At 73.1% G+C, this 54,086-nt stretch carries 60 protein-coding genes and 4 pseudogenes (1 of these 64 only partly in view); 39 read left to right on the top strand and 25 right to left on the bottom strand.

Going from position 1 to position 54,086, the window contains the following annotated elements; all coding sequences use genetic code 11:
- Positions 1-141 precede the first annotated feature (141 nt).
- The gene (locus tag J4557_RS25865; RefSeq protein ID WP_208269310.1) at positions 142-1,176 is read left to right on the top strand and encodes an MDR family NADP-dependent oxidoreductase; all 1,035 of its coding nucleotides are present in this window, start codon (positions 142-144) and stop codon (positions 1,174-1,176) included.
- Positions 1,177-1,197: 21 nt separating this feature from the next.
- Positions 1,198-1,590 (top strand): MerR family transcriptional regulator, encoded by a 393-nt coding sequence (locus tag J4557_RS25860; RefSeq protein WP_208269309.1) that lies wholly within the window; start codon positions 1,198-1,200, stop codon positions 1,588-1,590.
- Positions 1,591-1,707: 117 nt separating this feature from the next.
- On the opposite strand, the gene J4557_RS25855 is transcribed toward J4557_RS25860, so the two are convergent.
- On the bottom strand, positions 1,708-3,003 hold the full coding sequence (locus J4557_RS25855; RefSeq protein ID WP_208269308.1) for a tyrosine-type recombinase/integrase: 1,296 nt from the start codon (positions 3,001-3,003) through the stop codon (positions 1,708-1,710).
- A 112-nt stretch (positions 3,004-3,115) separates the two neighbouring features.
- Between J4557_RS25855 and J4557_RS25850 the strand changes: the two genes are divergently transcribed.
- Complete coding sequence (locus J4557_RS25850; RefSeq protein WP_208269307.1) at positions 3,116-4,261, top strand: hypothetical protein; 1,146 nt, start codon at positions 3,116-3,118, stop codon at positions 4,259-4,261.
- 57 nt (positions 4,262-4,318) lie between these two features.
- Positions 4,319-4,423: pseudogene (locus J4557_RS52225) on the top strand (S1 RNA-binding domain-containing protein); the annotation flags it as partial.
- 389 nt (positions 4,424-4,812) lie between these two features.
- Here the strand turns inward: J4557_RS52225 and J4557_RS25840 are convergent.
- Complete coding sequence (locus tag J4557_RS25840) at positions 4,813-5,499, bottom strand: response regulator (protein WP_208269306.1); 687 nt, start codon at positions 5,497-5,499, stop codon at positions 4,813-4,815.
- Positions 5,496-6,644 (bottom strand): sensor histidine kinase, encoded by a 1,149-nt coding sequence (locus tag J4557_RS25835; RefSeq protein ID WP_208269305.1) that lies wholly within the window; start codon positions 6,642-6,644, stop codon positions 5,496-5,498. Before J4557_RS25835 ends, J4557_RS25840 begins: the two co-directional genes overlap by 4 nt.
- A gap of 192 nt (positions 6,645-6,836) precedes the next feature.
- Here J4557_RS25835 and J4557_RS25830 point away from each other — a divergent pair, with 192 nt between their 5' ends.
- The 3 genes and pseudogenes from J4557_RS25830 to J4557_RS52525 all read left to right on the top strand — a co-directional run.
- Positions 6,837-7,583: an ABC transporter ATP-binding protein gene (locus J4557_RS25830; RefSeq protein WP_208269304.1), complete on the top strand. Its 747-nt coding sequence runs from the start codon at positions 6,837-6,839 to the stop codon at positions 7,581-7,583.
- Between the two features lie 145 nt (positions 7,584-7,728).
- Positions 7,729-10,071 carry an ABC transporter permease gene (locus tag J4557_RS25825; RefSeq protein WP_208269303.1) on the top strand — a complete coding sequence of 781 codons (2,343 nt, stop codon included), beginning with the start codon at positions 7,729-7,731 and terminating at the stop codon, positions 10,069-10,071.
- A 163-nt stretch (positions 10,072-10,234) separates the two neighbouring features.
- Positions 10,235-10,324: pseudogene (locus J4557_RS52525) on the top strand (serine dehydratase beta chain); the annotation flags it as partial.
- A gap of 795 nt (positions 10,325-11,119) precedes the next feature.
- Here J4557_RS52525 and J4557_RS25815 read toward each other — a convergent pair.
- A complete protein-coding gene (locus J4557_RS25815; protein WP_208269302.1) occupies positions 11,120-11,431 on the bottom strand; it encodes an EthD family reductase in 312 nt (103 codons plus the stop codon).
- 208 nt (positions 11,432-11,639) lie between these two features.
- Between J4557_RS25815 and J4557_RS25810 the strand changes: the two genes are divergently transcribed.
- Both J4557_RS25810 and J4557_RS25805 read left to right on the top strand, forming a co-directional pair.
- Positions 11,640-11,993, top strand: a complete 354-nt coding sequence (locus J4557_RS25810) for a winged helix-turn-helix transcriptional regulator (RefSeq protein WP_208269301.1) — start codon at positions 11,640-11,642, stop codon at positions 11,991-11,993.
- A 275-nt stretch (positions 11,994-12,268) separates the two neighbouring features.
- Positions 12,269-12,475, top strand: a complete 207-nt coding sequence (locus J4557_RS25805; RefSeq protein WP_208269300.1) for a hypothetical protein — start codon at positions 12,269-12,271, stop codon at positions 12,473-12,475.
- A 116-nt stretch (positions 12,476-12,591) separates the two neighbouring features.
- On the opposite strand, the gene J4557_RS25800 is transcribed toward J4557_RS25805, so the two are convergent.
- Complete coding sequence (locus J4557_RS25800; protein WP_208269299.1) at positions 12,592-13,134, bottom strand: YbhB/YbcL family Raf kinase inhibitor-like protein; 543 nt, start codon at positions 13,132-13,134, stop codon at positions 12,592-12,594.
- Between the two features lie 158 nt (positions 13,135-13,292).
- Between J4557_RS25800 and J4557_RS25795 the strand changes: the two genes are divergently transcribed.
- The 9 genes from J4557_RS25795 to J4557_RS25755 all read left to right on the top strand — a co-directional run bounded on the left by J4557_RS25795 (position 13,293) and on the right by J4557_RS25755 (position 19,887).
- On the top strand, positions 13,293-13,997 hold the full coding sequence (locus tag J4557_RS25795) for a GntR family transcriptional regulator (protein ID WP_208269298.1): 705 nt from the start codon (positions 13,293-13,295) through the stop codon (positions 13,995-13,997).
- 51 nt (positions 13,998-14,048) lie between these two features.
- Positions 14,049-14,786, top strand: a complete 738-nt coding sequence (locus tag J4557_RS25790; RefSeq protein WP_208269297.1) for a VOC family protein — start codon at positions 14,049-14,051, stop codon at positions 14,784-14,786.
- Positions 14,787-15,033: 247 nt separating this feature from the next.
- Positions 15,034-15,594, top strand: a complete 561-nt coding sequence (locus J4557_RS25785) for a DUF1062 domain-containing protein (protein ID WP_208269296.1) — start codon at positions 15,034-15,036, stop codon at positions 15,592-15,594.
- Positions 15,595-16,299: 705 nt separating this feature from the next.
- Positions 16,300-16,476 carry a ribbon-helix-helix domain-containing protein gene (locus tag J4557_RS25780; protein ID WP_190856668.1) on the top strand — a complete coding sequence of 59 codons (177 nt, stop codon included), beginning with the start codon at positions 16,300-16,302 and terminating at the stop codon, positions 16,474-16,476.
- 1 nt (position 16,477) lies between these two features.
- The gene (locus tag J4557_RS25775; RefSeq protein WP_208269295.1) at positions 16,478-16,819 is read left to right on the top strand and encodes a VOC family protein; all 342 of its coding nucleotides are present in this window, start codon (positions 16,478-16,480) and stop codon (positions 16,817-16,819) included.
- A 150-nt stretch (positions 16,820-16,969) separates the two neighbouring features.
- A complete protein-coding gene (locus tag J4557_RS25770) occupies positions 16,970-17,278 on the top strand; it encodes a hypothetical protein (protein WP_208269294.1) in 309 nt (102 codons plus the stop codon).
- Positions 17,279-17,302: 24 nt separating this feature from the next.
- Positions 17,303-18,106 carry a hypothetical protein gene (locus J4557_RS25765; RefSeq protein WP_208269293.1) on the top strand — a complete coding sequence of 268 codons (804 nt, stop codon included), beginning with the start codon at positions 17,303-17,305 and terminating at the stop codon, positions 18,104-18,106.
- Positions 18,107-18,113: 7 nt separating this feature from the next.
- The gene (locus J4557_RS25760; protein ID WP_208269292.1) at positions 18,114-18,662 is read left to right on the top strand and encodes a hypothetical protein; all 549 of its coding nucleotides are present in this window, start codon (positions 18,114-18,116) and stop codon (positions 18,660-18,662) included.
- 724 nt (positions 18,663-19,386) lie between these two features.
- Positions 19,387-19,887, top strand: coding sequence for a MarR family winged helix-turn-helix transcriptional regulator (locus tag J4557_RS25755; protein ID WP_208269291.1), 501 nt, complete (start codon positions 19,387-19,389; stop codon positions 19,885-19,887).
- A gap of 18 nt (positions 19,888-19,905) precedes the next feature.
- Here the strand turns inward: J4557_RS25755 and J4557_RS25750 are convergent.
- Positions 19,906-20,879: pseudogene (locus J4557_RS25750) on the bottom strand (helix-turn-helix transcriptional regulator).
- A 108-nt stretch (positions 20,880-20,987) separates the two neighbouring features.
- Between J4557_RS25750 and J4557_RS25745 the strand changes: the two are divergent.
- Positions 20,988-21,410, top strand: coding sequence for a VOC family protein (locus tag J4557_RS25745; RefSeq protein ID WP_208269290.1), 423 nt, complete (start codon positions 20,988-20,990; stop codon positions 21,408-21,410).
- A 54-nt stretch (positions 21,411-21,464) separates the two neighbouring features.
- Here the strand turns inward: J4557_RS25745 and J4557_RS25740 are convergent, their stop codons facing one another.
- On the bottom strand, positions 21,465-23,783 hold the full coding sequence (locus tag J4557_RS25740) for an ATP-binding cassette domain-containing protein (protein WP_208269289.1): 2,319 nt from the start codon (positions 23,781-23,783) through the stop codon (positions 21,465-21,467).
- Between the two features lie 82 nt (positions 23,784-23,865).
- Here J4557_RS25740 and J4557_RS25735 point away from each other — a divergent pair, with 82 nt between their 5' ends.
- Both J4557_RS25735 and J4557_RS25730 read left to right on the top strand, forming a co-directional pair.
- On the top strand, positions 23,866-24,735 hold the full coding sequence (locus tag J4557_RS25735; protein ID WP_208269288.1) for a TetR/AcrR family transcriptional regulator: 870 nt from the start codon (positions 23,866-23,868) through the stop codon (positions 24,733-24,735).
- An 82-nt stretch (positions 24,736-24,817) separates the two neighbouring features.
- Positions 24,818-25,546 (top strand): hemerythrin domain-containing protein, encoded by a 729-nt coding sequence (locus J4557_RS25730; RefSeq protein WP_208269287.1) that lies wholly within the window; start codon positions 24,818-24,820, stop codon positions 25,544-25,546.
- A 24-nt stretch (positions 25,547-25,570) separates the two neighbouring features.
- On the opposite strand, the gene J4557_RS51105 is transcribed toward J4557_RS25730, so the two are convergent.
- The 8 genes from J4557_RS51105 to J4557_RS25690 all read right to left on the bottom strand — a co-directional run bounded on the left by J4557_RS51105 (position 25,571) and on the right by J4557_RS25690 (position 31,451).
- Positions 25,571-26,770 (bottom strand): glycoside hydrolase family 183 protein, encoded by a 1,200-nt coding sequence (locus J4557_RS51105; RefSeq protein WP_208269286.1) that lies wholly within the window; start codon positions 26,768-26,770, stop codon positions 25,571-25,573.
- A gap of 112 nt (positions 26,771-26,882) precedes the next feature.
- Positions 26,883-28,700, bottom strand: coding sequence for a complex I subunit 5 family protein (locus J4557_RS25720; protein WP_208269285.1), 1,818 nt, complete (start codon positions 28,698-28,700; stop codon positions 26,883-26,885).
- Positions 28,697-29,044: a sodium:proton antiporter gene (locus tag J4557_RS25715; RefSeq protein ID WP_208269284.1), complete on the bottom strand. Its 348-nt coding sequence runs from the start codon at positions 29,042-29,044 to the stop codon at positions 28,697-28,699. Before J4557_RS25715 ends, J4557_RS25720 begins: the two co-directional genes overlap by 4 nt.
- A complete protein-coding gene (locus tag J4557_RS25710) occupies positions 29,041-29,733 on the bottom strand; it encodes an MnhB domain-containing protein (protein WP_208269283.1) in 693 nt (230 codons plus the stop codon). Before J4557_RS25710 ends, J4557_RS25715 begins: the two co-directional genes overlap by 4 nt.
- A 10-nt stretch (positions 29,734-29,743) precedes the next feature.
- Positions 29,744-30,124, bottom strand: a complete 381-nt coding sequence (locus J4557_RS25705) for a Na(+)/H(+) antiporter subunit B (RefSeq protein WP_208269282.1) — start codon at positions 30,122-30,124, stop codon at positions 29,744-29,746.
- Entirely contained in the window at positions 30,121-30,474 is a 354-nt protein-coding gene (locus J4557_RS25700; protein WP_208269281.1) for a monovalent cation/H(+) antiporter subunit G, read from the bottom strand. The genes J4557_RS25705 and J4557_RS25700 overlap by 4 nt, the downstream gene beginning before the upstream one ends.
- Positions 30,475-30,510: 36 nt before the next feature.
- Positions 30,511-30,762, bottom strand: coding sequence for a monovalent cation/H+ antiporter complex subunit F (locus J4557_RS25695; RefSeq protein WP_208269280.1), 252 nt, complete (start codon positions 30,760-30,762; stop codon positions 30,511-30,513).
- Positions 30,759-31,451: a hypothetical protein gene (locus tag J4557_RS25690; protein WP_208269279.1), complete on the bottom strand. Its 693-nt coding sequence runs from the start codon at positions 31,449-31,451 to the stop codon at positions 30,759-30,761. The genes J4557_RS25695 and J4557_RS25690 overlap by 4 nt, the downstream gene beginning before the upstream one ends.
- Before the next feature lie 233 nt (positions 31,452-31,684).
- Between J4557_RS25690 and J4557_RS25685 the strand changes: the two are divergent.
- From J4557_RS25685 to J4557_RS51730, 10 genes and pseudogenes are all read left to right on the top strand, one after another.
- A pseudogene (locus J4557_RS25685) lies at positions 31,685-32,543 on the top strand (TIGR03557 family F420-dependent LLM class oxidoreductase).
- Positions 32,544-32,586: 43 nt separating this feature from the next.
- Positions 32,587-32,955, top strand: coding sequence for a hypothetical protein (locus tag J4557_RS25680; RefSeq protein WP_208269278.1), 369 nt, complete (start codon positions 32,587-32,589; stop codon positions 32,953-32,955).
- 157 nt (positions 32,956-33,112) lie between these two features.
- Positions 33,113-33,565: a gas vesicle protein GvpJ gene (gvpJ, locus tag J4557_RS25675; RefSeq protein ID WP_208269277.1), complete on the top strand. Its 453-nt coding sequence runs from the start codon at positions 33,113-33,115 to the stop codon at positions 33,563-33,565.
- Positions 33,562-34,338, top strand: a complete 777-nt coding sequence (locus J4557_RS25670) for a GvpL/GvpF family gas vesicle protein (RefSeq protein WP_208269276.1) — start codon at positions 33,562-33,564, stop codon at positions 34,336-34,338. The genes gvpJ and J4557_RS25670 overlap by 4 nt, the downstream gene beginning before the upstream one ends.
- Entirely contained in the window at positions 34,339-34,578 is a 240-nt protein-coding gene (locus tag J4557_RS25665; RefSeq protein ID WP_208269275.1) for a gas vesicle protein GvpG, read from the top strand.
- Between the two features lie 28 nt (positions 34,579-34,606).
- Complete coding sequence (gene gvpO, locus J4557_RS25660; protein ID WP_208269274.1) at positions 34,607-34,867, top strand: gas vesicle protein GvpO; 261 nt, start codon at positions 34,607-34,609, stop codon at positions 34,865-34,867.
- A 6-nt stretch (positions 34,868-34,873) separates the two neighbouring features.
- Positions 34,874-35,305, top strand: coding sequence for a gas vesicle protein (locus tag J4557_RS25655; RefSeq protein ID WP_208269273.1), 432 nt, complete (start codon positions 34,874-34,876; stop codon positions 35,303-35,305).
- Positions 35,302-36,198, top strand: a complete 897-nt coding sequence (locus tag J4557_RS25650; protein ID WP_208269272.1) for a GvpL/GvpF family gas vesicle protein — start codon at positions 35,302-35,304, stop codon at positions 36,196-36,198. The genes J4557_RS25655 and J4557_RS25650 overlap by 4 nt, the downstream gene beginning before the upstream one ends.
- Positions 36,195-36,416, top strand: coding sequence for a gas vesicle protein (locus J4557_RS25645; protein WP_208269271.1), 222 nt, complete (start codon positions 36,195-36,197; stop codon positions 36,414-36,416). Before J4557_RS25650 ends, J4557_RS25645 begins: the two co-directional genes overlap by 4 nt.
- On the top strand, positions 36,413-36,913 hold the full coding sequence (locus J4557_RS51730; RefSeq protein WP_307800210.1) for a gas vesicle protein K: 501 nt from the start codon (positions 36,413-36,415) through the stop codon (positions 36,911-36,913). The genes J4557_RS25645 and J4557_RS51730 overlap by 4 nt, the downstream gene beginning before the upstream one ends.
- 69 nt (positions 36,914-36,982) lie before the next feature.
- On the opposite strand, the gene J4557_RS25635 is transcribed toward J4557_RS51730, so the two are convergent.
- The gene (locus J4557_RS25635; protein WP_208269270.1) at positions 36,983-37,921 is read right to left on the bottom strand and encodes an L-histidine N(alpha)-methyltransferase; all 939 of its coding nucleotides are present in this window, start codon (positions 37,919-37,921) and stop codon (positions 36,983-36,985) included.
- 28 nt (positions 37,922-37,949) lie between these two features.
- On the opposite strand from J4557_RS25635, the gene pdxR reads away from it, so the two are divergent.
- Positions 37,950-39,518, top strand: coding sequence for a MocR-like pyridoxine biosynthesis transcription factor PdxR (gene pdxR, locus J4557_RS25630; protein WP_208269269.1), 1,569 nt, complete (start codon positions 37,950-37,952; stop codon positions 39,516-39,518).
- A 51-nt stretch (positions 39,519-39,569) separates the two neighbouring features.
- Here pdxR and cydC read toward each other — a convergent pair whose 3' ends face one another.
- From cydC to J4557_RS25610, 4 genes are read right to left on the bottom strand one after another with little or no spacing between them, the layout of a single operon-like run.
- A complete protein-coding gene (cydC, locus tag J4557_RS25625) occupies positions 39,570-41,303 on the bottom strand; it encodes a thiol reductant ABC exporter subunit CydC (RefSeq protein ID WP_208269268.1) in 1,734 nt (577 codons plus the stop codon).
- Positions 41,300-42,934: a thiol reductant ABC exporter subunit CydD gene (cydD, locus tag J4557_RS25620; RefSeq protein ID WP_307800209.1), complete on the bottom strand. Its 1,635-nt coding sequence runs from the start codon at positions 42,932-42,934 to the stop codon at positions 41,300-41,302. Before cydD ends, cydC begins: the two co-directional genes overlap by 4 nt.
- Positions 42,935-42,957: 23 nt before the next feature.
- A complete protein-coding gene (locus J4557_RS25615) occupies positions 42,958-43,701 on the bottom strand; it encodes a cytochrome d ubiquinol oxidase subunit II (protein ID WP_243776316.1) in 744 nt (247 codons plus the stop codon).
- A 37-nt stretch (positions 43,702-43,738) separates the two neighbouring features.
- A complete protein-coding gene (locus J4557_RS25610) occupies positions 43,739-44,983 on the bottom strand; it encodes a cytochrome ubiquinol oxidase subunit I (RefSeq protein ID WP_208269266.1) in 1,245 nt (414 codons plus the stop codon).
- Between the two features lie 363 nt (positions 44,984-45,346).
- Here J4557_RS25610 and J4557_RS25605 point away from each other — a divergent pair, with 363 nt between their 5' ends.
- The gene (locus J4557_RS25605; protein ID WP_208269265.1) at positions 45,347-45,904 is read left to right on the top strand and encodes a cysteine hydrolase family protein; all 558 of its coding nucleotides are present in this window, start codon (positions 45,347-45,349) and stop codon (positions 45,902-45,904) included.
- A 135-nt stretch (positions 45,905-46,039) separates the two neighbouring features.
- On the opposite strand, the gene J4557_RS25600 is transcribed toward J4557_RS25605, so the two are convergent.
- Both J4557_RS25600 and J4557_RS25595 read right to left on the bottom strand, forming a co-directional pair.
- Positions 46,040-46,315 (bottom strand): FBP domain-containing protein, encoded by a 276-nt coding sequence (locus J4557_RS25600; protein ID WP_208269264.1) that lies wholly within the window; start codon positions 46,313-46,315, stop codon positions 46,040-46,042.
- A gap of 75 nt (positions 46,316-46,390) precedes the next feature.
- Positions 46,391-46,903 carry a GNAT family N-acetyltransferase gene (locus tag J4557_RS25595; RefSeq protein WP_208269263.1) on the bottom strand — a complete coding sequence of 171 codons (513 nt, stop codon included), beginning with the start codon at positions 46,901-46,903 and terminating at the stop codon, positions 46,391-46,393.
- A gap of 300 nt (positions 46,904-47,203) precedes the next feature.
- Between J4557_RS25595 and J4557_RS25590 the strand changes: the two genes are divergently transcribed.
- Complete coding sequence (locus J4557_RS25590; RefSeq protein ID WP_208269262.1) at positions 47,204-47,536, top strand: YnfA family protein; 333 nt, start codon at positions 47,204-47,206, stop codon at positions 47,534-47,536.
- Positions 47,537-47,550: 14 nt separating this feature from the next.
- Here J4557_RS25590 and J4557_RS25585 read toward each other — a convergent pair whose 3' ends face one another.
- The gene (locus J4557_RS25585; RefSeq protein ID WP_307800207.1) at positions 47,551-48,258 is read right to left on the bottom strand and encodes a DUF72 domain-containing protein; all 708 of its coding nucleotides are present in this window, start codon (positions 48,256-48,258) and stop codon (positions 47,551-47,553) included.
- Positions 48,259-48,371: 113 nt separating this feature from the next.
- On the opposite strand from J4557_RS25585, the gene J4557_RS51100 reads away from it, so the two are divergent.
- Complete coding sequence (locus J4557_RS51100) at positions 48,372-49,397, top strand: tyrosine-type recombinase/integrase (RefSeq protein WP_307800205.1); 1,026 nt, start codon at positions 48,372-48,374, stop codon at positions 49,395-49,397.
- Positions 49,398-49,428: 31 nt separating this feature from the next.
- On the opposite strand, the gene J4557_RS25575 is transcribed toward J4557_RS51100, so the two are convergent.
- The gene (locus J4557_RS25575) at positions 49,429-50,064 is read right to left on the bottom strand and encodes an HAD family hydrolase (protein ID WP_208269260.1); all 636 of its coding nucleotides are present in this window, start codon (positions 50,062-50,064) and stop codon (positions 49,429-49,431) included.
- Between the two features lie 150 nt (positions 50,065-50,214).
- Between J4557_RS25575 and J4557_RS25570 the strand changes: the two genes are divergently transcribed.
- From J4557_RS25570 to J4557_RS25555, 4 genes are all read left to right on the top strand, one after another.
- Positions 50,215-50,868: a DedA family protein gene (locus tag J4557_RS25570; protein ID WP_208269259.1), complete on the top strand. Its 654-nt coding sequence runs from the start codon at positions 50,215-50,217 to the stop codon at positions 50,866-50,868.
- Between the two features lie 147 nt (positions 50,869-51,015).
- Positions 51,016-51,837, top strand: coding sequence for a phosphatase PAP2 family protein (locus J4557_RS25565; RefSeq protein WP_307800204.1), 822 nt, complete (start codon positions 51,016-51,018; stop codon positions 51,835-51,837).
- 205 nt (positions 51,838-52,042) lie between these two features.
- Positions 52,043-53,026, top strand: coding sequence for an ATP-binding cassette domain-containing protein (locus J4557_RS25560; protein ID WP_208269258.1), 984 nt, complete (start codon positions 52,043-52,045; stop codon positions 53,024-53,026).
- Entirely contained in the window at positions 53,026-53,832 is an 807-nt protein-coding gene (locus J4557_RS25555) for an ABC transporter permease (protein ID WP_208269257.1), read from the top strand. The genes J4557_RS25560 and J4557_RS25555 overlap by 1 nt, the downstream gene beginning before the upstream one ends.
- Before the next feature lie 96 nt (positions 53,833-53,928).
- On the opposite strand, the gene J4557_RS25550 is transcribed toward J4557_RS25555, so the two are convergent.
- Positions 53,929-54,086, bottom strand: partial view of a response regulator gene (locus J4557_RS25550; RefSeq protein WP_208269256.1) — the 3' end only. It continues 505 nt past the right edge of the window; the window shows 158 of its 663 coding nt (coding positions 506-663); its start codon lies off the right edge, out of view; it ends in the stop codon at positions 53,929-53,931.

Here is a 54,086-nt window from a genome sequence, read left to right as displayed (position 1 = left end):
ACGGATACCCGCTCGGTGGGTTCGGTGTCGGCGTGGTGGCGGGGGAGGGGCTTGCCCCTGACGCGCGGGTCAGGGGTTAGCGTCTCCGCTCCGTGTCCGGCGCCGTGCCGGGCACGGACCGTCCCGTTCCAAGGAGCATCCATGCCGACATCGCCGGAGTCCGTCCGCGAGATCCGCCTCGCCGCCCTGCCCGACGGCCTCCCGAAGCCGGAGCACTTCACGATCGCGAGCACGCCGCCGCCGGTGCCCGGCGACGGCGACGTCCTCGTCCGGAACCGGTTCTTCCACGTCTTCCCCGCGCTGCGCATGCTCCTCGGCGAAGGCGTCCCCGGTGCTCCGTTCCCGCCGCTGCGTCCAGGGGACGTCGTGTTCGGGGCGGCGATCGGCGAGGTCGTCTCGGCGCCGCCGGGCACCGGCCTCCAGCCGGGCGACCTCGTCCGGCACTTCCTCGGATGGCGCGAGTACGCAGCCGTTCCCGCCGGCCAGTGCACGCCGGTGGACGATGTGCTGCCCGACCCCGTCGCGCACCTCGGGTCGGCCGCGATCGCCTACACGGCACTGACCAGGGACGCACCCGTCCGCCGCGGGGACACCGTGTTCGTCACCGGTGGCGCGGGAGGCGTCGGCTCGATGGCGGGCCAGATCGCCCGGCTGCTCGGTGCGGGACGGGTCGTCGGCAGCACCGGCTCGCCGGCCAAGGCCGAGCGCCTCATCGCTGAGCTGGGATACGACGCGGCCGTGATCCGCGGCGCCGGGCCGGACGCGAAACCCATCGCCGAGCAGCTGGCGGAGGCCGCCCCCGACGGCATCGACGTCCTGGTCGACAACGTGGGGGGCGAGCAACTCCAGTCCGCCATCGGGGCCGCGCGCACCGGCGCGCGTTTCGTGATCGTCGGCGCCCTCGCCGGGCAGATGGCGCCCGGCCTCTCCGGCACCACCGCGCCCGTCGAGATCGACACCTTCCAGCTGATCACCAAACGGATCGGCATGCGCGGCTTCGGCGGCCTCGACGGCGGGCAGGAGCGCCCGAGCTGGGCCGAGCGCGTCGGCGGGTGGCTCCGGTCCGGCGAGCTGACGTTCCCGCACGTGCGGGTCGCGGGCATCGAACGCGCGCCGCGGGCGTTGCAGGAGGTGATCGACGGGCGCCACCTCGGCACCGTCGTCGTGGAGCTGTAGCCGGGCGAAGTGGGAGGGCGGATGCGGATCGGTGACGCCGCGGCGGCGGCCGGGACGACCCCGCGGGCACTGAGGTTCTACGAGCAGCGGGGCCTGCTCACCCCGCCGCCGCGCACGGCCGCGGGACAACGCGAGTACGGGCCAGGGGAGGTGAACCGGGTGCGCATCATCCGGGAGCTGCTCGCCCTCGGCCTGACCGTCGAGGACGTGCGGAGATGCGCGGACCGCCTCAATCTCCTGGACGGGGACACCCTCCCCGCCTACGGCGGGGAGGGCTGCCCGCGGACCACCGGGGTGGCCCTGCGCCGCCTGGAGGTCCTGGACGCCGAGATCGAGCGGCTGGTCCGGTTGCGCGATGGCCTCGCCGGGCGGCTGGGCGTCCCATCACGGACGGAGCCCGCCCCGCCCCGCTGAGCGTCGCGCCGGACGCGGCCCGCGATGCGGCGCCGCGGTCGAACGTTGCGGCGGGGAAGACGACCTCGATGTCCGGGCCGCCGTTGACGCCGCCGGCTCACGGTGCTCGCCGCCAGGTCACCGATCTCGGCGCCGAGTGGTGGTGCGGTGGCCGGCCAGGATGCGGGTGAGGTCGGTGACGGGGGAGGAAGCGAGCTTGTGGTTGGTGTCGTCGTAGCCGCGGGTGGTGCGCGGGTCGGCATGCCCGGCCAGGTCCTGCACCTTGGCGAGCGGGACGTCGTGGCCGAGCAGGGTGGTGATGACGGTCCGTCGGCCGCTGTGCGGACTCAGGCGGGACGCGTCGGGCAACCCTGCCAGTTCGGCCTGTCGCCGCAGGATGTTGGTGACGTCGCGCTGCGTGAGCCGCTTGCCGCCGGGTTTGCTCCGGTCGTAGGGGTGCGGGGTGGTCACCAGCAGCGGCCCTGGTGGAGTGACACCGTCCGGGTGGCGGGCGGCGCGGAGGGCGAGATAGGCGTCCAGGACCCGGCAGAGCTCGCCGTCCAATCGCACGTAATCGCGGCCGTCCGGACCCTTGCCCTTGGTGTCGTGCCACAGCACCCGGTATCCGGCCTCGGTGGCCAGGTCCGCCAGCTCGGCACCGGTGAAGGCCGACACGCGCAGCGCGGTGTAGAACAGCAGGGCGATCACGGCCGCGTCACGCCAGGCCGCCTCGGTGTTCAGGTCGACCGCGCGTCCTTCCGCGGTGTCGAGCAGCAGCGCCGTCTCGGCAACGCCGAGGGTGGGCGCCTTGCGCGCCGACGCGGCGATCTGCGCGCTGGTCGGGCGCTTGACCAGCAGCGTCGGATTGCGGTCGGTGACGTCGTTGGACTGCAGGTAGGTGTACCACGACGAGACGGCCGCCAGCCGACGTGCCCGGGTCGCGGCGCTCGGCGGGCGTGACCGGCCACCGACGTTGACGGTCATGGAGGCCGACCAGTCGTCGACGTCGGCGCGGCGCGCCGCCCGCGGGGCCAGTCCGGTGCGTGCGCAGTAGTCCAGCCAGCCGGCCAGGTCGCGATAGTAGGCGCGGCGGGTGGCATCGCTGCTCTGGCTGCGCAGCCATGCGGCGGTCAGCAACCTCAGTCCGTAACGGTCGCCCGGGTCGTCGGGCGGCAGCGCTGGAAGCAGCGCAACGGCCTGCCCGATCGGATCCACCGCAAGCTGCGGGACCGCCGGTGTCATTTCCGGTGTCGGCACTGGAGCCGGTGGCGCCGCTCCCACGGGTCGAAGCGTCGTGCCGTCCAGCGGAGCCTCTGGAGTCGGCTGCGGTGGCACGGTTGCCGCCCCTGCGCTGGGCCCCGCATCGCCACTGGCCCGCAAGGTGTCCCGCGTGAGGCCGATCGTCCGCCGGTCGCCACTGTTGATCACGGTCACCAGGATAACCGTCATTATCCCGGAGCCTCAACGCTCTGCTTATTACGCGTATCGCGTGTCGCGTTAATCATTAAGCGTGAAGCGTAGTGAAAAGATGGCTAGGGTGAGGCGGGTGAGCAGCGAAACGAGCACCGCGCACGATGCGACCGACGGCTCCTCCGCCCTCGGCGGATCAAGCCCGCAGCAAGACGACCCCGCAGACGGCGCGGCCGAGCTGCCGACGGTGGGGGAGTGCGCCCTGGCCGGCTGCTCTGAACCGCTACCGGCGCGCGGCCGGGGCCGTCCCCCCAAGTACTGCAGCAAGGCCCATGCCGACCAGGCCAGCCGGGACCGCCGCGCCGCCGACACCGCCGCGGTCGACGAACCGCTCCACCGGGCCGAGGCTCTCGCCCAGCGGGTACCGGCGGCCATCAGCGCCCTGCAGAACCAGCTGACCGAGGTGAAGGACTTCCTCACCAAGGCCCAAGAGGGAGCTCTGTCCCGGGTGCAGCGGGCCGAGGCCGAGGCGATGGCGGCCGCGCAGGCCGAAGCCGACGCCGAAGCCCGCGCCCTGGCCGCCGACAAGGCGCGCAAGGAGGCGGTCACCGCCGCCGAGGCCGCCCGGGCCGCTCAGCGGGCCGCCGAGCAGGCCGCCGCCCGCGACCGCGCGGACCTGGAGCAGGTGCGCGCCGACACCACCGAGGCCATCGCCGCGCACCAGAGCGCCCGCGACGCCGCTCGGGAGGCTCAGGCCGCCGCCGAGGCCGCCCGCGACGCCAAGGCCGCCGAACTCCGCGACCTCCGCAACGCCCACGAGCAGGAACGCGCCCGGTTCGAGGCGACCGCCCGTGCCCAAACCGACCAGTTGCAGGCCCTCCGGAGCGAGCTGGCCGACAGCACGGCAGCACTGGCGACCGCCCGGGAGGCACTGGCCGCCACCCACGGCGAGGCACGCGCCCAGCAGGCCAGGGCCGAGGCCGCCGAGCAGGCACGTGACGAGGCGATGCGGCACGGACGCGAGGCCGCCGCCCGCGCCGAGGCCCTCGAACGTCGCGAGCAAGCCCTCCAGGCCGCTGCCGAGCATGCCGCTCAGCAGTTGGCCACCGCGCAGAGCGCACTCGCCTCCCGCCAGGCCCTCTGCGACCGGCTTGAAACCGACCTGGCGGCCGCCCGCGCCGAAGCCGCCACGCAACGCGAACGCGCCGTCCGCGCCGAAGCTTCAGCAGTGCCTGACGGCCCGACTGCCGAGGACGGCCCAGAGCAGCCATCACGACCATGAACTGAACGACCCCTGCACGTCTCCTCCCAGCACAAACTGGACGGGACCAGCTTCGGCGTGACCTTCGTGGAGATCGGCGGCCTCACCGCGGTGATCAACATTCCCGAACTGTCGTGGCGACCTATCAACCACCCCTCCGACATCGTCACCGTCGGCAAGGAAGTCACCGCTGAGATCCTGGACGTCGATCCTGAACGCCGGCGCGTCGCCCTCTCCCTGAAAGCGCTCCAGAACGATCCGCTGGTCCAGCTCCAACAGCGCATCGGCAAGACCTTCACCGGACTCGTCCCGTTCGGCGCCTTCGTCCGCGTCGAAGACCGAACCGACAGCTTCGATCAGACGCGAGCAGAGCGAACGCGCGATTCCGCCGTCAGTGCACAGGACTTCGGGAATCAGTGCAGAGGACTCCGGAAAACGACGACCAGGGACGATGCCGTCCAGAAGACTCCGTCCAGAAAGACGGGGCCACTCGGGGGATCAGGTCACGTTCAGGAGCGACCGGGAGTCCGAGGGGCTACCGCTAGTTTCTGCACGCCACCCCTCATCCTGCCCTATCGTCCACGGGGCACGAGTCCGGTCTCGAAGGCGATGATCGCCAGGTGGACGCGGTCCCGGGCCTCGAGCTTGGCGAACAGGCGCGCGACATGGGTCTTCGCCGTCGCCGCGCTGATCACCAGCCGTTCGGCTATTTCCCTGTTCGACAATCCCTGTCCGACCAGTGCCAGCACCTCGCGCTCCCGGTCGGTGATCTCTGCGATGACGCGTGAGTCCTGGGCGGGCTCGGTGTCCGGTGCGGGGGTCGCGGGGGTGGCGGAGGTTCCGGCGAAGTCGGCGATCAGCCGTCGGGTGACGCTCGGCGCGATCAACGCGTCGCCGGCCGCCACCACGCGGATCGCGTCCAGGATCGCGTTCAGGGCCATGCTCTTGAGCAGGAATCCGCTGGCCCCGGCGCGCAGTGCGCCGTAGACGTACTCGTCGTCGTCGAAGGTCGTCAGCACCAGCACCTTGGGCGGGTCCGGCTCGGCGGTCGCCTGCCGGGTCGCCTCGATCCCGTCCATGCCCGGCATCCGGATGTCCATCACCACGACGTCCGGCCGCAGCTCACGCACCAGGCGCACCGCCTCGCGGCCGTCGCCGGCCTCCCCGGCCACCTCCAGGTCATCGGTGTCGCCGATCAGGATCCCGAGCCCGACCAGCATCAGCGGCTGGTCGTCGACCAGCAGCACTCGCACGCTCATGCCGGGAGCCTCGCCGCCACCCGGAAACCGCCCTCCGGACGCCGGCCCGCGCTGAACTGGCCGGACAGCAACGTCACCCGCTCGCGCATGCCGAGCAGGCCGAAGCCGCTCCCGCCGGCCGTCGAGTGCCTGGGACGGCCCGGCCCGCCGAGACCGTCGTCCCCGTCGTCCACCACCTCGATCGTCACTTCTTTTGGCTCGTAACCGACCGCGACCCGGCACGTCCGCGCCCCGGAATGCCGCACCACGTTCGTCACCGACTCCTGGATGATCCGGAACGCCGACAGTTCGATCTCCGGCGGCAGCGGACGCTGCTCGCCCCGCCAGGTCACGTGGACCCGCACCCCGGCGTCGGCCGTGCGTTCGGCGAGCTGCGGGACGTCGGCCAGGCTGCCGGCCGGCGCCAGCGGAGCGGCCTGCGGCATGGCGTCGTCCGGCTCGGCGCGGCGGAGCGCCCCGAGCATGCGCTGCAGCTCGAGCAGCGTCTGGCGGCTGGTGGTCTCGATGCCGGTCAGCGCCTGCCGCGTCTGCTCGGGCTTGGTGTCCACGACCCGCGCCGCCGCTCCCGACAGCACCGTGATGATCCCGATGCTGTGCGCGACGCTGTCGTGCAGTTCGCGGGCGATCCGCAGCCGCTCGGTCACGACGGCGCGGGCCGCCCTCTGCTCGTGCAGGGCTTTGCGGTATTCACGGCGTTTGCGGTTCACCCTTCCGAAGACCCACGCGACCGCGACCCACAACGGGTACTGCCCGGCCCACTGGACCGCGTCGCCGACGGACTGCCCGGGGACGTGCATGTCGTTGACGAACGCGGCCGCGACGGCCGCGACGGAGCCGACGGCGGCGGCCTTCGGGCGCCGGACGGCGAGGTACCCGCCCAGGGCGATGATCATGAAGAACACGATCGAGGGCCGTGCGCCGAGGATGTCACCGAGGACCGATTCGCCCAGGATCGTCGCGAAGACCGCCGTCGGCAGACGGCGCACCAGCAGAACCGGAAGGGCGAGCACGGCGCACAGCCCCATCGTCGGGAAGACCCCGAGGCTGGAGAACTGGTACTGGTCGTCGTAGTGCGCAACCATCGACTTGTAGAGCGCCAGCGCGTAGAGGCAGGTGGTGGCCAGCACCACGGCCTGTGATGACATCAGCCAGATCACGGGTCTCGATGTCGAGAGACGCTGGAGAAGCCCTTCCATACGGGGATCGTATTCAGCGGCGTCGACTCCGCGCGTCGCCCCGGGGATGTACGCGGGTACACCGCCGGGCCGATGGCCTGGGGAACGGTGACATCCCCCGGCCGACGCGACGGACAGCGTTCCGTTCCTAGGTTCAGGGCCGTGACGAATGCACCCTTGATCGATCTTGTCGACACGACGAAGAGATACGACGACGGCCCACCCGCGCTGGCCGGTGTGACCTTGTCCGTGGTGCCCGGTGATTGCGTGGCGATCCTCGGCCATTCCGGCAGCGGCAAGTCCACCCTGCTGAACCTGATCGCCGGTCTGGACAAGCCCTCCAGCGGCACCGTGACGGTCAACGGCACGCGCGTCGACCGGCTCGGTGAGGCCGGCTCGGCGAAGTACCGCCGGGAGTCCATCGGCATGATCTTCCAGTTCTTCAACCTCCTCGACGACCTGACCGTCTTGGACAACGTCATGGTCCCGGCGCAGCTGGCCGGGATGGGCAAGGGCGAAGCGAAGCGCCGGGCCGTCGAGCTGCTCGGCTCGCTGGGCATCGAGCGGCATGCCAAGGCCTACCCGCAGCGGCTGTCGGGCGGTCAGCGGCAGCGGGTGGCGGTGGCCAGGGCCCTGATGAACAAGCCGGCGCTGCTGCTGGCCGACGAACCCACCGGCGCGCTCGACTCGAGCTCGGCCGCCGACGTGCGCCGGCTGCTACTGGACCTGAACAGCGAGGGTCAGACCATCCTGCTGGTGACCCACGACGTGCAGCTGGCCGCGAGAACCGCGCGTCGCACGATCGAGTTGGTGGACGGAGCGGTCGAGCGGGACGTCGTCAACAGCGGCAGGGGTGCCGGCCTGGCCGCCTACTCGTCGCTGACCCGTCCGGCGGGAGCGGCCGAATGACGCTGCGCAAGCCTCCGCTGCCCCGGCGCCTCTTCGAGGTCGGATTCCACGCCATGGCCCGCCTGCTGTCGGCGGTGAGCCGGTGAGCGCCCTTGGCAAGGTCGTACGCTCCGGCGTGGGCCGGCGTCGGGTCCAGTCCCTCGTCATGGCCCTGACGACGTTCGCCGCGGTGACGTCGTCAGTACTCTCACTCGGTCTGCTGACCGTCGTGCAGGCCCCGTTCGAGCACGCTTTCAGTGCTCGGAACGGGGCGCACCTGGCGGTCCAGTTCGACGGCTCGAAGGTCACGGCCGCGCGCGCCGCCGCCACCGCGCACGCCTCCGGCGTCACCGAGGCGAGCGGTCCGTACCCGATCGCCGCCGCCCTGGACACGACCATCGGAACCGACTGCCCCAAGAAGGCCTGGGCCGGTCACGACAACGGTCCGATCACCGTCACCGCCCGGCCCGACCTGGGGAGCACCTCCGGGATGGACCAGTTGGCGCTGACCCGGGGGCGCTGGCCGACCGGCCCAGGCGAGATCGCCCTGCCGTGGCAGCACTATGCCGTCGACTGCTTCGGCGCTTCGGTGGTGTTCTCCTCCCTGCCGGGCAGGCCGTCGTTCAAGGTCGTCGGCTTCGCCGACTCGGTGACCAGCAGCGCGACCGCCTTCGCCACCGCCGACGGCTTCGCGCGGCTCACCGCCGCAGGGGCCAGATCCGACAAGCAGATGCTCTACCGGTTCGCCAAGGCCGGGACCGACGCCGACATCGCCACCGACAAGCGGGCGGTGGCCGCCGCCGCGCCACCCGGCACGGTCGAGGCCGGACAGTCGTACCTGACCGCGGAATGGCAGGTGACCGGCGACGCCAAGGCCTACGTGCCGTTCCTGGTCGCCTTCGGGATCTTCGGGCTGATCCTGTCGGTACTGATCATCTCGATCGTGGTCAGCGGGGCCGTCGCCGCGGGAATCCGGCGCATCGGGATTCTGAAGTCGTTGGGCTTCACCCCCTCGCAGGTGGTCCGCGCCTACACCGCGCAGGCCATGATCCCGGCGACACTCGGCGTGGTGCTCGGCACGGTCTTCGGCAACCTCCTGGCCGTGCCGATCCTGGACGAGGCCACCAAGCAGTTCGGCGCGCCCAGTGCCACGATTCCGTTGTGGGTCAGCGCCGTGGTGGCGCTGGGCACCCTGCTGGTCGTCGGCGTCACGGCTTCGATCCCGGCACTGCGGGCCGGCCGCATGCCGGCGGTCCAGGCCCTGCTGGCCGGCCGCGCCCCCAAGGCCGGGCGCGGTCGGACGGCGCAACGTCTGGCCTCGCGGCTGCCGCTGCCCCGGGCCATGTCGCTGGGACTGGCACAGCCCTTCGCCAAGCCGGCCCGGGCCGTACTGGTCGGTGCGGCGGTGCTGCTCGGCGCGGTGAGCCTCACCTTCGCGGTGGGGCTGGAGGCCGGGTTCAGCAAGTACCTGCAAGCCACCACCTCAGGCTTCAACCACGCGTCGGCGTACGTGATCCCCACAGCCGACGTAGGCAAGCCCTGGGGTCTCTACGGCCCCAACGACCCGCGCCACCAGTACCTGGACGCCCCCAAGGTGGCCGCCGCGCTCGCCAAGACCCCGGGCACGAAGGCCGCGTTCGGCTGGGGCGACAGCGGCGCGACCATGGTCGGCGCGCCGACCGGCGGCGAAACGCCGAAGGTGTTCACGGTCAGCGGCGACTTCTCCTGGACGAACCTGGAGCTGCTATCGGGCCGCTGGTACTCGGCGCCCGGCGAGGCCGTCGTCGGCGACAAGCTGGCCACGACGGTGGGGATCCACGTCGGTGACGACGTCACCGTGATGCAGCGGAACAAGCGAACGTCACTGAAGGTCGTCGGCATCGAGTTCGACACCAATTTGGGCGACTACACGGTCATGACGGACGCGGATACTTTCAGCGCCGCCGGTCTGACTCCGCGCATCGACCAGTTCAACGTCGAGCTGGCCTCGAACGTCAAGGGATCGGACTGGTCCACCTCGGCCGCCGCCGCGCTGACCCCGCTGAACGCCTCGGTCCAGCCGAGCTCGGGCGGGAACAACCTCGTGGTGGTCACCATGGGCGCCCTGGTGGCCACGCTCACGCTGATGCTGATCGCGGTCGCCGCGCTCGGAGTGCTGAACACCGTGGTGCAGGACACCCGGGAGCGGGTCCACGACCTGGGGATCTTCAAGGCCCTCGGGATGACACCCAAGCAGACCATCGCGATGGTTCTGACCTCGGTGACATTCACCGGCCTGATCGCCGGGCTGATCGGGGTACCGATCGGGGTCGCGGTGGAGAAGGCGACACTGACCCCGATGGGGAAGGCGATCGGCCGCCACCTGCCGCCGAGCGTGACCCACAGCTACACGGCCGGCCTGCTCCTCCCCCTGCTGGCCGGCGGGATCGTGATCGCCCTGCTAGGGGCGCTGCTGCCGGCCAGCTGGGCGGCACGCTCCCGGACCGCCACCGCGCTGCGGACCGAGTAGGAGCCGCCGGTCGCCGCAGCAACAGCGGTGCCGGGCACTGCACGGCGGCAAGAACAGAATGCCGACCTCCCCCGGTTGATCCCTCGGGAGGTCGGCATTCCGGCGTTTTTCCCTCAACACAAAGGCGTGAGAGGCACCCAGCACGGCGGTCAGCGCTTTCGACCTGTTCTCGATCGGCATCGGCCCGGGGAGTTCACACACAGTCGGCCCGATGCGTGCGGCCCGGATGTTCGTCAAGCGCCTGGACAACGAGGCCCGCTACCCCGGCTGACCAGGGACCGCGCAGAACTGTCGGTGGGCGGTGGTCCGCGGGGTTGATCGTCTGTCTTCAGCGTACGACTTCGAGAGCGGTCAGGACGAGCAGGGCGCGCAGCGGCGCCGTGGCCCGTGCCGAGTTCAGTCGCAGCCGGGTAAGGACGCCCCAGTTTCTCAAGGCGGCGAAGCCGTACTCGACAGGGGCGCGGGTGGCGGCGATGAGCTGCTTGGCCTACTTCTGCCCGGCGGTGAGCTTCTCTTTCCGGGTCCGCTTGACCCCGGTGATGACCACCGGGTCGTCGTCCAGGCCAACGAAGCCGAGGTCCGCCAGGGCGCCCAGGCCGGCGGCGCGCAGAGCTTGTCATGGCGGGCGATCTTCTTCAGGGCGCGGTCCAGGCACGGAGCTTTCGCCGCCAGCAGGGCGATCACCTCATCGTTCCAGCGGCGGATGGTCGTGGGCGAGACCTGGTTGCCGCCGTCCAGGTCGGCGGCGTGCTGGTCGTGGCGCAGCACCGCGAGCACCAGCACCGTGATCTGGCCCGCGGACCGGGACCGCCAGCGCGACCGAATGCAGATCACTGGATCAACGACTCCTGCCGGCATCGCGGGCCTACGCGTTCGGGATTCGCCCGTTTGGGGCTCATGACGCGTTTCTTACCGGCACCCCCTACACAGGGGGATGGGCGGTCACCCCGCGGGCGCCCGGATCTGCCGAACAGAGTGCGGGGACCGATTCCGCGGGGATGTGGCGAACACGGCTCACCACGGATACGGCGGTGCCTCAGGGCCAGGCTCAGATGGTGCCGTTCTGCACCGGGTAGTCGATGACGACCGCACCACCGGTGGCGTAGTTGGCGACATCGGCAGCCGCCTGCCGGCCCTGCGGAGACTCCCTCGCCGCGGTCATCGCCGCAGCGTCAGCGAACTCGGCCTCGAAGACCGCGAAGTACGGCGCCGGTCCCTGCGTCGCTGCCACCTCGAAGCTGTAGCGCCACGCGAGCAGGCCGGGCATGCGCGTGACCAGCGGGAGGTGGTTGCTCACGTAGTAGTCGCGGAAGTGGTCGGGGTCGGCGGGCTCGGGATACAGGACCATCAGCTTGTGCATGACAACCTCCGTTCAGCGGCGAGCGACCACAACACCCGGGAGATCTCGGGCGGCGCCATACCGGCACCATCACCTCGACATCCGGTCGGTCGCACGATCCGGTAGTGATCGCCTGACGAAGCCCCTCCCAAGGCGCTTCGGAAAGCGAATCGATAGACACACGATAGTGTGTCGGATATCGAAGCAGCAAGAGGGGACGGTACGACGGATGACGGCACCCAGGCCGGGACGGGCGGTCCGAGGGTCGAGCACCGGCCGGCCGCTGATGGCCGCCCTCGACCTGTTCGGCCGTAGGTGGAACCTGCGGATCGTCTGGGAACTGCAACACGGGCCGGTCGGGTTCCGTGCGTTGCAGGAGCGCTGCGACAACATGTCCTCCAGCGTGCTGCGGCAACGGCTGACCGAGTTGCTCGACGCTGCCCTCGTCGAGCAGCACCCGGACTCCACCTACGCCCTCACCGAGCTGGGCCACGGCGCCCAAAGCGCGCTGCGCCCGCTCGTCCGGTGGTCCGCAGAGTGGGCCGCGACCCTCTCCGCCGCCGGTTCCGAAGACGCCCAATAACGCTTCTGATATCGAAGCGCTAGCGTCATTCGGCCCATGATGAGGCTGAGTGTAGGAATCAGCGGTAGGCGCCAGCGGTTGGCTGCGAGTTGGTCGCGGCTGTTTCAGGGTCCGTTGCCGAGGTCGTGGTCTTGGGTCAGGGTGTGGTGGCCGGGAGGCCGTTGACGCGGTTGGCGTACTCGCGGCGGGCTTTACGCTGGGCAGCTGCGGACTGTCGGCGGCCTGACCCGCAGTCAGGACCAGCGCCGCGAGCGTCCCACCTTCAGTCGAAGTTTGTGCCGGCGGCGTTCCCTCTGGGGATCCTCGCCGGTCTCCTGCCCGTCGCGGCGCTCACAGCCGCCCCCTTTGACCTGGCCTCCTGGGGCCGTCGAGGCGCGTTCACCGAGTGCGAGCAGACGCTGTTCTCTCGCAGCACCGTGAAGGCCGCCCACGCCGCCTGCCTGCACGAGTTCATGTTCGACGACGGCGTACGCGCAGCTTGATCGACATGCGCGGCGGAACGTCGCGTGCGCCGGAAGGGCGCCGACCTGTTACGTGGGCGGTGTCCGTGAGGGGGACGGCTCCGACGAGCACGGTCGCCGGGGCCGTCCCCCTGCGGTCAGGCGGCGGCCGCGGCGGTTTCGGCGGTGGCGGTCAGGACCGCGCGGCCGAGGATGTGGCCGGCCATGGTGAAGCCGAGGAGCGCCGGAGTCGCGTCCGCCGGGACGCCGATGGAGGCGACGTCGAGGGCGTGCACCACGATGAAGTAGCGGTGAGGGCCGTGACCGGCCGGCGGGGCCGCGCCGATATAGCGCGCGACGCGGGCGTCATTGGGCAGTTGGAACGCGCCCTCGGGCAGGCCCGAGCCGGTGTCGTCGCCGGCGCCTTCGGGCAGTTCGGTGACGGTGGCGGGGATGTCGGCGACCGCCCAGTGCCAGAACCCGGACCCGGTGGGGGCGTCAGGGTCGTAGATGGTGACGGCGTAGCTCCTGGTGCCTTCCGGTGCACCGCTCCATGACAACTGCGGGGAGACGTCCCGGCCGCCGGGGACGCCGGAGGCGAGCTGCTCGGCCGGCCAGGCATCGCCATCGCCGACGGTGGTGCTGGTCACGGAGAAGGACGCCGCCTCGGGGAGGCGGGCGAAGGGGTTGTTCTCGCTCATCGCGACTTCCTTTCGGGGTTGTGGCGTGGTGTGGCGTGGCCGGAGCCGATGAGGGCCCGCGGCGCCGTGCAGGGGAGCGGACTGTCGGCTCCCGCCTCACCATGAATCGACCATAACATCGAAAATCGATTATTTGCATCTTCGTCTATCCTGGTGGCATGCCCCAGACAGCGCACCCCCCGTCCCCGGCGGCCGGGCCGGGGAAGCCGATGCTCTCCGAGCAGGTCCACGCACGCCTCCGGGACGCGATCATGCGGGGAGAGCACGTCCCCGGCGACGCCCTCAAGCCGCACGACCTCGCCAAGCAGCAGGGGGTGAGCCTGGCCGTGGTGCGCGAGGCGCTCGTGCGGTTGGTCGGCGAGGGCCTCGCCGACCGGTTGCCGAACCGCGGCTTCGCCGTCCCGGCCTTCTCCGACCGCCGCTGGCAGGAGATCGCCGAGGCCCGCCGGGCCGTCGAGCCGGTCATGCTGCGCATGTCCATCGAGCGCGGCGACATCGACTGGGAGGCCCGGGTGCGCGCCGCCTTCCACCGCCTGGCCCGCACTCCGCCGTACGCGCCGGAAGAGGGCGAGTACTACACCACCGCGTGGGCCGAGGCCCATCGGGTGTTCCATCGCACTCTGCTGGAGGGGTGCGGCAACCCCGTCCTGCTGGACACCTTCGATCGGCTGTGGACGGCCAGCGAGCTGGCCCGCCGCTGGTCCGCGCACCGCGGCCCCGAGCGGGACGCCGTCGGCGAGCATCGCCGGCTGGAGGAGACGGCACTGGCCCGCGACGCCGACGCCGCGGCCGAGGCCCTCACCCTCCACCTGTCCATGACCGCGGCCGTCCTCGCGGGCGACGAGCCCGCGACCCGGGCCTGACGCGGCCTCACCGACCGGGGACCACGGCGTTCCGGCATAGGGTTGGGCGGCATGGCGCTGCGACTCGTTCAGGTGAACTTCAAGGCCGGTGACGACTCGGCGCTCGGCCGGTTCTGGGCGGAGGCGCTCGGCTGGAGCACGTCCAGCGAGGGCCCCGGCGTGACCAACCTCCAGCCCGAGGGCTTCGACTGGCCGGACCCCGCCGCCGTCTGCGTCGACCTCGTCGCCGTCCCGGACCCCGAGACGGTGGAGGACCGCGTTCACCTCGACCTCGCCACCACCTCCCCGGCCCACCAGGCGGAACTGGTCGGGCGCCTGAGGGATCTCGGTGCGACGCCCGCCGACATCGGCCAGGGCGACGTCCCGTGGACGGTCATGGCCGACCCGGAGGGCAATGTCTTCTGCGTGCTGGAGCCCCGGGAGGCGTACCGGGACACCGGGCCGATCGCCGCTGTGGTGGTCGACTGCGCGGACGTGCGGGCCATGGCCCGGTTCTGGGACGAGGCGTTGGACTGGACTTTGCACGAGGTCACCGACGATCACGCGACGCTGCGCTCCGCCAACGGCGTCGGGCCGTATCTGGAGCTCCGCCGCGCACCCGATGTGAGGACGTGGTGGAACCGCGTGCACCCCGACCTCCTGCCGGACCCCGTGGACGACAAGGAGCCGGAGGTGGCCCGGCTGCGGGCCCTCGGCGCCACCGACCTCGACCTTGGCCAGGGCGACGTCCCGTGGACGGTCCTGGCCGACCCGGAGGGCAACGAGTTCTGCGTCCTCGGCCGAGGTTGACGCGCAACCTCGTGCCCGTAAAACCGATTGAACGGCTCGCCCGCCGTCCCGTAGGTTGCCTGCGGCCCATCGCCGTGAGGACAGAGGACGGAACCCGCGTGACCCCGCCTGCTCTTTAGACCTGACACCTTCTTCCGCTCACCTGTAGCCGACGGTCCCGTCGGCTCTGCCGGGCTGCCCTCGCGCGCCCGGCCGTACAGCGTTCGAGACCGCGCGCAATCGGCCTCGTGTCAGGTCCAGAGAGATCATGTCTTCACAACCTCATACCGTCCTGCCCTGGGTCGTTCGCCGGACCCGGCTGCCCCTGCTGTCGCTGCGGTGCGCGGACTGCCGGTCGGAGTCGGCCACCACCGGCGACGGCAGGTTCCGCGTCAACGCGAACGGCAAGCTGCTGGACGTGTGGCTGCTGGTCCGCTGCGCGTCCTGCGACCGGACGAGCAAGCTCACCGTCCATGAGCGGGCGCCGGTCAGATCCTTCGATCCGGCCGAACTCCATGGCTACCGCGTCAACGATCCGGACCTGGTGGCGTCCAGGCTGCTGGATCCGCTGCTCGCCCGGCGCAACCGCTTCGCCCTGGACTGGACGGGCGCCTGGCGGCTGGACACCCCGTCGGCATGGCTCGACGAGGCATGGCCGGTCCAGGTGAAGGTCGTGTTCGAGGATCCGGTGCCGGTGCGTCCGGAACGTCTCATCGCCCAAGGGCTCGGCGTCAGCAGGAGCGAGGTGCTGCGCCGGATCAAGTGCGAGATTCCGCTGCGACGTCCGACGAGCACCGGGTTCACCTTCACCGTGATGCCCGGGGACTAGCAGGGAGACGGCCGCGGCGGGCCGGGTGGCGCGCCGCGGCCGTACCTTTCTCGGCGGGTGACATCGAGAACCTCCGCCGTGAACTCGCCGTCGCCGCCGAGGCGGGGCCCGGATGTGCGGGCGCTGGCCGAGCGGCTCACCGGTGCGCTCGACTCGGCGTCCAGGCTCGTGCTGCTGGAGGCAGAGAGCCAGGCCCTGGCCGCCGCGGACTGGACGAGGCTGCTCGCATCGCGCTGGGACGCCGTGGCGAACCCGCCGAGGTCGCGAGGTGGGTCCTGCGGCTGGCCGACCCGGCCTCGACCTGGCTCACCGGCTAGGTTGAGGCCATCGACGGGGTCCTAGATCTTTCCTGACCGCGACGGCCCTGGCGATGTGCAGCCACGTCCGTTCCGCCACATCTCCGTCTGGCCGGGACGGGACGGGACGGGAACAGCATGCGGGTCCAGGTGGTTACACGTGATGGTCGGTGTGCCTGGTGTCCCCGGGCCTCATCAATCGCCTTCGCGGAATACCGTCCGGCTGGAGCCGCGTCGCGCCACTCGCCGAGAGGCGACCCGCACACCGGCCAGCACGCATTCCCCGGCCCCGGTAGCGCTCATGTGCTGCCGGGGCTTTGTGGTTCCTGTCTGGATCGTGCAAGGCCGGCTCCCGCAGGCGGCGGACAGTGCTCGCGAGGCTACTGAGCTAGAGTGCTAGCATTCTCGTGTGGGCGACGAGGACGTCAAGCAGTTCAACGTGTACCTGCCGATCGGGCTGATCAAGCAGGTGAAGCACCGTGCCATCGAGGCGGAGCTGTCGCTGTCGGCGCTGGTCGCGGAGGCGCTGCGCGCCTACCTCGACGACGGCGGTCCGCAGGAGCGGTCCAGCGAGAAGGGGAAGTGAGATGACCACCGAGGGCTTCGAGGCCGTCTACCTGGAGACGCACAACTGGGGAAAGGCGGCCGGGTTCTTCCGGTCGCTGGGGTTCGAGCTGGAGTTCGAGACCGATCACAACTCCGGGCAGTTCCGGAAGGGCGACGGCCCCTACGTCTTCATCGCCGAGGTACCCGAGGACCGGGAGCCGCAGGCGCGGATGGTGCTGAAGGTGCCGGACGCGGAGGAGTTCCGTCCGGGCGCGGGCGTGGAGGTGGTGACGCCGTTCGAGGACACCCATTACGGGAGCCGGGAGATGACCGTCCGGGACCCCGACGGGCGGCTGTGGATCCTGCAGGCCCCGGGCAAGTGACCACCCTCGAAGGCGAGGCGGGTACCGAGCAGACGGTGGTGCGGGTCGCGCTGTGAGGGGCGCTGCCCGTCCCCGCCGCCGACTGGTCGAATTCGGCTACGGGATCCCAGACGGGCTGCGGCTGGTGCCGGTCGACTTCGAGATGGAGTCGTGGGGGAGCGGCCGGGGTCGATCCGGGCGAGCCGGCCGTGGTGTCGATGTACCCGACCGAGGGCGAACGCGGCCGCGCTGCGCCTGCTGTCGGCGCTCGCGCCCGGCTCCACCCTGGCCATGACTTCCCAGCCGCCGCTGGAACTGACCGAGCACCCGGCGCGGCGGGCCACCGAAAACGGCGCCCGCTCGTCGGGGACGCCGTTCATCAACTCCAGGGGGCGAAATGGGGAGGCGGAATCGCTCGATTACGCCCCCTCGTTGCCTGTCCTCGGCTCCGAGGCCCTGTCTCGTCCGAATGTGATGTGACCTTGCTCGGGCACACTGGCTCGGGTGGAAGGCGACGGGATTGAGAACGCACGCCGGTGGTTGGCGGAAGTCGGCGTAGCCGAGATCAGGGAAGGTGTGTGGACCGACAGCGAGCAGCCGGGCAGGGAGTTGACGGCGGAGGAGGTCGCCCACGAATGTGCGCCTGGGGCTGTGCTGGCCGATGGGCTGGATCCGGTCGGACGCCTCCGGTTGGCCTTCGGACTGCTGGACCTGCTCGATGAGTACTGGGTGACCGCTGAGATCGGCTTCGCGATGCAGGACGAGCAGGATCCACTCGTGTGGGAGGCGCTCTGGGACTGCTACCGCAGCCGCCTGGAGGCTTCTCGGACGGCGAAGAACCTCACCTACTCCTTGTGGGTCGACTGGTTCGAGGACGCCAAGACCGTCGAAACCGCTTTCACAGCCGTCCTCGGCAAGGACATCGACTTGCTGCGGGATCCCTGTGCGCTCGACGAACCCGACCGCACCGCATTCCACCGAAGGGCCTGCCGAGTCCTGGAAGTCTCCGGACCGGTGCCGTGGCCGATCAAGTTCCCCATCTACGAGGCAGCCTCCGGACGGGCCGATCTCCACCCGTCGCTCTTCAAGGGACTGCTCTCCAGCTATCACGACTTTCACGGCCGCCTCGAACCCGACGCGGCGCTCGACCTCATGCGACGCCTCGACCTTCCGGACGGAACAGAACACCGCGCCGCGCTCCGCACCGTCCTCCAAGCCGGTCACGCCAATCACTACGGCGACCCGAACGTATGGCGTGCAGCCCGGCCTCAAGGTGAGAAGTCGAGGACTCGTCGTTGGACGTCGTGAGGCGCTGGTGCTGTCGGCGATGGACCGCATGATCTCCGCCGCCGACATGCTCGACTGGCTCCTGGACACCCGGGACCTGGTCGACACACCGGCTGTCACCGCCGCGCCTACGAGACTGATCACCCAGGCCCCCGGAACCGAGGGAATGCGGGCGCTCATCGCGGAGGAGTCGCGCGGTACGCCGCGTCCGCTCCATCTGCGGCCGACCCCCGCCGCCCGAAAGGCGTTCCAGTACCTGCGGGACAAGCGTGCGGAGGAACACCGCTCCGCGGAGCTGGGTCCCCTCGCCGAGCGTGTGTGGGAGCGGCGCGCCATCTTCGCGGAGGCGCCGGAACTGAGATCAACGGCGGCGTGGGAGGCGGCAGGCGAGCGACGCCGAGAGCAGATCACCGATGCCGTCGTCACCGCCTTGGGGCCGGAGTTCTCCCTGATCGGACCGCGCTCGTTCGGTGGCTCGCCGATCGCGGTGCTGTCGCGCCAGGGCGTGCGGTTCTGCCTCGTGCCCGGCGGCGGCGTCGGCCTCTCGCCTGAGGAGGAGTTGGCCAGCAACGCCTGAGCGCCTCGAACCTGCCCGAGATCCGCCATGCCGCCGACCAGCGCGAGGAGTGGGAGGAGGACTACACGCTCCTCGATGAGCCGGACCTGATGGGGCCGATGACACATGTGGAGGTCGGCCCGATGGTGGTCGCGCAGGCGCCGAGTCCACCGCTGCCACCGCACGAGGTGTTCGACGAACTGGAGAGGTCACCGCTACGGTTCCCCTCCAAAGCCGAGTGGGAGTATGTCGCACGCGGCGGTCTCGTCCACCGGCTCACCTACCAGGGTCCCGGCATCCCCGACGGCGACGAATGGTTCCGGGCGACCGAGGCGCTCGGCGTCGACGGCGCGAACATGTTCGGACTGTACGGGTTCGGCTCCCAGCCCGAGCCCTGCACGGACGTGTTCCATCGCGGCCATGACGGCCTCCCCGCCGACGGGACCCCACGGCGCGGCGCAGGACCCCGCGTTGTCAAAGGCGGCGCCGCGTACTGCCATCCGTGGCAGGGCCGTGGTGAATGGCAGCTGCTGCTCTCAGGCCATGCGGACTCCGCAGACGGTAGGGGAGCACACGCTCGCCCCCCGCTTCGTGATCGCGATCCGAAACGCCTGGACACCCCACGGGCGGATTCCGCCCGCGACAGGTCGGGGTGCCGCCCCCGGGGGGACGGCCCGGTCCACCGGAGCGCCCGCTTCCCGAATCGCCCGATTGATATTCTCAACGTTGAGATAAGGAGGCGGCGATGGCGGACGCGGTGGACGACATCCTCGCGCAGTGGGCGCGGGAGCGACCCGACCTGGACGTGTGGCCGATGGGGATCATCGGCCGGATCTCCCGGCTGCAGATGCTGCTGCACCGGGAGCTGCGCGGGTTCTTCGCCGAGCGGGGGCTGGAGAGCTGGGAGTTCGACGTGCTGGCGACGCTGCGGCGGTCGGGCGCGCCCTACGAGCTGACCGCGGGGGCGCTGCTGAAGGCGGCGATGGTCACCTCGGGCGCCATCACCAACCGGATCGACCGGATGGAGGCCAAGGGGCTGGTGGAGCGGGTCCGCGACGCCGGGGACCGGCGGTCGGTGCTGATCCGGCTGACCCCGCACGGCCTGGCGGTCGTGGACGAGGCGGTCGGCGCGCACGTGGAGAACGAGGCGCGGCTGCTGGCTTCGCTCGGCCCGTCCGAGCGGGAGGACCTGGCGGGGAGACTGCGGGTGCTGCTGGAGTCGCTGGGCGACGCCTCCCGCGCCTGAGCCGCTCGTTCCGCGCCGTCACCCGGTGGTGAACGGGCGGGTCGCGCGGGCGGCGCGGTCGGCGATGGCGGTGAGGTGGGCGGCGAGCTCGGGCGGGTCGAGCAGGGTGTAGTCGACGTCGAGGACAGCGATGCGGTGGGCCAGGTACCGCAGGGAGTCCGAGCGGGTGTGCAGGCGGCAGGTGCGGTCGTCGACCGGTTCCAGGACGCCGTGCCAGGCGGTGACGTGCCGGGCGGCCTCGGCGAACGGGACGTGCAGCAGCAGGCGGGCGCGGATGGCGCCGGATCCGCCGGCGAGGTTGTCCATGGCCCAGGACGTGGGGTCCGCGCCGCTGGGCGGGGTGCGGGCCGGAACGCGGACGCCGGTGCGGTGGGGGTCGGCGATCCGGTCGGCGCGGTAGGTGCGCCAGTCCGCGCGGTCCTCGTCGTGGGCGACCAGGTACCAGCGGCGTCCGGCCGTGCGAGGCGGTGGGGCTGGGCGTGCCGGCGGCTCTCGGTGCCGTCGGCGGCGGTGTAGGAGAAGCGGACGTTCTCGCCGGCGACGCAGGCGGCGGCGAGCAGGGACAGGACGGCGGGGTCGGCGGCGGGTGGCGCGTCGGCGTGCGGCGGGAGCGCGACGGCGGCCCGCGCGAGCGCGGTGACGCGGTGCCGCAGCCGTTTCGGCAGGACCTGCTCGAGTTTGGCCAGGGCGCGCTGGGAGGCGTCCTCGATGCCGGTGACGGCGCCGGCGGTGCGCAGCCCGATCGCAATGGCGGTCGCCTCGTCGTCGTCCAGCAGCAGCGGCGGCATCGCGGTGCCGGCGGTGAGCCGGTAGCCGCCGGTGCTGCCGTGCACGGCGCGGACGGGGTAGCCGAGGGTGCGCAGGCGGTCGATGTCGCGGCGGATGGTGCGGCCGGTGACGCCGAGGCGGTCGGCGAGTTCGGCGCCGGTCCAGTCGCGGGGCGTCTGCAGCAGGGACAGCAGCCGCAGCAGCCGTCCGGAGGGATCGCGCATGGGTCCATCCTGCCGACCGGTTAGGACGTTTGCTGACCTAATGGGCTCCTAGTGTCGTCGCTGTCGGGACCGGGAGACGTCCGGTCCCCTGGCGGACGGAGGAACGGCATGCTGCGCGGACTGTCGACGATCAGCTTCTTCGCGGACGATGTGGAGGCGGCCGGCGACTGGTACGCCGGGCTGCTCGGGGCGCGTCCGTACTTCCGCGTCCCGGGTCCGGACGGCCGGGCGGTCTACCTGGAGTTCCGGGTCGGGGACCATCAGCACGAGCTGGGGTTGATCGACGCCCGCTTCCGTCCGGGAACGGCAGGCGCGGGGGAGCCGGGCGGGGCGGTGGCGTACTGGCACGTCGACGACCTGGAGGGCGCGGTGGCGCGGCTGGTGTCGATGGGCGCCCGCGTCCACGAGGAGATCACCGAGCGCGGGGAGGGCACGGGGTTCGCGACGGCGTCGGTCGTCGACCCGTTCGGCAACGTGCTCGGGGTGATGACCAACCCGCACTACCTGCGGATGCTGGCGGCGGCCCGCTGACGCCGGGCCGGGAGCGGTCGCGCCGCCCCCGGCCCGGGTGGACCGGTCCGGGGGTCAGTCGCGTCCGACGTAGGCGCGCAGGTGGCGGGCGGTGAGGGTGTCGGCGGAGGCGACCAGGTCGGCGGGGGTGCCGGTGAACACGACGCGGCCGCCGTCGGCTCCGGCGCCGGGGCCGAGGTCGATGATGTGGTCGGCGTGGGCCATGACGGCCTGGTGGTGCTCGATGACGATGACCGACTTGCCGGTGTCGACGAGGCGGTCCAGCAGGCCGAGCAGCTGGTCGACGTCGGCCAGGTGCAGGCCGGTGGTGGGTTCGTCCAGGACGTAGACGGCGGCGTCGCCGGCCATGTGGACGGCGAGCTTGAGGCGCTGGCGCTCCCCGCCGGACAGGGTGGTGAGGGGCTGGCCGAGGGTCAGGTAGCCCAGGCCGACGCCGGCGAGCCGGTCGAGGACGGCGTGGGCCGCGCCGGTGGGGAAGAACTCGCGGGCCTGCTCGACGGACATCGCCAGGACCTGGCTGATGTCCTTGCCGCGCAGGGTGTGGGTGAGGACCTCGGCGGTGAAGCGGCGCCCTTCGCATTTCTCGCAGACGGCGGCGACGCCCGCCATCATCGCCAGGTCGGTGTAGATCAAGCCGATGCCCTTGCAGGCGGGGCAGGCGCCTTCGGAGTTGGCGCTGAACAGGGCGGCCTTGACACCGTTGGCCTTGGCGAACGCGGCGCGGACGTGGTCGAGCAGGCCGGTGTAGGTGGCGGGGTTGCTGCGGCGAGAGCCGCGGATGGCGGACTGGTCGACCACGACGACGCCGTCGCGTCCGGGCAGCGCGCCGTGCACGAGGGAGCTCTTGCCGGATCCGGCGACGCCGGTGACGACGGTGAGCACGCCGAGCGGGACGTCGACGTCGACGTCCTTGAGGTTGTGCAGGTTCGCGCCGCGGATCGGCAGGTGGCCGGTCGGGGTGCGGGGCCGCTCCCGCAGCCGGGCGCGGTGGTCCAGGTGGCGTCCGGTGAGGGTGCCGGAGGCGCGCAGCCCGGCGACGTCGCCGGCGAAGCAGACCTGCCCGCCGGCGGTTCCGGCGCCGGGGCCGAGGTCGACGACGTGGTCGGCGATCGCGATCGTCTCGGGCTTGTGCTCGACGACCAGGACGGTGTTGCCCTTGTCGCGCAGCCGCAGCAGCAGGTCGTTCATCCGCTGGATGTCGTGGGGGTGCAGGCCGGCGGTGGGTTCGTCGAAGACGTAGGTGACGTCGGTGAGGGACGAGCCGAGGTGGCGGACCATCTTCACCCGCTGCGCCTCGCCGCCCGACAGGCTCGGGGACTCGCGGTCCAGGCTGAGATACCCCAGGCCGATCTCCACGAGCGAGTCGAGGGTCTCGCGCAGGGTGGCCACCAGCGGCGCGACGGACTCGTCGTCGATCTTGGCGGCGACGTCGGCGAGGTCGCTGATCTGCATGGCGGCGCAGTCGGCGATGTTCAGGCCGCCGATGCGGCCGGCGAGCGCGGCGGGGTTGAGGCGGGCGCCGCCGCAGGCGGGGCAGGTGCTGAAGGTGACGGCGCGGTCGACGAAGGCGCGGATGTGCGGCTGCAGGGAGTCGCGGTCCTTGCCCAGGAAGAGCCGCTTCACCTTCACCAGCAGGCCCTCGTAGGTGGTGTTGAGGCCGCTGTTGTGGACCTTGGTGGCGGGCTTGTTGAGGAGGTCGTCCCACTGGGCGGGGGTGTAGTCGCGGAGTTTGGCGTCGGGGTCGACGAACCCGGACCCGGCCAGCACCTTCCAGTACCAGGAGCCGACGGCGAAGTTGGGGACGGTGACGGCGCCCTCGTTGAGCGACAGGTCGCGGTCGACGAGCTGGTCGAGGTCGATGGCGGTGGTGCGGCCGAGGCCCTCGCATTCGGGGCACATGCCCTCGGCGCTGTTGAAGCTGTAGGCCGAGGACGTCCCGGCGCTCGGCACGGCGAGGCGGGAGAAGATGATCCGCAGCATGGTGTGGGCGTCGGTGGCGGTGCCGACGGTGGAGCGGGAGTTGGCGCCCATCGGCTCCTGGTCGACGATGATCGCCGCGGACAGGTTGCGCAGCGCGTCGACGTCGGGGCGGGCGGGACTGCCCATGAACGACTGCAGGAACGCGGTGTAGGTCTCGTTGATCAGCCGCCGGGACTCGGCGGCGATGGTGCCGAAGACCAGCGACGACTTGCCCGAGCCGGACACGCCGGTGAAGACGGTGAGGCGGCGTTTGGGGATGTCCAGGTCGACGCCGGCGAGGTTGTTCTCGCGGGCGCCGCGGACCTCGATGACGTCGTGCCGGTCGGCGGCGCGGCCGGCGGCGGTTCGGGGGCCGGTCGGGGTGTCGGTGCCGGTGGTGGGCGGGAGGGGCATGCGTCGTCCTCGCATCGGCTTGATAGCTTATGGCGTAAAGAGATCGCCGAATGAATCAGTGTACGGCATACGGAGTTGTACGGTGACCGTGTTCGCGGGGCAGGGCGACCCCCGCCGCTCGATGGACCTGCTGTGGAGGCGGCCGGAGGCCGCGCCGCCGGGTGCGCGTCCGGGACCGAGGCCGGGGCTGAGCGTGGAGGTCATCGTGGACGCGGCGATCGCGGTCGCCGACGCCGAGGGGATGGCGGCCCTGTCGATGCGCGCGGTCGGCGAGCGGCTCGGCCGGACGGCGATGGCGCTGTACACCTACGTGCCGGGCAAGGCCGAGCTGGTGGACCTGATGTACGACCGGGCGCTGGCGGAGCTGCCGGCCGCTTACGAGGTGCGGGCGGGGTGGCGTGCGGCGCTGGTGGCGTGGGCGGAGGACAGCTGGGCGTTCTACCTGCGGCATCCGTGGATGCTTCAGGTGTCGCAGGCGCGCCCGGTGCTGGGCCCCAACGAGTACGGGGTATTGGAGGCGCTGCTGGGGGTGCTGGCGGCGACGGGGCTGGACGCGCGGGGGGTGCGGCGGGCGGTCGCGACGCTGTCGAGCGTGGTGCGGGGCGCGGCGCGGACGGTGGCGGAGTCGCGGCAGGCGGTGCGGGCGACGGGCCTGACGGAGGCGCAGTGGTGGCACGGGCGGGCCGGGGCGCTGCCGGAGGTCGCGCCGGGGTTCGCCGAGCGGTTCCCGCGCGTGGCGTGGCTGGACGCCGAGGGCGCCCCCGACGCCCGGGACACCGCTGAAGCGGCCGGCGAGGCGGGTGCCGGTTCGGGCGGCGGCTCAGACGGTGAGGCCGAGGGCGGGGTGCCGTATCTGGAGCAGGCGGCGCGGGAGGCGTTCGAGGGCGGGCTGGAACTCGTCCTGGACGGCATCGAGGCGGCGATCGCCCGCACCGCCGCGCGTCAAGGCTGACGGGCCGTACCCGCGCGGGGACGTGAGCGGGATCTCATCGGCGTCCCGTCACATTCGGGGGGCGTGAAGTCCTCATCCTGGTATGGACACTTTCTCGATCGCGCTGCCCGACGAGGCGGCGGTGGGCGCGGCGGCCAAGCCCGGCGGCGGCCGGGCGGCGGTGGGCGTTTTCGGGCTGACCGGCCCGGCGTTCGTGGACGTCTACGCGCGCGCGGGGCACGCGGCGTTCCGCAGGGATCTGGAGCGGCTGGCGGCGGCAGCGGCGGCGGGCCGGGCGCACGCGCCGCTGGTGCGGGCGGGCTGGGAGAACCTGAAGCTGCAGCTGCGCCTTCATCACGATCTGCAGGCGGGCGCGCTGTGGCCGCGGGTGGAGCGTGCGGTGGCGGGCCACGGTCCCGAGCTGGGGGTGGTGGCGGAGCTGCGGGCGGAGTACGCCGGGATCGGGCCGCTGGTGGTGGCGCTGGACGCCGCGTTGGAGGACGGCGACCGGGGTTCGGGGGAGCTCGTGTCGGCGGTGCGCGCGCTGCGGGCGGCGCTGGAGGTGCATCTGCGGCATGAGGAGGCGGGGGTGCTGGCGCTGGCGCGGCGGGTGCTCGGCCCGGCGGACTGGGCGGGGTTCGCCGCGGACGCGGTGTCGGCGTGCGGTTCGGGGAGCGGCGGGTGCGGGGAGGGGACGGTGCCGTGGATGGTGGACGGGATCGCGCCGCTCGAGCGCAGCCGGTTCCTGACGGCGCTGCCGCGCGAGGTGCGGGAGATGAACCGGATGCGGTGGGAGCCGCGCTACCGCAGGCGCCGCCTGTGGAGCGTGTGACCGCCGGCCCGAGCCGGCGGGGTTTCACCAGGGGACGGCGCGGACGGTGACGTGCCGGTCGGCGGGGTTGTAATAGGACATCAGCAGCGCGGCGGCGGTGCTGAGCTCGGGGTGGCCGATGAAGGCGCGGCACTGGTCGTTGCCGCTGCCGCTCGAGCAGGGGACGTCGCCGTGCCCGGCGGGCCGCCAGGGGCCTTGCGGGGCGGGCGCGCGCCACAGCCGGTATCGGCCGTCCAGGCCGCGCTGCTCGATGAGGACCAGGCCCTTGCCGGCGGCGGTGTAGTCGGCGATGTGGACGGCGGCGGGCGCGGCGCCGGGGGCGACGGTCTGGGCGCGGGACGCGTCGGGCGTCCATCCGGCGGGGGACCAGTACCGGTAGGCGGACGGGTCGCGCCAGGCGGCGGGTTCGGCGGGGACGCGGACGAGGGTGACGCGGCCGGCGGCGCAGGCGCCGATGGTCCAGGTGTCGCAGGCCGAGCCGTAGAGGTAGAGGTGGCCGTCGCGCAGGACGGGGGAGCCGAGGGTGAGCTGGAAGGGCAGGCCGCCTGGAACGGTGAACACGCGGGTCTGGCCGTGCAGGGTGCGGTCGGCGGGCCGGTAGGCAGCGATGCCGTATCCCTGGGGGGTGATGGTGGTGCCGTGGACGCACACGTCGGTGTAGGTGAGCAGGACGGTGCCGTCGCCGTTCAGGGGTGCGGCGCCGGATATCCAGGAGGCGCTGTAGGCGGTGCCGGGGATGTGGCAGGGGGCGCCGCCGGGCAGCTGGAGGCCGGGCGGGGTGGCGAGCAGCGCTTGCGGCGGCCCGTCGCCGGGCGCGGTGGCGGTCCGGGTGCCGGGGGTGGGGAGTTCGGTGAGGTCGGTGGGGACGCGTCCGGGTGCGGTGGTGCCGGTGGCGGCGGTCGCGCCGAGCCACAGGCCGGGGCGGGTGCCCTTCCAGGTGGAGTCGCAGAACAGCCAGAGGGCGCGGTGGCCGGTGAGCGGGGCGCTGTAGCCGCAGTCGCGGTCGATGGTGTTGCCGGGTGCGGCGGTCTCGTAGCGGGACAGGACGCGTGCGGGCGGTGCGGCGCCGGGCGGGTGGCGGGGGCGGTCGTGCAGGAGGACGGCGACGATCGCGGCGGTGGTCAGCAGTGCGCCGGCGAGGAGGGCGGCGGGTGCGGCCAGTGCGCCGCGTCCGGGTGGTGCGGGCGGGGCCGTGGAGGCGGGGCGGGCCGTGCGGTGGTTCATGCGACGGTCCCTCTCCGGGGTGCGGCGGCTTCCGGGTGCCAGGGTCGCGTGCCGGTGCGGGCGGCGGCAAGCCGGGGTGCGCGGGGGTGCGGGCGGTGCGCGTCGGGGCGGGTCAGAAGCGGGCGGTGAGCAGGGCCAGGACGGCGACGCCGGCGGTGAGCCAGGCGGCGTAGTCGCCGATGTGGCCGGAGTGCAGGGCGTGCAGGCGGGCGGCCGCGGCGGCGGCGGTCCGGGCGAGGGGACCCGCGCCGCCGGGGCCGTCGGAGGCGGGGCCGGGAGCGCGGCGCCGTAGCGCGTACACGGCGACGAGCACGGCCAGCAGCAGGGTGGCCAGGAACCCGGCGACGCCGGAGGCGGTCCAGGGGTCGGCGGGGACGGCGTGGGGGTGGGGGACGCGGCCGTCCAGGACCAGGGCGGCGTAGCCGCCGGGGTCGGTGAACATCGCGGCGGCGGTGCCGACGGGCCCGCCGGGGATCAGCCCGACCAGCAGCGCGCCGATGAGCAGGACCAGGCCGGGGCTGACCATCGTCCAGGGCAGGTTCCGCAGGGTGGGGCGGGTCTCGGGGTCCTCGTGCCCGCCGCCGGCGCCGGGCCGTCCGCCGTGCGCGGGGTCCTCTTCGGCGGGGGTGCCGCGGAACACTCCGAGCCAGACGCGCAGGACGGCGCCGGCGGTGAGCGCGGACGCGACGACGGCCAGTGGGGTGAACCACCACCAGCCGAGCTCCTCGGCGGCGTGCTCGGTGACGGCGTGCCCGGCGAACAGCCCGGCGGGGGGCAGTCCGGCCAGGCCGAGCGCGCCGAGCAGGAAGGTGGTGCCGGTGGCGGGCATGCCGCGGCCGCGGCCGCGGAGTTCGTGCTCGTCGACGGTCTGGTGCCGGTTGAGCAGGGCGCCGGCGGCCAGGAACAGGGCGCCCTTCACGCCGGCGTGCCCGGCGAGGTAGTAGGCGGTGCCGGCGAGGGCGTCGGGTCCGTGGGCGGCGACGCCGACCAGCAGCAGCCCGACGTGGCTGATGGTGGAGTAGGCCAGCAGCCGTTTGATGTGGTGCTGCAGGACGCACATGACGGCGCCGAGCAGCGCGGCGGCGGCGCCGAGGACGGCGATGGCGCGCAGCGGGACGAGCCCGGCGAACGTCGCCCAGTAGGTGCGGGCGATGCCGTAGACGCCGAGCGGCACCATGATGCCGGAGAACAGCACGCAGACGGGGGTGGGGGCGACGGCGTGGGCGTCGGCGAGCCAGAAGTGGAAGGGGACGGCGGACGCCTTGACCAGGTAGCCGGTGCAGATCAGCACGAACGCCGCGGTGACGAGCGCGTCACCGTGCCCGCCGGCGGCGGTGCCGGCGAGCCCGCGTCCGGCGGTGGCGAGGCCGAGCTGCCCGGTGCGGGCGTAGACCAGGCCGATCCCGGCGAGGGTGAGGTAGGCGCCGATCGACTGGATGATGCCGAAGTTGAGGGCGCCGTGGACGGTGGAGGGCTCTTCGGAGCGGTAGCCGGTGAGCGCGAACGCCACGACGCTCATGAGTTCGAAGAACACGAACGCGTCGAACAGGTCGCCGGTGTAGACGTAGGCGACCATGGCCGCCAGGAACAGCAGCATGAGGGTGTGGAAGATCGCCTGGATCTCGGTGAAGAACCGCCAGGAGAACAGCAGCGCGGCGAGGGTGAGCAGGGCGGTGACGAGGGCGAGCCCGGCGGCGAAGGGGTCGGCGACCAGGGGGATGCCGACGCCGGTGGCCGGTCCCCAGCCGCCGAGCCAGCTGACCTGGGCGTGGTGGGGGGCGCGGGTGAGGGTGAGGGCGGCCAGGGCGGCGACGGCGGCGACGGCCAGCACGGCGGCGACGTCGACGACCAGCCGCGGCAGCCACCGCCCGGCGGTGGCCAGCAGCGCGGCGGCCAGGACGGGGACGGCGATGGTGATCTGCAGGATCACGATTCCAGCGACCTCAGTTCGCCGGGGTCGATGGTGCCGCGGCGCTTGGCGACCTGGACGGCCAGGGCGAGCAGCAGGGCGGTGACGGTGGCGCCGACGACGATGTCGGTGAGGGTCATGGCCTGCACGACGGGGTCGGTGACGGGGCGCCCGTGGGGCGGGCGGTCGGAGAAGACGGGGGCGGTGGCGCCGTAGCGGTAGCCGATGGCCAGCAGCAGCACGTAGGTGCCGGACTGGGTGACCGACAGGCACACCACGGCGTGGATGAGGTCGCGGCTGGTGACGATGCCGTAGATCCCGGCGAGGACGATCCAGCCGGCGGCCAGGTAGGGCAGGTGGCTCATGGGGTCTCTCCGCGTGGTTCGCACACGAGCAGCGCCTGTTCGAAGAACTTGCCGAGCAGCAGCACCAGCGCGCAGCCGACCTCGACGCCGACGGCGCCGTTGAGCGCGGGGACGGCGCCGGCGGCGGCCAGGGCCATCGCGACGAACACGCCGGCGGCGAGCGCCTCGGTCGACTCGAACACCGGGATGGGCCGCAGCCGCTGCAGCGCGGGGTAGTCGCCGGCGAGGTAGAGCAGGTGGACGGCGGTGCCGAGGATGACGCCGCCCTGGAATCCGCCGCCGGGGGACTGGGCGCCGTGGGCGATGATGTAGACGCCGATCAGCAGGGTGACGGGCAGCAGCAGGTAGCCGACGATGCGCAGCGCGTCCGACACCTGGGCGGGGCCGAGCCGGTGCGCGGCGCCCTGGTCCTCGGCCTCCTTGCCGACGACGCGCAGCAGCACCACCGCGCCGATCGCCGACGCCATGAGGATCAGTTCCTCGCCGACGGTGTCGAAGGCGCGCTGGTCGAAGTTGACCGAGGAGACGGTGTTGGTGGTGGACTCGCGCAGCGCCTGCCGGACGGCGCGGTCGCCGTAGGGGTGCACGGCGCCGCCGAAACGGGGCAGGTCGAGGGCGCCGGCGGCGAACAGGGCGGCGACGCCGGCCGCGCCGCCGAAGAACAGCAGGGTGCGGGTGCGGGTCCTCATGCGGGCGCTCTCATCGGGCGTCCCCGCGGGCCGCGCCGGTCCCGGCGCCGTCGCCGTCGCCTTCGCGGTCGGCGTGTCCTGGGTCGTCGTGGTCGGGGTGGCGGTCCTCCTCGCCGGTGTCGCCGCCCTCGCGGTGGCGGCGGGTGGCGTGCAGGGCGAGGACGACGATGAGGGGGACGACGACGGTGCCGACGCCGATCTGGGACATGGCGACGTCGGGGGCCTGCAGGATCAGGAACAGCACGCCGAGGACCATCCCGTATCCGGACAGGACGATGGCCTGGCGGGCGGGGTTGCGGGTCAGCACGACGGCGGTCGCCATGAGGACGGTCAGGGCGAGCGCGGTGAGGATGAGCGCGTCGGCGAGGGCGCCGGAGAACGGGTCGCTCATGGGGCCTCCGTCCCCGTCCCCGCGTCGCCGCTCCCGCGGTTCGGATCCCGGGGGCCGGTGCGGCGGTCGCCGGGCGGGGCGGTGCGGGCGACGGCCTGGCCGGCGGTGACGACGGTCGCGGGGCCGGTCGCGGCGAGCAGCATCCCGATCACGGCGATCTTGACGACGTCGTGCCAGGACGACCAGGGGTGCAGGGCCAGGCCGGCCAGCAGCAGCGGCGCGCCCAGCGCGGTGACGGGCGCGACGGCGTGCAGGCGGCCGGCGGCGCCGGGCGTGAGCGCCAGCCGCAGCCCGGCCACGACGCAGACGGCCGTGCCCGCCCAGGTGAGGGTGTCGGCGAGCAGGGTCATGGCGGTGGGGTCCCGTTCACGGTTGCTCCGTCCTGTTCACAGGGTCCGGCTGAAGAAGCGGGCGAACACCAGGGCCCCGGCGAACGACAGCAGGGCCAGGATGAGGGCGACGTCGAGGTAGGCGGGGCGCCCGTAGGCGGAGGTGAGCAGCGTCAGCACGAGGGTGACCAGGGGACCGGTGACGATGAGGCCGGCGAGCCGGTCGACGGGGCGCCCGCGCAGGGTGGTCAGCAGCGCGGGCAGCACGGCGCCGACCAGCAGCACCAAGGCGGGGACGGCGATGCTCACCGCGCCTCCCCGGAGCCGTGCCCGTCCGGCCCGTGCGGGTTGTCGGTTTCGTCGGCGCGGTCGGGGACGCGCCGCGGGTCCTGGACGAGGCCGGTGTCGCGCAGCCGCCGTTCGAAGGCCGACGGGTCGCGGCCGAGGCGGTGGACGTTCAGCAGCCCGCGCTCGGGATCGACGCCGCCGACGAAGGTGGCGGGCGAGGTCGACACCAGCAGGGTGGCGGTGCCGCGGTTGGCGGCGCCGGGCGCGACGGCCAGCGAGGTCCACGTGCCGCCGGACGCGCCGAGGACGGCGACGCGGGCGCTGTCGGCGACGATCTGGGCGGGCAGCAGCGCCAGCGGGGACAGCAGCCGGACGGGCGGGACGGGCCGCGCGCCGGGCGCGAGGTCGGCGGCGGGCAGGCGTCGCCCGGCGGGTTCGTGCGCGGTGCCGGTGGTGAACAGGGCACGGCGCCCGGCCATCGCGGCGGCGGCGCCGAACGCGGCGGCGACGGCGCCGACGGTGATCTCGATGATGTCGATCGTGGAGACCAGCGACAGGTAGAGCGCGAGAAGGAGCGCCCACCAGGCGAGCGGTTCGGCGGCGCGGCGGGCGGGCCCGGGCCGCAGCAGCGGGGTGGTGCGTGCGGCGCGGGGACCGGCCGGGGGCAGGCCGGGCGGGCGCCCGGGCGAGCCGGAGGCTGGTGGCGTCATGGGTTCCGCATACCCGAGCGGACGGTTCCAACCGTGATCGGCGGCAAGCGGTCGCCTCTCGCATCCCCACCCGGCTACCGGTTCGTGCGGGCCCGTGGTGAGGGCTTGTGGTGGGCGCCCGGATGTTTGCGCGCGCCTCGCGGGGTAGGCCGCGCTACGACCGTGAGGCCCACCGCGCTTGCGGGGCACCGCGCCTTTTCGGAGCACGGGGCCGGCAAGGGGAGGGGGTGGAGATGGCGAGGTTCGGGTATTTCCTGTCCGGCGAGGAGCACGCCCCCGGCGAGCTGGTGCAGCAGGCGCGGCTGGCCGAGCGGGCCGGGTTCGAGGCGCTGTGGATCTCCGACCACTTCCACCCGTGGCTGGACGAGCAGGGGCAGTCCTCGTTCGCCTGGGCGGTGATCGGCGCGCTCTCGCAGGCGACGTCGCTGCCGATCGGGACCGCGGTGACGTGCCCGCTGGTGCGCACGCACCCGGCGATCGTGGCGCAGGCCGCGGCGACGTGCGCGGTGCTGACCGGCGGCCGGTTCACCCTCGGCGTGGGGACCGGGGAGTTCCTCAACGAGCACATCATCGACTCGCGGTGGCCGCCGGCGGCCGAGCGGATGGAGATGCTGGAGGAGGCCGTCGCGCTGATGCGGCGGCTGTTCACCGGAAAGCTCGTCACGCACCGCGGCGAGCACTACCGCCTCGACACCGCCCGCCTGTACACCGTTCCCGACGAGCCGCCGCCGATCCACATCTCGGGGTTCGGGACCAAGGCGGCGACGCTGGCGGGCCGGATCGCCGACGGTTACATCTGCATGATGCCCGACGCGGACCTGGTGAAGGTGTTCCGCGAGGCAGGCGGGGCGGGCCGGCAGGCTGAAGGCGTGCTGGGCGTCCGACGAGGCGCGGGCGCGGCGGACCGCGCTGCGGCTGTGGGCCAGCGACCACCTGCCGGGCGAGGCGAACCAGCTGCTGCCGCAGCCGCGGCAGTTCCGCCAGCTGGCGCAGCTGGTGACCGAGGACGTGTTCGTCACGCAGATCGGGCCCGAGCAGGACGGCTTCTTCGACTTCTACTCCCGCGAGGTGCTGTCGCGCCTACGCGGATGACCCCCTACTCGCACGGCGAGACCCCCGGATGGAAGGAATGAGGATGGACACCCCCTCGGCGCCCGGCAAGGGCTCCGGACAGATCAGCAAGAACGCCGCACGCGCCGGCACCGCCGCGTCCGCCAAGGCCTCGGAGAAGGCGTCGGAGAAGGCGTCGGAGAAGGCGTCAGGCGCCGTGTCGGGCACGGCGTCCGGTGCGAAGTCGGCCGCCCGCCGCGGCACGGACACCGTCAGCACCGTCGGCGCGGGCGCCGGTCAGGTGGCCGGGCAGGTCGGCGGCCAGGTGGCGGCGCTGCCGGGCCGGGTGGCCGGGCTGGCGCGGCTGGTGACGCTGCGGCGGCTGCTGCGGGCGGCGCCGGTGGTGGCCGCCGCGGGCGCCGGCATCGTGATCGGCCGCCGCACCAAGCGCTGACCCGCCCGTTCGCGCCCCCGGGACCGTCCCGCACGGAGGGTCCCGGGGGCGCGGCATGCCGCTTGACCGGCGCCTGACCGAAACCGGAATGCCCGTTTAGACAGGTCGAGGCGGGTAGAGGGGTGCATGAACGTTTTCCCCCGGACAAGGAGATGACATGACTGGGCCGATAGCCCAGCAGACCTCGGGCACCAGCACCGTCCAGCGCGGCGGCGGTGGCGGCAGCAGCAGCCTCGCCGACGTCGTCGACCTGATCCTGGAGAAGGGTCTGGTCATCGACATCTACGCCCGAGTGTCGCTGGTCGGCATCGAGATCCTGACGGTCGACGTGCGGATCGTGGTGGCGAGCGTGGACACCTACCTGCGGTTCGCCAAGGCGGTGAACCGCCTCGACATCGCCCACGACGGCACCTCGCAGGGCCTTCCGCAGTTCGTGGAGGGCATGCAGGAGTCGGGCGCGAAGAAGAAGACCAGGGGCGCGCTGGAAGGCGCCGGCGAGCGGCTGAAGGAGACCTTCGGCGGCGGCTCCGACGATGACCAAGAGGACGAGGACAAGGACAAGCAGCCCGCGCGGCGGCGGTCGTCCAGCAAGAAGGAGGACGACGAATGACCTCCCCGAACGAACCCGGTGAGGACAGGACCCCCCAGTACGTGTACGGGGTGACGCGCGCAGGCGCCTCCCTGCCCGCCGACGTGGCGGGACTGGACGACCGGCCGGTCACGCTGGTGGAGGACGGCGGGCGCTGCGCCGCCGTCGTCAGCGACCTGCCGGCGGGCCGCCCGCTGGGCGAGCGCGCCGACCTGGTGGCGCACCAGCGGGTGCTGAACGCGCTGCTGGACGCGGGCATGGTGGTGCTGCCGTTCCGGTTCGGCGCCGCGCTGTCGGACCGCGCCGCGGTCCGCAAGGAGCTGCTGGAGGGCAACTCCGACCGGCTCGGGCAGGTCATGGACCAGCTGGAGGGCCGGGTGGAGCTGCGGCTGAAGGCCACCTACGTCGAGGACACGGTCCTGCGGGAGATCATGCAAGCCGAGCCGGAGGTCGCCGAGCTGTCGCGGCGGCTGCGGGAGGTCCCCGCGGACGTCGCCGACGCCGTCTACTACGACCAGGTCCGCCTCGGCGAGCTGATCGCGCAGGCGATGGACCGGCGCCGCGAGCACGACGGGCAGGTGCTGCTGGAGGCGGCCGCGCCCGCGGCCGAGGCGTTCGTGCGCAAGACGCCCGCCCGCGAGGAGGACGTCCTGGACGCCTCGTTCCTGGTGCGCGCCGACCGCCGCGAGGAGTTCGAGAAGGTCGTGGAGAAGCTCGGCGAGTCCCACACCGACCGGATCCGGCTGCGGCTGGTCGGGCCGCTGCCGCCCTACGACTTCGTCCCGGAGGCGTGAATGGGCCTGTTCACCGGCCTGGTGACGCTGCCGCTGGCGCCCGTGCGCGGGGTGATGTGGCTGGCGGAGGTGCTCACCGAGCAGGCCGAGCAGGAACTGTACGACCCCGGCAAGATCGCCGCCGAGATGCAGCAGATCGCCGACGAGGTCGCCGCGGGCGAGATCGGCGAGGACGAGGCCGCCGCCCGCGAGGAGGAACTGATCGCCCGCCTGCACGAGGGCCGCGCCCGCGGCCTGTAGCGGCGCGGCGCGTGGAGGGAGACCAGTGATGATGTCGGCGTCCGAGGCCGCCAAGCGGGCGGCCGAGCACGTGACGGCCATGACCGGCCGCGCCGCCGAGAGCGTCGTCGGCCTCGAGCGGGCCGGCGAGGACGGCTGGCGGGTGGCCGTGGAGGTGGTGGAGACCCACCGCATCCCCGACTCCGCCGACATCCTCGCCATCTACGACACCGAGGTCGACGCGGACGGCGAACTGGTGTCCTACCGGCGCGTGCGCCGGTACCCGCGCGGACGAGTGGAGAGGGACTGAGGACCATTGAGCGAGATCTCCTGGACCGGCTCGCGGGGGCCCGCCCGGTCGACGGCCGGGGAGCGGCAGGGGGCGAACCTGGCCGACCTGCTGGAGCGGATCCTGGACAAGGGCATCGTGATCGTCGGTGACGTCCGGGTGAACCTGCTGGACATCGAGCTGCTGACGATCAAACTGCGGCTGCTGGTGGCCTCGGTCGACCGCGCCCGGGAGATGGGCATCGACTGGTGGGAGCACGACCCGTCGCTGTCGTCGAAGGCCCGCGCGCCGAAGTCCGGCGACGGGCACGTGGAGGGCGGCGCGGACCGGGATCTGCTGGAGGAGAACCGGCGGCTGCGCGAGCGGCTGGCCGCACTGGAGGCGGGCGACGCCCCCGCCGCGTCCGGTTCCGAGGGCTCCGGGGCCCGCCGCGCCGAGGGGAAGGAGGCCGGATCGTGACCGACCACGACACCGCCGGCGACGGCCTCGCCGTCTACCTGTACGGGGTGGCGCGGGGCCTGGACCCGGCGGCGCTGGACGGCGCCGCCGGGGTGGGCGGCGCGGCCGTGCGCACCGTCGTGCACACGGCCGCGGAGGGGGCGCTGACCGCGCTGGTCAGCACCGTCCGCCTGGACCAGTACGGCGAGGCGGCGCTGCGCGAGAACCTGGAGGACCTGGCGTGGCTGGAGGAGACCGCCCGCGCCCACCACGACGTGGTGGACCGGTCGGCGCACGCCGCGCCGACCGCGCCGGTGCGGATCGCCACGATCTACCGCGACGACGCCCGGGTCGCGCAGGTGCTCGCCGAGCAGGGCGACCGGTTCGCCCGGGCGCTGGACCGGGTGGCCGGCCGCGCCGAGTGGGGCGTCAAGGTTTACGCGCACCGCGAGGCCCTCGAACCCGCGCAGCCCGCCGAACCTCCCGCGTCCGCCGCGTCCGCCGCGTCCGCGGCGCAGTCCGGCGCGGGCGGGGCGGGGACGGCCTACCTGCGGCGCCGCCAGGACGAGCGGCGCCGCCGCGCCGACGCGGGCCGCAAGGTCGGCGAGCAGGCCGCGGCGATCCACGACCGCCTCGCCGAACTCGCCGTCGCCGCCCGCCACCATCCGCCGCAGGACCCCAAGCTGTCGGGCCGCGACGGCGTGCAGATCCTCAACGCCGCCTACCTGCTGGAGGCCGGCGACGCGGAGGCGTTCGCGGAGGCGGCGCGGGCGGCGGGGGAGCGGTGGCCGGGCATCGAGGTGGAGGTGACGGGGCCGTGGCCGCCCTACTCCTTCATCGACACCGCCGAGACCGAAGCCGACACCGAAGCAGGGACCGGGTCCGCGCGGGCGGCCGAGGGGGCGGTGCGGTGACGGCCGTCCTGGACACCGGCCGCGACGTCCCGCTGGAGCGGGTCGCGCTGGTCGACCTGCTGGACCGGCTGCTGGCCGGCGGCGTGATGATCGCCGGTGACCTGGTCATCTCCATCGCGGACGTCGACCTGGTGCGGGTGTCGCTGCGCGCGCTGGTCACCTCGGTCCGCGACGAGCTGCTGCGCGGCGACGAGATGCTGCGCGAGGAGGAACGGTGAACCCCACACCCCGCGACCACCGCCCCGGCCCCGCGACCGGACGGCCCCGCACCGGGGAACGCGCGCCGGTGTCGGGTGAGGTGTCGGTGCGCGACCCCGCGGCGGGCGACCCGCTCACCGACGACATCCTCGCCGGCCGCACCGGCGGCGCGGCCGGCGACGCCCCGGTCCGCGCGACCCGCGCGTCCGCGCACGCCGAGGCTCTGCGGGAGCGGTCGTCGCGCACGATGCAGCGGCTGCGCACCGACCCCGAGACCGTCGAGCGGGACCTGGTGAAGCTGGTGCTGACACTGGTGGAGCTGGTCCGGCAGCTGATGGAGCGGCAGGCGCTGCGCCGCGCGGAGGGCGGCGACCTCACCGACGAGCAGATCGAGCGGCTCGGGCTGGCGCTGATGCGCCTGGACGAGGCGATGACCCGCCTCAAGGACCACTTCGACCTGGAGGACGGCGACCTGAACCTCGACCTCGGGCCGCTGGGTCCGCTGCTGCCCGAGTGACCCCGCCCTTCCGCTTCGCATCGGGCCCCGCCGCTGCGGGGCCCGACGCATGCTCGGCCCCGATCATGTTCAGTGCGGCGGCGCGCCGTCCGGCGGCTCGTGAGAGTCGGCGGGGTTGACGGCGGTGCCCTTGAAGAAGGTGTAGTGGAACGTGCCGCCCTCGCCGGCGGTGCGGCGCAGGTCGGCGATGCCGCGGTCGAACTCCTCCGGCGTGGTGAGGCCCGCCGCGACCGCGTCGTCGCGGACGGCCCGAACCATCGCGGTGAAGGTGTCGCGGGTGAACCCCTCGACCAGCGCCGGGCGGCTCTGGTCGGCGTACACGGTGCGGGGCCGCACCGTGACCTGCCGGTATCCGGCGGCGGTCAGCAGCGGGTGCAGCCGGCGGCCGATGAGCGCGTCACCGCCCGCGGCGGCCTGCAGCCGGACCTGGTGGCCGATCGCGGCGCGGCCGGCGGCGCTGTCGGGGTGGAAGAACGCCGACCCGTGATCGCCCTCGATGACGGTGAGGGTGCCGCCGGGCCGCAGGACCCGCCGCAGCCCGGCGAGCGCGGCGGCCGGGTCGGCCAGGTGCTCCAGCACGAAGCAGACGAACAGGTGGTCGAACGCGCCGCCGGGGAACGGCAGGTCGTGCAGGTCGGCCCGCAGCCACCGCACCCGCGCGGCCGGGAAGCGGGCGGCGACGCGGTCGCGCGCCCGCGCGAGCGACGCGGCGGACACGTCGACGGCGGTGAGGTCCGCGCCGGGGGAGGACGCCAGCAGGTGGACGGTCTGGGCGCCGACGCCGCAGCCGACCTCCAGGACGCGGGCACCGGGCGGGTAGGCGGTCCCGGCCTGGCCGTCGGAGGCGCCGTGCAGCAGCGCGGCGAGGGTGTCGGCCTGGTCGCCGAGCCGCCGGGTCTCATGCTCCGAATAGCCGTGCACATAGCCGTGGACGGTGCCGGATCCCTGACCTGATGGTCGGCCGGGCGCCTGGCCGGAGGGATGCCCGGGAGCGGTCGCTGTTTCCATGTGCCCACCGTCCCGCCACAATGGCCCGATGCACAGGTCCAAAGACGGCGTGTCCGACCAGGCCATAACCGGTGGCGGGGACGGCCCGGCCTCGGGCGGCGGGCCCGCGACCCGACCGGCCACAGGAGCGGGCACCGGGGCGGACTTCCTCCAGCTCGACGCCGCCGAGGCGCCGCCGGGCGGCATGGCCGAGTGGCTCGCCCGGCGGCTGCGCGAGGCGATCGCCGACGGCCGCCTGCCCGTCGGCAGCCGCCTGCCCGCCACCCGCGTCCTGGCCGCCGACCTGCACGTCTCGCGCGGCGTGGTCACCGACGCCTACCAGCGGCTCATCGACGACGGCCACGTCGCCGGACGCGGCCGCGCCGGCACCATCGTCGTCGCCGCGCCCCTCACCGCCCCACCACCCTCGCCCGCCCGCGCACCCGCCCGCCCCGGCCCGCCGGAACCGCCGCGCCCGGTGTTCCCCGCCCGGCCCGGCACCGAGGCGTTCGACGTCCTGCGCGCCGCACCCGCCCGCATCGACCTGTCGCCCGGCGTCCCGGACCTGGCCGCCTTCCCGCGCGCCGCGTGGCTGCGCGCCGAACGCCGCGTCCTGTCCGCACTGGCGGCACCGTCCTTCGGCTACGGCGACCCGCGCGGCACGCCCGCGCTGCGCACCGCCGTCGCCGGCTGGCTGGCCCGCAACCGCGGCATCCGCGCCGACCCCGCCGACATCGTCATCGTCGCCGGCACCGCCCAGGCCCTCGGCCTTCTCTCCCAGGTGCTGCGCGACACCGGCGTCGACACCGTCGCCGTCGAGGACCCCGGCTCCCTGGGCACCCGCCAGCACCTGGACCACTGGGGGATGCGCACCCCGCCCGTCCCCGTCGACGACCACGGCGTCCGCGTCGACGCCCTGCACGGCACCGGCGCCCCCGCCGTCCTGCTCACCCCCGCCCACCAGTTCCCGACCGGCACCGTCCTGTCCGGCACCCGGCGCCGCGAGCTGAGGGACTGGGCCACCGCCGGCGGCCTGATCATCGAGGACGACTACGACGCCGAGCACCGCTACGACCGGCCCCCCGTCCCCGCGCTGCGCGCCCTGCTGACCGACCGCGTCTTCTACGCCGGCAGCGTCTCCAAGCTGCTCGCGCCCGCGCTGCGCACCGGCTGGGTCCTCGCCCCGCCCCGCCACCGCGACGCGCTCGTGGACGCCAAGCGCTTCGCCGACCTCGGCAACGCCGCGCTGCCCCAACTCGTCCTCGCCGACCTGATGGAGTCGGGCGAGATGGAACGGCAGCTGCGGACCCTGCGCCGCCGCCACCGCGCCCGCCGCGACGCGATGATCGCCGCGATCCGCGCACGGCTGCCCGGCGCCGTCGTGCACGGCGCCGCCGCCGGCCTGCACCTGCTGGTCACCTTCCCCGGCCGCCCCGCCCTCGGGGACGCCGACCTGGCCGCAGCCGCCCTCGGCCGCGGCGTCAAGACCCAGCCGCTGTCCTGGCACGCCCAGCGGCCGGCCCCGCCCGGCCTCGTCCTCGGCTACGCCGCCACCGCCCCCTCGGCCATCGACGACGGCGTCGCCGCGATCGCCGCCGCCCTCCGCGACCTCACCTGACCCGCCGCCTCCAGAGCGCCCGGCTCACGCCGGATCGGGGGAGGAGCCGGGTCAGGCGGCCAGCAGCTCGGCGTCCCACAGATCCCGGTACGGGCCCGGCACCGCCACCAGCTCGTCGTGACGGCCCCGCTGCACCACCCGGCCGCGGTCCATCACCACCACCTCGTCCGCGGCGTCCAGCGCCGCCAACCGGTGCGTCACCAGCAGCAGCGTCCCGCCGCCCGGCGCCGCCAGCAGATCCCGGACGACCGCGTCGGCCATCACCGGATCCAGCGCCTCCGCCGGCTCGTCCAGCACCAGCACCGGCGGATCGGCCAGCAGCGCCCGCGCCAGCAGCAACCGCTGCCGCTGCCCGCCCGACAACCCGTGCCCGCCCGTCCCGACCGGCGTGTCCCACCCGTCCGGCAGCGCCCGCACCACCTCCAGGAACCGCGCCCGCCGCGCCGCCGCCTCCAGCTCGCCGTCCGTCGCGTCCGGACGCGCCAGCAGCAGGTTCGCCCGCACCGACCCCGCGAACACGTGCGCGTCCTGCATCAACCCCCGCACCGCGCCCCCCGCGCCGTACCGGTCCACATCATGCCCTCCGAGCAGCACCGAGCCCGCCTGCGGAACCACCTCACCCGACACCGCCCCCAGCAGCGTGCTCTTGCCCGCACCGCTGGCGCCCACCACCGCCACCCGCCGGCCCCGCTCCACCCGCAGATCCACCCCGTCCAGCGCCGCCCGCCCCCGACCCGCCCCGCGACCCGCTGCACCATCACCGTCCGCGTAGCACACCCGCACACCCAGCAGTTCCACCGCCAGCGGCCCCCGCGCCACCGCCACCGGACACGATGGACCCGGCAGGCGCGACGCCGGGGGAGCGGCCAGCACCGACTCCACCCGCCGCACCGCCGGCCACACCTCCCGCCACCGCTGCGCGGCCCCCGCCAGCGGCAGCACCGCCTCGACGGCCACCAGCGCCGACAAAGCCGCCACCGCCGCCCCCACCTGATCCGCACCGCCCCCGAAAGCCGCCCACACGACCGCCGCCACCGTGCACCCCTGCACCACCACACCCGCCCCGGCCACCAGCGCCGACACCCGCGCCGCCGCACGCTCGGCCCGCCGCAGCTCCGCCGCCGCGTCCCCGGCCGCCGCCGCGAACCGCCCCTCCGCACCGAACACCGCCAAGTCCGCCGCACCCTCCAGGACGTCCAGCGCCCGCACCGCCAGCTCCTCGCGCCCCGCCGCGACCCTCGCCCCCGCCCGACCGGCCGCCCGCGCCCCCACCGACGCCAAGACCGGACCCGCCACCAGCACACCCACCGCCAGCACCACCGCCGACCCCGGCGCCACCAACCCGCACACCGCCACGCCCACGACCCCGCACACCACCGCCGCGACCCCCGGCAGCACGCACCGCAACAGCAGGTCCTGCACCGCCTCCACGTCCGACACCATCCGCGTCAGCGCCCCGCCGTCCCGCAGCCCCGCATCCGCCCGCCGCCGCGCCGCCAGCGCGTCGAACACCCGCCCCCGCAACTCCGCCAGCGCCCGCAACGTCGCGTCATGACCCGCCAGCCGCTCGACGTACCGCAGCGACCCCTTCGCCAGCGCGAACCCCCGCACCGCCACGATCGCCACCGACAGCACCGCCAGCTCCGGACGCTGCGACGCCCGCGCGATCAGCCACGCCGCCGTCGCGACCAGCGCCAGCCCGCACACCTCCGCCGCCACACCCGCCAGCGCCGCCGCCACCAGCCGCACCGCATGCGGCCGCACCGCGCCCCACAGCCCCTTCATGCCGCCCTGCCTCCCTCAACGACACCCGACCGACCCCGCCCCGACACAGGCTCCGACAGGCGGCCGTCCTGCAGCCGCACCACCCGGTCCGCCAGCGACAGCAACGCCGGACGATGCGCCACCACCAGCGCCGTCCGCCCCTCCAGCAACCGCGCCGCACCCTCCACCAGCGCCCGCTCACTGGCCACGTCCAACCGCGCCGTCGGCTCGTCCAGCAGCATCACCGGACCACCCGCCAGATACGCCCGCGCCACCGCCAGCCGCTGACGCTGCCCCGCCGACACCCCCGCACCGCCCTCACCCAGCACCGTCGCATACCCCTGCGGCATCTCCCCGACGAACCCGTCCGCGACCGCCGCCCGCGCCGCCTCCACCACCCGCTCCGGCCCCGCGGCCGGATCACCGAGCCGGATGTTGTCGGCCACCGACGCCGCGAACAGATGCGGACGCTGCGGCACCCACCCCAGGCGCCGCCGCCACGCCACCGGATCCAGCTCCGCCAGATCCACCCCGTCCACCAGAACCCGCCCCGACACCGGAGCCACCAACCCCGCCACCACCAGCAGCAACGTCGACTTCCCCGCACCCGACGGCCCCGTCACCGCGACCCGCTCACCCGCCCCGACCCGCAACGACACCTCCTCCAACGCCGCCCGCCCCGCACCCGGATACCGCACCGTCACCCGATCCAGCACGATCTCCGGCACCGCCGCGGACACCACCGCCCGCCCCGCCGGCGCCGCCGGCGGGGCGTCCTGCACCGCGAACGCCTCCTCGGCCGCCGCCACCCCCTCCGCACTGGCATGGAACCGCGCCCCCAGCGCCCGCAACGGCAGATACGCCTCCGGCGTCAGCACCAGCACCAGCAGCCCCGTCGACAACACCATCCCGCCGTTCAGCAACCGCAACCCCACCGGCACCGCCACCAGCGCCACCGACAACGCGCACACCGACTCCAGCACCAGCGACGACAAGAACGCCACCCGCAACGCCCCCGCCGTCGCCCGCCGGTGCTCCTCCGCCAGCGCCCGCACCACCCCCGACTGATGCCCCGTCCGCCCGAACGCCCGCAACGTCGACAACCCCGCCACCACGTCCCGGAAATGCCCCCCGAGCCGATGCAGCGACGCCCACTGCCGCCCCGTCAACGCCGCCGTCCGCAACCCCACCAGAGCACCGAACACCGGCACCAGCGGCAACGTCACCAGCACCACCACAGCCGACGCCCAGTCCGCCGCCAACAACCGCGCCACCACCAGCGGCGGCACCACGCACGCCGCCAGCAACTGCGGCACGTACCCGGTGAAGAACGGGTCCACCGCGTCCAGCCCCCGCGTCAGCAACGTCACCCGCGCCCCCGCGTCCACCGCCCCGCCCGCAAGCAGCGCCTCCCGCAACCCTCGCTTCACCCCGGCCGCCGCACGCCCCGCCACCAACGACGACACCCACGCCAGCACCCCCCGGCCCGCCACCGCCGCCACCAGCCACGGCAGCACCCCCGCGTCCAGGCCCGCCACCGCCCGCGCCAGCAGACCCGCCGCCACCACCAGCAGCACACCCTGACCCGCCGCCAGCACACCCAACCCCACCAGCACCCGCCGGGGGAGAAGCCCCAGCAGCCGCCGCTCCACACCCTTCACCCCGACCCCCGGGCTCACAGGTACGAGGGCGAATCCACACGCCCCCAGAACGTCCGCCACACCAACGCCTGCGACGCCGCCAGCAATGGCAGCAGCACCACCGCCGACACCGCCGTCAACGACAACCCGCCGCCCTCCGCGACCACCTCCGACCACGGCAACCGCGACCCCGCCACCACCAACGCCACGACCAGCACCACCGCCGACACCGCATACCGGCCACGGCCCCGCGCCGCCCGCACCGCCAGATCACCCGACAGCCGAAGCCGCGCGAACCCCGCACCGTGCCACGCGAACAGCACCGCCAACGGCAACCCCAGCACGCTCCCCGCGTTCAGGCCCCCGCCGCCCAGCACCGACCCCAGCAGCGACGCCCACGCCAACCCCAGCGCCCAGCTCCCCGCGACCACCGCCCCGTCGCACACCGACCGCCACCCCGCCGCGTCCACCCGCCCGCGAAGCCACAGCCCCATGTCCCGCACGACCCACCCGACCAGCAGCACCGACACCACCGGATACAGATCCGCCATCAACCGGTGCTCCAACCCCGGGAACGCGCCCGCCACCAGACCCGCCGACGCCACCAGCCACACCTCGTTCCCGAGGAAGAACGGCGCGAACGACGCGATCACCACCCGCCGCTCCCGCTGATCCCGCCCCAGCCACGGCAGCAGCATCCCCACCCCGATGTCCGCACCCGCCAGCACCAGATACCCGCCGGCGAACACCGCCAGCAGCACAACCGCCAACGACTCCATCACGCACACTCCCGTCGCACCGTCACGAAACCGAGCATCAGAACGTCGCCGTCACCGCCGGCGCCGACGGCGCCACCGGGGGAGCGGCCCCCAGCGCGCCCCCATCCGGACCCCGCCGCGCGAACCGCGCCAGCAGCCACGCGTTCACCCCCACCAGCACCGCGAACAGCGCCGTGAACGCCACGAACGACACCGCGATCGTCCCCGACCCCACCCCGGGCGACAGCGCGTCCCGCGTCTTCAGCACCCCGTACACCATCCACGGCTGCCGCCCCACCTCACGGAACATCCAGCCCGCCAGCATCGCCGCATAGGGGAGAGGCACCGCGCAGATCATCACCACGTGGAACACCCGGCCCCGCACCAGCCACCGCCCCCACCACACCTTCACCAGCGCGACGATCGCCAGCAGCAGCATCAGCGCCCACAGCCCGGTCATCACCGCCTCACCGACGCCCGCCTGCCCCGGCGCCATGTAATCGCCCGGCCCGAACCGCGCCGTGAAGTCCGCCACCGCCGCGGCCGCGTCGTCACCACCGGTCTTCGTCGGCTGCAGGTACCGGTACTGCATCCCCCCGAAGACCATCACCGGCACCACCGCCGCCATCACCGTCACCAGGCCCATCCGCATCGACCGCCGGAAGAACTCCACCTCCGCCGTCCGGCGCAGCAGGTGGTAACCGCTCACCCCCGCCATGAAGAACCCCGCCGTCAGCAACCCCCCGAACAACACGTGCACGAACGCCAGCAACGCCGTCGGATTACCGAGCAGCGCCCCCGCGTCCGTCAGCCGCGCCACCCCGTCCCGCATCTCGTAACCCACCGGACGCTGCAACCACCCGTTGGCCACCAGCACGAAATACGCCGACAGATACGCCGTCAGCGTCACCACCCAGATCAACCCCAGGTGCACCCACCGGTTCAGCCGATCCCACCCGAAGATCCACAACCCCAGGAACGTCGACTCCACGAAGAACGCGCCGATCGTCTCCAGCGCGAGCGGCGCCCCGAACACCCCGCCCGTCATCCGCGACATCCCCTCCCAGTTCAGCCCGAACTGGAACTCCATCACCAGCCCCGTGACGATCCCCACCGCGTAATTCACCACGTACAGCTGGCCCCAGAACCGCGTCATCCGCCCATGCACCTCACGGCCCGACAACGTCGCCCGGGTCTGCATCAACGCCACCAGCGTCGCCAGCCCCAACGTCAACGCCACGAACACGAAGTGCGAACCTGCCGTCAACGCGAACTGCACCCGTGCCAGCATCAACGGGTCCATCAGCACAACCCCCACGAACGATCGCCGGAAACCACGACACGATCCTCCGGCCCCGCACCCCCTCCGCGAATCCTGCGCAAGCCCCGAACCACACTGCGCGTTTCGCGTACCGACCCCCCGCCCGCTACGCCCCGGGATGTACACCGCCGCCGCGCCTACTCCCACCGGAGAAGACCGCCTCACCGCTCCTACGCTTCGGGTCGCTCTTGCAACGCACGGTTACTGCCATGAGCGGACAACCCGGACCGGACCCGGGGGAGGAGCATCGGCACCGTCACCTCATACCGTGCCCCGGGCTCGCGAGACTGTCGGCGCCGTCCAATACCCTGCCCGCCGAACCACCCGGACCAGGGGAGCGCCGCCATGACCACACTGCCCGACCGCCCCAACACCGCATTGCTCATCATCGACGTCCAGAACGGCGTCATGGCCGACGCCCACAACCGCGACGCCGTCATCGCCAACATCGCCGCCCTCACGGCCAAGGCCCGCACCCAGAACAGACCCGTCATCTGGGTCCAGCACTCCGACGCCGAACTGCAGAAGGGCAGCGACGCCTGGCGCTACGTCCCGGAACTGGAACGTCGCGAGGACGAACCGCTCGTCCCCAAGTCCTACGGCGACGCCTTCGAGGACACCGACCTCGACCGCACCCTCACCGACGCCCGTATCGGGCACCTGGTCGTCGCCGGCGCGGAGACCGACGTCTGCATCCGCTCCACCATCCACGGCGCCTTCACTCGCGGCTACGACGTGACCCTCGTCGAAGACGCCCACACCACACCGGACAAGAGCGAGTGGGGCGCGCCGCCACCCGAGCAGGTCATCGCCCACACCAACCTCTATTGGCGCTTCCTCCATGCGGCACCAGGCCGCACAGCCGCGGTTGCCGAAACCCGGAACGTCACCTTCAACGCCTGAGCCGCAGCAGAGGTCCCATACCCGTGAGTCCGCGGGTGGCTGCACACTTTGAAGCGTCAGAGCGACGGAGTCCTCGGCCATGCGGGGGAGCGGCAGCGCGAAACAGCCGCGGGGGACGGGCCGGGCGACCGCCGATCAGGCGATGATCAAGGTGATGAAGGCGTGCGGGTTCGTCCTGATGCGCGCGGCCGCCTTCTCCTCGAGGGAACGCCGTCGTCGCTCGCCGCTGCGCCGTGCGCTCATCAACGGGACGCCGTCGCTGGTGTGCGCGGTACGACACAACGAGCGCAGGCCGGTCGAGGTGAATCCGCGTGCCTTGCCGGGCGCGGACGCGAAGCGCAGCGCGATCCCCGTGAGCCGGTCGGTCGTCTCGGCGACCGGATAGGCGCGGTCCCGAGCTCTACTTAACATAATGCTCATTATCGACCATCTGGGGGAGCTGGGCTGAAAGGGGCGTTCCGCGCCAGAACGCCGCGCGCACGGCGGTCAGCGCGGGACGGCGATCCAGAAACGCTCCTCGCCTCGGCGCCGGCCGTCCGGCACGCCGCCGTTGGCGAGGATGACCCGACGCGACGGCTCGTTGCCGGCGGCGCACGTCAGCAGAACGCGGTCCAGGCCGAGGCGCCGGCATTCGGCGAGGCCGGCGGCGAGCATCGCGGTGGCGTGGCCTTGGCGGCGCCAGGGCGTGACCACGTGGTAGCCGACGTGTCCGCCAGCGCCGGCGAGCTCGGGCGTGAGCCGATGCCGGATGATCAGGGTGCCGATGTAGTGCTCACCGGACACGTACCAGAACGTGCTGTACGGCACGCCCCAGCGGTGCCTGACGGCGCGGACCCGCGCGGCGAACGCGTCGAAGTCGGCGGCCGCGGCGTCGAGCGTCCGCGTCCAGTCGCCGGTGGCGCCCTCGGTGAGGCAGTCGGCGCGTTCCCCGGCGAGGAACGAGTCACGTACCGCCGCCGTCGGCGGAACGAGGTGCGGCGGCCGGTCGAGTACGGGCATGGCTCGCCATCCTCTCGCTCGGCTCCAGCCCGCAAGGCCGGGGCCACTCCCCGGCCGGGGCGCGCACCCGGCGCGGGCGGGCGTCGCCGATGATCAAGGGTTGCTCTGCGTGGTCAAAGGGTGCTCGCGGCGCTCTGGTCGACGATGCGGTACTTCTGAGGGCGCTTGCGATGTATGTAGTCGTTTCTGTCTCATACCGGACAGAAGCTGGATTCTGTCTTGTATGAGCAATTTATGTCCCTCTGTCCCTTTGCTGGACGGTGTGCGGTTCACGGCGGCGGGGTCCCTAGGGTGATCGGCATGACCGTGCTGCGCTCGATCGCCCTGTTCCTGCTGGCCGCGCTGGCGGAGATCGGTGGCGCGTGGCTGGTGTGGCAGGGCTGGCGGGAGCATCGCGGGCCGTGGTGGGTCGTCGCGGGCGTGGCCGTCCTCGGGGCCTACGGGTTCGTGGCGACGTTGCAGCCCTCCCCCGACTTCGGCCGGGTCCTGGCCGCGTACGGCGGCGTGTTCGTCGCGGGGTCGCTGGCGTGGGGCGTGGTGGTCGACGGGTTCCGGCCGGACCGGTGGGACGTCGCCGGCGCGCTGGTCTGCCTGGCCGGGGTCGCCTTGATCATGTATGCGCCGCGTGGGTGATCTGGCGCCGGGATTCAGGTGCCCGTGAGGTCGATGAAGCGCAGGGCGTTGCGGACGGCCGCTCCCCTGGGGTCGTTGTTGAAGTAGGCGTAGGCGTCGTCGGCGCCGTCGAGGCGGTCGGCCCAGGCGCGGAGCGTCTCGTCGTCGTAGTGGGGCCAGGGGTCGGCGGGGCCTTCGTGGAAGCGCAGGTAGAGCCAGCCGGTGGTCCGCCAGAGGGGTGTCAGGGGGCGGCCGAGGCGGTCGGCCCAGCACAGGGCGGCGCCGTGGTGTTCCAGGACGCGGCGGACGTCGCCGGTCCACCAGGTGGGGTGGCGTGGTTCGACGGCGACGCGGACGCCGGCCGGGAAGCGGCGCAGGCATGCGTCGAGGCGGTCGGGTTCGGCCTGCAGGGTGGGCGGGAGCTGGAGCAGGACGGGGCCGAGTTTGTCGTCGAGGCCGCCGGCGGCGGCCATGAGGCGGGCGACGGGTTCGGCGGGGTCGTTGAGGCGTTTCATGTGGGTGAGGTAGCGGCTGGCTTTGACGGCCATGACGAAGCCGGGTGGGGTGTTGTCGCGCCAGGCCTCGAAGGTGGTGCGCTTGGGGAGCCGGTAGAAGGCGTTGTTGTTCTCGACGGTAGTGAAGACTTCGCCGTAGCGTTGCAGCCAGGCACGTTGCGGGACGCCGGGCGGGTAGAGGACGTCGCGCCAGTCGGTGTACTGCCATCCGGATGTGCCGATCAGCACGGGCGGCTCCTCTCCCCCAGGGTGTCGGGTGCGGTGGTCGTACCCGTCCGGGGGCGGTTCTGTCGGTGGCGGGTTGTAGCGTCCGGCGGGTGCGTCCTGCGGATCTTGAGCGTGTGACCGTTGCCGAGGCTGTGGACCGTTATGCGGAGATGGTCCGGGCGAAGTGTTCGACGGGGGCGTTGGCGCCGGCGTCGGCGGAGGTGTACGCGCGGGACGTGGTGACGTTCGCGGAGCTGGCGGGTGCGGATCGGGTGCTGGACGATCTGACGGGGGCGGACGTCGATGAGGTGCTGCTGGGGTTCGCGCGCAAGCCGGACGGGCGTCGGCGCGGGGCTCCGGGTGCTGGGGCCGACGGTGGTGGTGCGTTGCAGAGCGCGTCGTCCCAGGCGCGGTTCCGCAGGTCGGTGTCGGCGTTCTTCAAGTACGCGGTGGTGGCGGGGTGGGTGCAGTTGGATCCGATGGTGGCGGTGACGGTGCGGCCGAAGCATCGGGGCGGGTTGCGGGCGGAGCGGCGGGCGTTGACGGTGGAGCAGGCGGAGGGGTTGCTGGGGGCCGCGCGGGAGATGGCGGAGGCGGGTCCGGCGCCGCGGCGGCGGGTGGATCAGCGGACGGAGTTGCGGGACGGGTTGATCGTGCTGTTGCTGGCGGCGGTGGGGCCGCGGGTGTCGGAGTTGACGCGGGCGAACGCGGAGGACTTCTTCGTCAACGGGGGGATGCGGTATTGGCGGATCTTCGGGAAGGGCGGGCGGACGCGGGATGTGCCGCTTCCGCGTCCGGTGGTGGAGGTGCTGGACGCGTATCTGGCGGAGGGGCGGGTGCTGCTGGATCGCGGGGTGGAGTCGCGGGCGTTGTTGCTGTCGTGGCGGGGGCGGCGGTTGGCGCGGGGTGATGTGCAGGCGGTGATCGATCGGGTGCTGGAGGGGGTGGAGCCGGGGCGGCGGCGGAGTGTGACGCCGCATGGGCTGCGGCATACGACGGCGACGCATCTGCTGGCGGCGGCGACGGACATGGATGCGGTGCGGCGGGTGCTGGGGCATTCGGATCTGTCGACGCTGGGGCGGTATCGGGATGAGCTGCCGGGTGAGTTGGAGGCGGCGATGCGGGTGCATCCGTTGCTGGGGCCGGTGGAGCGGGGGTGAGGCGCCGGGCGGCCTCTCCCCCGGTCCGCGGTCAGAGGAGGGTGCGGGCGAGGGTGTAGGCGGCGGTGAGGTCGGTGCCGCGGTAGTCGAGGGCGGCGATGTCGGCGAGGTGGTGGTCGGCGTTGATGGCGATGGTGTTGGTGAGGTGGCGGAAGAGGGGTGCGTCGGACATGGAGTCGCCGTAGGCGACGCATTGGTCGGTGGTGAGGTGGTGGCGGGTGCGGAGTTCTTCGGTGATGCGGACCTTGTCGTCGGGGGTGAGGATGCCGCTGGTGTCGAGGGGTGCGGCGGTGAACGGGAGCGGGGGGAAGCGGGAGGCGATGACGTGGTCGAAGCCGAGGTCGAGGAGGTGGCGGGCGAAGAAGTCGGGCGACATGGTGATGACGGCGGAGTGTTCGCCGCGTGCGCGGATGTCGGCGCAGACGTCGGGGATGCCGGTGAGCCAGGGGCTTGCGGTGTAGGCGGCGGCGACGTGGTCGGGGGTGAGGTGGTGCCAGAGGCGGTGGATCTCGGTGGAGAAGCCGCGGGTGTCGAGGGTGCCGGCGGCGAATCGGGCTTCGAGGGCGTGGAGTTCGGTGAGGGTGCCGAGGTGGCGGGCGAGTTGGAGGTTGGCGGTGGTTCCGGTGAGGAGGGTGCCGTCCATGTCGAATATGTGCAGGTGTCCCACGTGGTGTGAGTGTGGTGGACGGGGGTTGTGGTGGGCGAATCGGTTTTGGTTGTGGTAGGCGGCCGGGGCGCGGCTTCCTGTCGATGGTGGGGGGTGGTGGTGGGCTTTCGGGTGATGTGGGGGTGGTGGTCCGGTTCTTAGCGTCGGGGCATGGATTCGATCTTGGATGTGGCGGGTGCGGCGGTGTCGTCGCCGTGGTTCTGCCTGGTGCTGTTCGCGGTGGCGGCGCTGGACGGGTTCTTTCCGGTGGTGCCGAGCGAGAGCATGGTGATCGCGGGCGGGGTGTACGCGGCGTCGGGTTCGCCGGATCTGGCGCTGGTGGTGGTGTCGGCGGCGGCGGGCGCGTTCGCCGGTGATCATGTGGCGTATCTGCTGGGGCGGGGGCCGGGCGGGCGGTTGCTGCGGCGGGCGCGGCCGGGGACGCGGCGGTACGGGGCGTTGGTGCGGGCGCGGGGTGCGTTGTCGGAGCGGGGCGGGTTGGTGCTGGTGGTGGCGCGGTATGTGCCGGGTGGGCGGACGGCGGTGACGGTGTCGATGGGTGCGTTGGGGTTTCCGTTGCGGCGGTTCTCGGTGTTCGCGGGGGTGGCGGCGGTGTCATGGGGGTTGTACGGCGGGTTGCTGGGTTATGTGGGCGGTGCGGCGTTCGAGGACGATCCGGTGCGGGGCGTGGCGGTGGGGTTGGGGTTGGCGTTGTCGGTGACGGGCGTGGTGGAGGGGGTGCGTTTCGTGCGGCGGCATAGGCGGCGCGGTGGGGATGGGGGTGCCGCGGGCGGTGGCGGGGTCGTCCGTGCGGAGGGGCGGTAGGGGTGACTTTGGTGGGGGTGCGGGGTCGACTTCTGGGTGATGCGCGGCGTTTGTGGCGCGGGTGATCGTCGGGTCGTGCCAAGCTCTACGAGACGGTGAACGTGGGGTGAACTTCGACGGTCCGCCCGGTGTCTGATGTGGTGTCGGGTGGTCGTCTCGATCGTGAGGGAGAGCATGCAGGCGCCAGATTTCAGCGTGCATCTGTACCGGGACGTCACCGAGTGGGCGTGGGGTACGCCGTCGTGGGTGCATTCGGTGGCGGACGTGGGCACGAACGCGGGTCTGCTGTTGTTCGCGGTGCTGTTCGCGGCGGGCTGGTGGCGGGCGCGGGGCCTGGACGCGCGGGCGATGGGGCTGGCGTTGTCGGCGCCGTTCGCGATGGTGGCGGCGTATCTGGTGAGCGAGGTGTCGAAGGACTTCCTCCAGGAGGAGCGGCCGTGCCGGGCGGTGGCGGGGGCGGTGCACATCGCGTCGTGTCCGCCGCCTGGGGACTGGTCGTTCCCGAGCAATCACGCGACGATCGCGGCGGGGTCGGCGGCGGTGCTGGTGGTGGTGTGGCGGGCGCTGGCTCCGCTGGTGCTGCCGTTGGCGGTGCTGATGGCGTTCTCGCGGGTGTTCGTGGGTGTGCATTACCCGCATGACGTGGCGGCGGGGTTCTGTGTGGGGGTGGTGGTGGCTCCGGTGGTCGCGCTGGTGCTGGTGCGGCCGGCCGAGCCGCTAGTGGATTTCCTGCGGGGGTTCCCGGTGGCGGCGGTGCTGCTGGGGGCGCGTCCGGTGGCTGCGCCAGCGGGTGCGGGGTTCGGTGGTGCGGGGCCGGTTCAGCAGCCGGTGCCGGCGGGTGCCGCGGGCGCTGCGGGTGTGACGCGGATGGACGATGCGGCGGTGACGATGCCGGACGTGATGGGCGGTGTGCGGGGCGTCGGCGGGCCGGGTGGTGCGGTGGGGCGGCATCATCGGCCGGGTTCGTAGCGCTCCGCGGGTGTGGCGGGCCGTTCCGGTGGTGGCACCGGGGCGGCCCGTTCCGTTCGTGTGGACGGGTGCGGACGGGTGCGGGCGGGTGCGGGTTCCCTGTCGAAAGTGGGGGTCGGGGGGTGGCGTTCGGGCACTGTGGGGCCGCTCCCCCGCCGCCTAGGTTCTGGCGTTGTCGGGATGTCGGGGCCGGAGGGACGGTGTGATGATCGCGTTGCGTGGTCTGACGAAGCGGTACGGGGACAGGACGGCGGTGGACGGTCTGTCGCTGGAGGTGGCGGCCGGGAAGGTGACGGGGTTCCTGGGGCCGAACGGGGCGGGGAAGTCGACGACGATGCGGATGGTCGTGGGGCTGGATCGTCCGAGCGCGGGTGCGGCGCTGGTGGGCGGCCGCCGGTATGCGGAGTTCCGGCATCCGCTGCGCGAGGTGGGGGCGTTGCTGGAGGCGAAGGCGGTGCATCCGGGGCGGTCGGCGCGGCGGCATCTGCTGGCGATGGCGCGCAGCAACGGGATCGCGGCGGGGCGGGTGGACGAGGTGCTCGGGCTGGTGGGTCTGGAGGGGGTGGCCGGGAAGCGGGCGGGGTCGTTCTCGCTGGGGATGGGGCAGCGGCTCGGGATCGCGGGCGCGCTGCTGGGCGATCCGGGGGTGCTGCTGTTCGACGAGCCGGTGAACGGGCTGGATCCGGACGGGGTGCTGTGGGTGCGGCGGTTGATGCGGTCGCTGGCGGCGGAGGGCCGGACGGTGTTCGTGTCGTCGCATCTGATGAGCGAGATGCAGCTGACGGCGGACCGGCTGGTGGTGATCGGGAGGGGCCGGCTGATCGCGGATGCGCCGGTGGCGGAGGTGATCGCGGCGAGTTCGCGGAACGCGGTGCGGGTGCGCAGTCCGCGGGCGGCGGAGCTGGCGGCGCGGGTGGAGGCGGAGGCCGTCCCGTCCGGGGGCGTCCCGTCTGGGGGTGTCCCGTCTGGGGGTGTCGGGCGGAGGGGTGTCGAGGTGGTGCGGGTGTCGGCGGAGGAGCTGGTGGTGACGGGGTTGCCGGTGGATCGGGTCGGGTGGCTGGCGTTCGAGGCGGGGGTTCCGTTGCTGGAGCTGAGTGAGGAGAAGGCGTCGCTGGAGGAGGCGTACATGGAGCTGACGGGGACGAGCGTGGAGTACGGCGCCGGCGCGGCGGCCGGGGTGGAGGCGTGATGGCGGCGACGGTGCGGACCGGGTCCGGTGGGGTGGTGCGGGCCGGCGGCGGGCTGCGGGGGGCGGTCGCGGCGGAGTGGACGAAGCTGTGGTCGGTGCGGTCGACGTGGTGGGGCCTTGCGTGCGCGGCCGTGCTGATGGGGCTGATGTGCCTGATCCTGGCGTCGTCGACGGTGTCGAACAACACCAACGAGGTGGCGTCGGACGATCAGGGGGTGGTGTCGGTGAGCGGGGTCGCGATCGCGGCGCTGGACATGGTCCAGTTCGTGGTGGTGGCGGTGGCGATCCTGGTGATCACCGGTGAGTACGCGACGGGGAGCATCCGGTCGACGTTGCAGTGGGTGCCGCGGCGGGGGCGGATGCTGGCGGCGAAGGCGGGGGTGCTGGCGGGGGTGATGCTGCCGGCCGGGGTGGTGCTGGGCGTGGTGGGGACGGCGGTCGCGGGTCCGGTGCTGGGCGGATGGGGCCGGTTCCGGTCGGTGGTGTTCGCCGACGACGCGTTGCAGTCGGGGGTGTATCTGGCGCTGGTGTGCCTGCTGGTGCTGGGGCTGGGGGCGATGCTGCGGAGCACGGCGGGGACGTTGACGACGGCGTTCCTGTTCCTTCTGGTGCTGCCGATGCTGCTGGAGAACGCCGGTTCGAGCGTGGGGCGGCACGCGGCGGACGCGTTGCCGAGCGGTGCGGGGCGGCACTTCATGAACGGGGACGGCCCGTATCCGGCAGGGGTCGGGGCGGCGATCCTGGCGGCGTGGGCGGTGGCGGCGTTGTGGGGCGGTGTGGTGGTGCTGCGGCGCCGGGACGCCTGACGCGCCCGTCCGCACGTGGGCTCCGGGGGCCGTCGCGCCGTGGTCGGTGCGGCGGCCCCGTCGCGCGCGGGGTCCGCCGGAGGTGAGAGGGGGTGGTCAGGGGGTGGGGTCGTGGACGAGTCCGGCTTCGTGGGCGAGGACGGCGGCCTGGACGCGGTTCTTGACGTCCAGGCGGGTGAGGATGGCGCTGACGTAGGCCTTGACGGTGCCTTCGACGACGTGGAGGCGGCCGGCGATCTCGGCGTTGGACAGGC

The sequence above is a fragment of the Actinomadura nitritigenes genome, from assembly GCF_017573545.1.
GTDB classification, from domain to species: Bacteria; Actinomycetota; Actinomycetes; order Streptosporangiales; family Streptosporangiaceae; genus Spirillospora; species Spirillospora nitritigenes.
Note: the sequence above shows the minus strand (reverse complement) of the source record. Positions and strands in the feature narration are given on the sequence as shown.

Bases quoted from the DNA above. Each gene is read 5' to 3' on its own strand.
- J4557_RS51105 (WP_208269286.1), bottom strand. From the start codon at position 26,770: ATGAACCACCGCACGGCCCGCCCCGCCTCCACGGCCCCGCCCGCACCA.
- J4557_RS25680 (WP_208269278.1), top strand. From the start codon at position 32,587: ATGGACACCCCCTCGGCGCCCGGCAAGGGCTCCGGACAGATCAGCAAG.
- J4557_RS25670 (WP_208269276.1), top strand. From the start codon at position 33,562: ATGACCTCCCCGAACGAACCCGGTGAGGACAGGACCCCCCAGTACGTG.
- J4557_RS25590 (WP_208269262.1), top strand. From the start codon at position 47,204: ATGACCGTGCTGCGCTCGATCGCCCTGTTCCTGCTGGCCGCGCTGGCG.
- J4557_RS25835 (WP_208269305.1), bottom strand. From the start codon at position 6,644: ATGTCATCACAGGCCGTGGTGCTGGCCACCACCTGCCTCTACGCGCTG.
- pdxR (WP_208269269.1), top strand. From the start codon at position 37,950: ATGCACAGGTCCAAAGACGGCGTGTCCGACCAGGCCATAACCGGTGGC.
- gvpO (WP_208269274.1), top strand. From the start codon at position 34,607: ATGATGTCGGCGTCCGAGGCCGCCAAGCGGGCGGCCGAGCACGTGACG.
- J4557_RS25840 (WP_208269306.1), bottom strand. From the start codon at position 5,499: ATGAGCGTGCGAGTGCTGCTGGTCGACGACCAGCCGCTGATGCTGGTC.
- J4557_RS25705 (WP_208269282.1), bottom strand. From the start codon at position 30,124: ATGAGCGACCCGTTCTCCGGCGCCCTCGCCGACGCGCTCATCCTCACC.
- J4557_RS25775 (WP_208269295.1), top strand. From the start codon at position 16,478: ATGACCACCGAGGGCTTCGAGGCCGTCTACCTGGAGACGCACAACTGG.
- J4557_RS25665 (WP_208269275.1), top strand. From the start codon at position 34,339: ATGGGCCTGTTCACCGGCCTGGTGACGCTGCCGCTGGCGCCCGTGCGC.
- J4557_RS25600 (WP_208269264.1), bottom strand. From the start codon at position 46,315: ATGTTAAGTAGAGCTCGGGACCGCGCCTATCCGGTCGCCGAGACGACC.
- J4557_RS25605 (WP_208269265.1), top strand. From the start codon at position 45,347: ATGACCACACTGCCCGACCGCCCCAACACCGCATTGCTCATCATCGAC.
- J4557_RS25555 (WP_208269257.1), top strand. From the start codon at position 53,026: ATGGCGGCGACGGTGCGGACCGGGTCCGGTGGGGTGGTGCGGGCCGGC.
- J4557_RS25610 (WP_208269266.1), bottom strand. From the start codon at position 44,983: ATGGACCCGTTGATGCTGGCACGGGTGCAGTTCGCGTTGACGGCAGGT.
- J4557_RS25560 (WP_208269258.1), top strand. From the start codon at position 52,043: ATGATCGCGTTGCGTGGTCTGACGAAGCGGTACGGGGACAGGACGGCG.
- gvpJ (WP_208269277.1), top strand. From the start codon at position 33,113: ATGACTGGGCCGATAGCCCAGCAGACCTCGGGCACCAGCACCGTCCAG.
- J4557_RS25785 (WP_208269296.1), top strand. From the start codon at position 15,034: ATGTCTTCACAACCTCATACCGTCCTGCCCTGGGTCGTTCGCCGGACC.
- J4557_RS25795 (WP_208269298.1), top strand. From the start codon at position 13,293: ATGCCCCAGACAGCGCACCCCCCGTCCCCGGCGGCCGGGCCGGGGAAG.
- J4557_RS25825 (WP_208269303.1), top strand. From the start codon at position 7,729: ATGGCCCTGACGACGTTCGCCGCGGTGACGTCGTCAGTACTCTCACTC.
- cydC (WP_208269268.1), bottom strand. From the start codon at position 41,303: ATGAAGGGGCTGTGGGGCGCGGTGCGGCCGCATGCGGTGCGGCTGGTG.
- J4557_RS25710 (WP_208269283.1), bottom strand. From the start codon at position 29,733: ATGAGGACCCGCACCCGCACCCTGCTGTTCTTCGGCGGCGCGGCCGGC.
- J4557_RS25595 (WP_208269263.1), bottom strand. From the start codon at position 46,903: ATGCCCGTACTCGACCGGCCGCCGCACCTCGTTCCGCCGACGGCGGCG.
- J4557_RS25865 (WP_208269310.1), top strand. From the start codon at position 142: ATGCCGACATCGCCGGAGTCCGTCCGCGAGATCCGCCTCGCCGCCCTG.
- J4557_RS25755 (WP_208269291.1), top strand. From the start codon at position 19,387: ATGGCGGACGCGGTGGACGACATCCTCGCGCAGTGGGCGCGGGAGCGA.
- J4557_RS25570 (WP_208269259.1), top strand. From the start codon at position 50,215: ATGGATTCGATCTTGGATGTGGCGGGTGCGGCGGTGTCGTCGCCGTGG.
- J4557_RS25810 (WP_208269301.1), top strand. From the start codon at position 11,640: ATGACGGCACCCAGGCCGGGACGGGCGGTCCGAGGGTCGAGCACCGGC.
- J4557_RS25745 (WP_208269290.1), top strand. From the start codon at position 20,988: ATGCTGCGCGGACTGTCGACGATCAGCTTCTTCGCGGACGATGTGGAG.
- J4557_RS25715 (WP_208269284.1), bottom strand. From the start codon at position 29,044: ATGAGCCACCTGCCCTACCTGGCCGCCGGCTGGATCGTCCTCGCCGGG.
- J4557_RS25690 (WP_208269279.1), bottom strand. From the start codon at position 31,451: ATGACGCCACCAGCCTCCGGCTCGCCCGGGCGCCCGCCCGGCCTGCCC.
- J4557_RS25730 (WP_208269287.1), top strand. From the start codon at position 24,818: ATGGACACTTTCTCGATCGCGCTGCCCGACGAGGCGGCGGTGGGCGCG.
- J4557_RS25860 (WP_208269309.1), top strand. From the start codon at position 1,198: ATGCGGATCGGTGACGCCGCGGCGGCGGCCGGGACGACCCCGCGGGCA.
- J4557_RS25615 (WP_243776316.1), bottom strand. From the start codon at position 43,701: ATGGAGTCGTTGGCGGTTGTGCTGCTGGCGGTGTTCGCCGGCGGGTAT.
- J4557_RS25635 (WP_208269270.1), bottom strand. From the start codon at position 37,921: ATGGAAACAGCGACCGCTCCCGGGCATCCCTCCGGCCAGGCGCCCGGC.
- J4557_RS25815 (WP_208269302.1), bottom strand. From the start codon at position 11,431: ATGCACAAGCTGATGGTCCTGTATCCCGAGCCCGCCGACCCCGACCAC.
- J4557_RS25800 (WP_208269299.1), bottom strand. From the start codon at position 13,134: ATGAGCGAGAACAACCCCTTCGCCCGCCTCCCCGAGGCGGCGTCCTTC.
- J4557_RS25700 (WP_208269281.1), bottom strand. From the start codon at position 30,474: ATGACCCTGCTCGCCGACACCCTCACCTGGGCGGGCACGGCCGTCTGC.
- J4557_RS25740 (WP_208269289.1), bottom strand. From the start codon at position 23,783: ATGCCCCTCCCGCCCACCACCGGCACCGACACCCCGACCGGCCCCCGA.
- J4557_RS25790 (WP_208269297.1), top strand. From the start codon at position 14,049: ATGGCGCTGCGACTCGTTCAGGTGAACTTCAAGGCCGGTGACGACTCG.